Raw genomic sequence first — 57671 nt, 5'->3', positions numbered from 1 at the left:
CTGACTGGATGTACTTGCGCTGGGGCAGGACGGCGAAGACCCATTCGCTCTCATCCCAGAAACCGATGTACTGCGACAGGCGGATCTGTCGTAGACGACCGAGGCTGTGGAAGTCACGCGGCATATTATCGAAGGACTCTAGAACGTCGCGCGGCATAACTGGCATGTCTACCACGCAGTAACCCTTGCGAAGGTAGTCGACGTGGGCTGAGAAGAGCTTCTGGGGCTGCACCATGGGGGTATGCATCTACGTATCCCTCGGGTCAGGTAGGTTGGAGGTCGAAGGTGGCAATTTCGTACGGCTTGAGAGATTCGATGTGCTTTCGAGTAATGCCACGGTAGAAATCGCATGCCGAGGGCTCGACGGCACTGACCGACGCGTACTTTTTCTCCAGAGGCCCCAGGCACAGTCCTCCACAGAACCCCTCGATTTCGCAGCCGCGACAGAACTCTGGGTTGTCGCGCCGTAGGCTGGCGTGCTCCAGATAGGGCTCAGAATCGAGGATGTTTACCCCGTCGCGGATATCACCCAGCAGCGTAGAACCGGCCTTGCAGGCAAACACCGAGCCGTTGGGCTCGATACTGAATTGCGCCCCCTTGGCCGAGCAGTTTTTGAAGCCCCGATAACTGACACTGTCGAAGCCCAGCATCACTTGAAAGATTTGGTGCCAGTAGCCGGTGAGCACCACGCCGCGGCTACGTCCATACTCCACCACTCGCCAGAGGCGCTCGACGATATTCTCGGCGCCGAAGCTGGCGTAGAAAGTCGGGTCGAAGTCGACTACCACCCCAATTTCCCGCGCACCGACATCTACCGCCAAGTCGACGATGGACTCGTTGAAGTCGCTCCAGGTGGCCGAGGTCAGTGCGGCATTGATCGCCACGCGATTGTTGTACTTCTGCAGCAGTTTCAGGCCTTGCATCACTACCGGCGTGCTGTCCTCGCCATTCTTCAATGGCCGGCTTGGGCTGGTTGGGGAATCGAAGCTAACGCATACAGCGACCTGGTACTTGGCGAAGGTTTCGGCGATTTCGTCGGTGATCAGCGAGCCGTTGGTGACGGTCGAGTAATGAATCGTCATGCCGTCGCGCTCGCCGTTGCCGAAGCGCTCCAGCACCGCTTCGATGGTGCGCCAGTTGAGCAGCGGCTCGCCTCCGAAGAACTGCAGCATCACTTCAAACACGCCGGCGGAGCGTGCCACCGCGAGCGCCGACTCGACGTAGGCGATGCCGTCGGCGGGCTTCATCGAACGATTCTTCGGGTCGTACTGGTGGTCGAAGCGCTCCTTCGACGCATAGATCGAATCCTCGATGTTGACCTTGATCCCTTCGCGGGCAATCAGGCGCGAGGTGTCGACCTTGTTGAATTCGTCTTCAGCGGACATTTCCTTGCCCTGCACACCTTCAAAGCAGTAGGTGCAACCGAAATTGCACGCGTTGGCGAGGATAAGCTGAATGATGTTGACCTTCTTCTCCAGCGTCGAGGGCGCGGTGGGTGTTGCATGTTGGTCGCTCGGTCGAACAAGGATGCGGCGTGCAATCAGCTGTTGGATCAGCTCGTCGGTGCGGTTATCGGCATCGCCGGAAAGAATGCTGATGGGCACCTGGCGTGGCTGTTGGAAGCTTAGGAGCTGCTCCTGGGCGGCATCGTCCAGAAAGAATAGGCCCCCGAGTCGTCGGTGATATGTGGCGAAGCGCTCACCGACTCTGGTCTGAACTACGTCCTTGGACAGGACATATGCTTCGGTTTCAACTGCGGTTTTCAACTGGCACGCTCCGTGGTTCCGTGGAGACTGTCACCCGAAGGCGATGTCACGATGCCGGACACCGCCTTCGCCCGGTTACTTGGTCAGGCGGTCATTGAGCGGCAGGCCACTGACAGCAAAGGTGCCGCCCACAGTGCCACCGACCGTTCCTCCCACAGTGCCGCCAACCGTTCCTCCCACGGTTCCGCCGACTGTCCCTCCTACAGTGCCGCCCACCGTTCCGCCTACGGTTCCTCCAACGGTCCCGCCTACAGTCCCGCCGATGGTGGAGATGCTAGTAATGGAGTTCATCCCGTTTTCCTCTCTTGGTTGTGTGGCGCCGAACCATTCAGGCGCCGCGTGAAACACCCGCAAGCGGGTGCGAATCCTTTTCCAAACAGGTCAAACCGGCGCAGCAGGCACCGGCCAAGGCCACGTGCAGACGCTCCACACGGGCGAGCCGAGCGCGAACGAAGCGGTTCTTGCTGCGACGAGATGGGTCGAGTCTAGAGAGAGGTATTCGAAGTGGTCTTGTAAGATCGTGCAGGTTTACTACGGATGTCAGGGACAGCGGCGGGTCAGTGGCGATGTAGCATTCGCAGCCAGCGCGCTGGCGTGATGCCGTACGCACGGGTGAAATGATGGGTCATGTGGCTCTGATCGGAGAAGCCGGCGATCAAGGACGCATCTGTTAGCGTCTGCCCTGTGATAATCAACGAACGCACATGATCCAGACGGCGCATGGTCAGGTAACGGTAGGGGCTGGTGCCATAGAGCGCTCGGAAATCACGCGACAAGCTCCAGCGATCACGTCCGCTGGCCTGTTCGAGTTCCTCGAGGGTGATGGTGCTGTCCAGTGCGCTGTGGATGTATTCGCGAGCGCGCTCTGCGGCCGTGTAATCCAGCGTCTTACGCCCACGCCGCGTACCCGCCACCACGGCCAGTGCCTGCGCCAAGTCATAGATGGCATCATCTTCCTCAAGAGGATCGATAGGACACTCCATGCCCTGCATGAGGGTCTGAGAGGCCTCGTACAGGCGCGGATCGCGAGATATCCCTTCAGGTATGAACGGCAGCGGCTTGCCGCCAAGAGCCTGCTGCAACAAGGCCGGCTCGATGTACAGGATACGGTAGTGGAATCCGTCATCGGTTCCCGCCTCACCGTCGTGTAGTTCGTCCGGATGTAGCACGATGGTGCCGCCCGGCAAACTGTGACGCATGCTGTTACGGTAATGAAAGCTGTGCACGCCAGCCAGAGTCCGACCGATGGCGTAGGTGTCGTGACGGTGCGGCTCGAAGCCATATCCGCAGAAGAAGGCTTCCATGCGCTCCACCTTCATTGATTGTGGGGCACGTAACGCCCAGTCCTGGTTACCGCTCATCTCGCTTCCCTGGCCCTCTGAACCCTGATTGGCTTTCGGATATTCTAATAAATTCTGTTCTCCGGCTAGATTACTCGCGAAACGTCCCCTAGCCAAAGCGCACCTTGAGCCGTCACGTCGTGGCAAAGATGCATGCCCCATACACCAGAGTGCATAGCAATGTCGGAATGGAGGCAGCACCCCATCAACTTCCGCCAGACGCGAGAGGTAGCCAAACGTGCTCATAGCCGATGGAAACCGCGACCCACACCAGCAATGCTGCCATCGCGAGGCTGAACCCCTTGAGAATTTGCGGGTTCTCGATTCGTCGCCCAACAACGGCCCCCATCAGCGCATAACTGCCGGGCGCCCCGACCGCCAGAACGGCCAGTCCGAGCGACCAGAGCAGCAGGCTGACGCCGTGGATTCCTACGGCGGGAAATTGGATCGTCGCGATCGGCAGTGTCGCTACCACGCCCTTGGGGTTGCATAACTGCATGATCAGGCCATCACGCAAGCGAAGCACACGCGGCGCTTGCCGTACGCCGCTCAGGTCGATGCTCGACCGGGCGATCTTGATGGCGAGATAGAAGATATACCCGCAACCCAACGCCCCAACCACGGCGAGCATATCACCGCGTACCCAGGCCGCACCGGCCCAGCCGAACACCATGAACAGTACCAACATGGCCAGCCCCACCCCGAGATAGAAACCGAGTGAGGTTTTGGCCTGCCCATTGAGCCCGGCATTCAGGCCGAGCAGGTTCACTGGCCCAGGCGTGTACATGACGCCCAGGGCATAGGCGACGATCTCTAACATGGGGGAACCTCGTTCAGGGGAAGCGCTGAACAAATTGTCAAGCGGAGTAAAGCGTTTCCTTAGTTGGTGACACTGCGCTGGTATTGATACGGCGTCATTCCATAGATGCGCTTGAATCGGCGGTTGAAATGGCTGAGATCGACAAAGCCATAACGGAATGCCACCTCATTGGGTACGACGCCCGCCTCCAGGGCATTACGCGCGGCATTGATTCGGCAGTTGAGGACGTATTGGTGCGGGGTGATGCCGAACTGTTGTCGGAACAGGCGCAAGAAATGGTATTTCGATAGATGTGCGGCCTGGCTGATAGCGTCCAGCGACATATCCTCCTCCAGATGCGCGAGGATGTAGTCCTTGGCTCGCAGCAGCAGGGCATCAGGTCGGCTTACCGTACTGCCCGGCTGGAACTTGCCGGCACGCTGAACGAGGCGTGTCACCATTTGGTAGAGGGCATGTTCCTGATCGATGCGTGAGCCCACCTGACCGGTAACGAAGTGAGCCAGATCTAGGATGGCACTGCGTAGGGCGGGATCCGGTATCAGGATCTCATTGCTTCTAAACCTGCCGGCACGCTCGCATCCAACCGCATCGGCAAACAACGCCTCGAGCTGGGTGGGAGGCACGTAGACCATGACATAGCCCAGCGTGCTTTCGCCGCCCGGCTGCCCGTCATGCACTTCCTCGGGATTGAACTGGATGACGTTGCCGGGTGGGCTGCGATGAAACTGCCCACCGCTGAAGAAATCCTGCCGCCCGGCGAGGGTGACGCCGAAGGCGTACTCCTCATGGGCATGACGGTCATAACTGAAATCGCTCAGCGCCGCCTGGAGGACCGTAAGCTCGGGAATATGCTGACTCTTGAAGTAGTCGAACTGACTGGACTGTTTCGCCATGCCACATCTCCCTGAACGCCACTCAGGCATAGCTTAGGCCTAACCCCAAGCCACAGGCTTGGACATTATTGCTGAAACCACAAAGATGTGGCCGCCCCCTGCGCGGGCAGCGCCTGCAGGCGTTACAGCCTGGATAATTGTCGTGCCGTGGCGATTAACAGATCCGAGAGGTTCTGCTCCACCTCCTCGGGCATGCTCCGCACCCGGGACATCGAGATACTGACAGCCGCTCGAGGTCGGTTGTGCCTATCCAGTACCGGTACCGCAATAGAGATGTCGGAAAGAAAATACTCCTCTACCGACAGTGCGTATCCCTGGCGCCTGAATCGGGCCAAGCGCTCCATGATCGCAGGCACCTCGTACACGGTATTCGGCGTGTAGGCCTTTCGCTGGGTCCGCTCCAGGACCGCCATAGCCTCCTGTTCGTCCAACTGCGATAGCATCGCCAGCCCAGGAGCCGTGCAGAATGCCGGAAGGCGCGATCCGATGGTGATGTCGGTATCCAGCATGTTGCGGCTCAGCAAGCGAGAAAGATAAACCACGTCTTGCCCGTCCAGAATCGTCAGGCTGACCGAACCTTCCGTTTCCTTGCTCAGGTTCAGCAGATAGGGGCGAACCTTGTCGACCAGTGGGTGCGCATGGAGGTAGTGCGCAGCGATATCCAGCGTACGTACGCTGGGCTCGATCAGTTGCGTCTCCTCATTGCGCTGCAAGTAGCCTAGCTGCGTCAAGGTGTGGACGAAGCGTTGCGCCGCACTCCGGTCCATATCGCAGCGTTCCGCCAGTTGCTTGACACTCATCGCCGGATGCTCGGCATCGAAGACCTCGAGGATCCGAAACGCCTTTACCACGCTCTTGACCATCAAGCGGTCCACTTTCCCTATTTCATTCAAAGCCTTATCCCTCCCTAGCCTGATCTTTCCGTGAGAAAAATCGCTTCTCGGGTCGATTTTGGGTTTTACAATGCGCGCTATTCAACTACATTGATTAAATGTAGATCATCATTGATCGCATTGCAATCACAAAGACACAAACAACCGAGAGGCAATCATGTCCGAACACATCCTCACCAACAAGCAAGGCCGTGTAGGCGTCATCACCCTCAACCGCCCCGAAGTCCTCAACGCTTGGCACAGCGAGATGCGCCAGCAGCTCATCGCCGCTCTCGAGGAGTTCTCCAACGACGATTCGCTCGGCGCCATCGTGCTGACCGGTGCGGGTGAGCGAGCCTTCAGTGCCGGCCAGGATCTCAACGAGACCCGGTCCTTCGACGCCGAGCGGGCCAAAAGCTGGGTGGGAGAGTGGGAAGCGCTCTACGACAAGCTGCGCAGCAGCCCCAAGCCCATCATTGCCGCGCTCAACGGGGTGGCGGCCGGTTCGGCATTCCAGGTGGCCCTGCTGTGCGACTTTCGGATCGCCCATGCCGATGTCCGCATGGGACAGCCCGAAATCAACTCGGGTATCGCCAGCACCACCGGCCCCTGGATCATGCGCGAACACCTGGGGCTCGCTCGCACCATCGACCTGACCTTGAGCGGTCGCCTGATGAATGCCGACGAGTCGCATGCCCTTGGCTTGATCAACCGTCTGGTCGCGGCCGACCAGGTTCTGCCGGAAGCGCTGGCGCTGGGTGAAGAACTCGCGGACAAGCCTCCCGTTGCGATGCGCCTGGATCGTCAGCGCTTCAAGGAGATCACCGAGCCCGGCTTTCGTGATTGCCTTGAAGCGGGGGTTCGCATCCAGGGTGAGGCCTACGCCTCGGGCGAACCGGCACGCATGATGGAGCTCTTCCTCAAGCGCCGAAACGGTTGATGATGGAGATCTGACAACTGTCGCTGGAGTGACGTGACGCGTCAGAAGCAAAGGACAATCGGATTGCTATGATATTCAACCTAAACGATCCCAGTTTCATTCTCGCTCTGCATGATATAGCGGCACGCGAGCCGGAGCGCTTGTTCGGGAGCTTCGACCAACGCCCCCTGACGTTCGGACAGCTCGACCGTCAGGCCGAGGCACTCGCAGCCTACCTTCGCCGGGAGTTGGGCATTCGCCCAGGCGAGCGTGCCGCGGTCATGATGCATAACGGCCCGGAGGCCATTGCTATCCTGTTCGCCCTGGCCAAGGCCGGTATCGTCTGGGTGCCGGTCAATGCGCGCCAGCGCGGCAATGGATTGAAGTACATTCTCGAGCACTGCGATCCCGCGGTCCTGTTTACCGATGCCGACATGTGGCCGGTCGTTGTCGATAGCGGGGCGGCATTCACGGGCAAGACGCTGCTGCTGGGAGGCGGGGAAGACACGATCTCCGAGCACCTGGACGGCAGGGAAAGGCTGGACGCACCGGCGCCTGCCATGTCGGAGTTGTACGCCTTGATGTACACCTCCGGCACGACGGGCAAGCCAAAGGGGGTACGCGTCACGCACGCGATGATGGCCTATGCCCTCAAGAGCGTCGAGCTGCTGTGCTCGATCAAGCCGGGCGACGTCTTCTTCCAATGGGAGCCCTTCTATCACATTGGCGGCGCCCAGATGCTACTGCTGCCGCTGTTCTTCGATGTGCGGCTCAGCCTGACCGAGCGCTTCAGCGCCAGTCGCTTCTGGGAGCAGGTCAATGCCAGCGGCGCGACCCACATTCACTACCTGGGAGGGGTGCTGCAGATATTGCTGAAGCAGCCGCCTAGCGAGCTGGAAACCACTCATAACGTACGTATCGCCTGGGGAGGGGGCTGTCCAAGCGACATCTGGTCGACACTGCAGGATCGCTTTGGCTTCGAGATTCGCGAATGTTACGGGATGACGGAAGCCTCGAGCCTGACCACCTTCAATGCCGAAGGAAAGCCGGGGTCGGTGGGCCGTGCCGTTCCCTGGCTGGACATCGCCATTCACGATGAACAGGATCGCCCGGTACCGACAGGAGAACCAGGCCAGGTGGTGGTCCGTGAAACGCAGCCTGGCGTGCTGTTCGATGGCTACTTCCGCAACGCCGAGGCCACGGAGAAGACGCTAGCAAACGGCATGCTGCATACCGGCGACCGCGGCTGGCTCGATTCGGACGGCTTTCTCTACTTTCTCGGGCGCATCACCGATAGCGTGCGCTGTCGGGGCGAGAACGTCTCGGCCTGGGAGGTGGAATCGGTCACCCAGCAGCACCCCGATGTCGAGGAGTGCGCGATGATCGGTGTCGCTGCCGACATCGGTGAGCAGGAGATCAAGCTCTTCCTGAAGCCGAAGGCCGGTCGCGTCATCGAGCTGCGTGAGCTTTACCTCTGGCTGAAGGAGCGCCTGGCCTCCTACCAGTGCCCACGCTATCTCGCCATCGTGGATGAGTTCGAGCGAACCCCCAGCCACCGCATCGTCAAGCATTGCCTGCCCACGACCCTACACGAAGCCTGGGATAGCCAACGGCTTCATTGACCATGAACCAGAGGACAAAATGGATAACAACGACAAGAGAAAAGACCCGACCACCTGCCCTACAACTAGAAAAGAGGAGACCAACAGCATGGTCCATGTACTGAGCAAGACTGCCGCCATTACCACCCTGACTCTGGCAGTAAACAGCTTTGCCTACGCCGACGTTTGGGACCTTCCTTCTCCGCAACCGTCGGATAACTATATCACCGAGAACGTAAGCTGGTTCGCCGACCAGGTACGTGAGGCCACCGATGGCGAGCTGGACATACGCGTTCATCCGAGCGGGTCGCTGTTTCCCGGCGATCAGATCAAGCGCGCCGTTCAGCGCGACCAGGCACAGATTGGCGTTCACGTCCTTTCTGCCCATCAGAACGAGAACATCCTTTACGGTATCGATTCCGTACCTTTCCTGGCGGATTCCTTTGAAGAGTCCGCACAGCTATGGAAAGTAACCAAACCAGCGCTGGACGAGTTGATGGCGGAGCAGAACCTTCAGCTTCTCTATCACATTCCATGGCCTCCGCAAGGCGTCTTTTTCGACCGAGAGATCGACTCACCTGAAGATGCGGAGGGGCTCAAGTTCCGAGCCTATAACACTGCCACGGCGCGCTTTGCCGAACTGATGGGCATGACGCCGACCCTGATCGAGGAGGCCGAGCTTTCTCAGGCGGCCGCCACCGGCATGGTGCAGTCGCTGATATCCTCCGGAGACCCCGTCTACAACCATCAGCTGTGGGACTACCTCCCCCACTTCTACGATGCCAAGGCTTGGCTCGTCCTCAGCCATGTCTTTGTCAACAAGGACCGGTGGGAAGCCCTCGATGAGGAAACGAGACAGGAAGTCCTGGCCATTGCCGAAGAAGCCGAGCAGCGCGGTGAGGAGCAGGCCAGGGAACTCACCGATACTCTCAAGAACCGGCTGAGCGACAAAGGAGTCTCGATCAACCAGCCCAACGAGGAACTGCAAGCGGAATTCACCCGTATCGGTGAAGAGATGCAGGAGGAGTGGTTAGAGCAAGCCGGCGAACAAGGCCAGCAACTGGTAGAGGAATATCGTGCAATGCAGTGACAGCACGATTCACGTCCCCATTCCATGGAATGGGGACTCCGCTTAGCTGGATGAAACTAGGGGTAGCTCCCATGAACACCTCCTCTTCTCGTGCAGCCAGATGGCTGGAAAAGCTTTATCGGGTCTTCGGATATCTTGCCGCGCTTTGCATTTTCATCATGCTGGTCGTGATCGTCGTCCAGGTGGTGCTGCGCTGGAGTGGCATGACCCTGCCTGGCGCCACCAACTATGCCGGCTACCTGATGGGCGCCAGCACTTTTCTTGCTGCGGCCTATACCTTTCATGAAGGTGGGCATATCCGCGTCGGCCTCCTGGTGGAGCGGCTTGGGCGCTTTCGTCCCATCGGCGAAGTGTGGTGCCTGCTGGTCGCTAGCGGCATTGCCGGCTTCATCACGTGGCATGCCTTCGATGCGGCCTACTGGTCCTACCGGTTTGGTGACGTCTCATCAGGGCAAGATGCGATGGCGCTCTGGATACCCCAGTCGCTGCTTGCGCTTGGCTCCACGGCCTTCACGATTTCGATACTCGATCATTTCGTGCGCACCCTGGCCGCTTTGATTCGTTCCGCACGCGCCAATAACCACGGAACCCATCCCGTGAGGAGTCTTTGATGGATTTCACTGAACTGGCCATTGCGCTTCTGCTCATCCTTTTCCTACTGCTGGGCTCCGGCGTCTGGATTGCCTTATCCCTGGTCGGGGTGGCCATCGTGTGCATCGCGTTTTTCACTGGCCGCCCGATCGGGGCCTCGATGTACAGCACGCTTTGGACGTCATCGACGAGCTGGACGCTCACGGCCCTTCCTCTATTCATCTGGATGGGAGAAATCCTTTACCGCACACGACTTTCAGAAAGTCTCTTCCGCGGGTTAAGCCCTTGGCTCAGTTGGCTGCCTGGGCGGTTGATGCATACCAATGTCATCGGCTGCACCCTGTTCGCCGCGGTCTCTGGCTCTTCCGCCGCCACGCTGACCACCGTAGGCAAGATGTCCATGCCTGAGCTCAGCAAACGTGGCTATTCCGATTTCATGAGCGTGGGGACCTTGGCCGGCGCCTCCACCCTTGGCCTGATGATTCCCCCCTCGCTGACAATGATCGTCTATGGCGTCATTACCAATCAGTCCATCCCCAAGCTTTTTATCGCGGGGATACTCCCTGGCTTGATATTGGCCGCGCTGTTCATGGGTTATGTCGTGGCCTGGGGAATCCTTAAAAAGCCAAATATTGTCAAAGAGCCGGCCATGACAATGAAACATCGCCTCTATGAATCGCGCCTGCTGATTCCTGTCGCGCTGTTGATCATTACCGTGATCGGCTCGATGTACTCCGGCCTCGCTACGGCGACAGAAGCCGCCGCCCTCGGGGTCGTCGGTGCCCTGCTGCTTGCCGCCATACAACGCAGCCTGACCTTTTCCTCGCTGGTGGAAAGCCTGATGGGGGCAGCGAAGACCTCCTGCATGATCGCCCTGATACTGGCAGGCGCCTCGTTCCTGACGCTGGCCATGGGGTTCACCGGGCTGCCGCGCGGCCTCGCCGAGTGGGTGGGGTCTCTGGATCTCTCTCCCTTCATGCTCCTGGTGGCGCTGATGCTCGTCTATATCGTGCTGGGCTGCTTTCTCGATGGTATCTCGGCAGTGGTGCTGACCATGGCAGTCGTCACGCCCATGCTCAACGCGGCCGGCATCGATCTGCTCTGGTTCGGTATTTTCGTCCTGGTCATGGTGGAGATGGCCCAGATAACGCCCCCCGTAGGCTTCAATCTCTTCGTCATGAAAGGCCTGACCAACCACAGTCTTGGTTTCATCGCCAAAGCGGCGGCGCCGATGTTCCTGATCATGGCTCTCATGGCGCTGTTGCTGATTGCCTTCCCCGGCTTGGCAACGTTTCTGCCTGGCTATATGAATGAGGCTACGATGTGACCCGATCCTGGCCGTTGTCATCACGCCCCCTGACTTGGGGGCGTGCGGAACATGGGGGTGAACTTGACCCTCGCGCTGAAGTGAGCCGTGCAGCGGTGAATACCATGAACGAGGGGCTGCCGCCAATGGCGTCACTGCCGTGCTAGCATGCCAGGATCCAACTTCGCCTTAACCTCGATAAGGGATGATTCATGGAAGAGTTCAGCCTGAGATGGCTGCTGGGTCAGGGCGTCAGCCTGGTGGCCTTGGCCTTGTGCATAGTGGCATTCGCCAGCAAGCGCGACGACCGGCTGTTCGTCCTGCTGCTGTTCGCCAATGTCGCCTTCGCCACGCAGTTCGCTCTCTTCCAGAGCTGGGTGGCCGCAGGCATTTCGGCACTGATCGTGCTGCGCATCGCCTTGGTGCGCCGCTTCCCGCGCCACCGCGCCGTCATGGCGTGGATGCTGCTCGCCACGCTGGTGGTGGCCGCTCTGACATGGAGCGGCCCACGGGATATCCCGGCCCTGGCCGCAGGGCTGCTGGGCACCTATGGCATGTTCATGCTGCGCGGAATACCCATGCGCGTCGCCCTGGCCGTGGCGGCCGTATGCTGGGTCATCAGCAACCTGCTGGCAGGCTCGATCGGCGGCACGGTCGCCGAAAGCCTGATCTTCCTGACCAATGTCATCACCATGCTGCGCTTGAGGCGCGACGCTCGGCTGCAGTGTACGGCGTAAGGAAGCGGCTGGCGCCGAGCAATGATTAGATGGCGCGCTCCGTTATCCAGATGAACGTGTCTGCGCGTTCAAGTCAATATACTCGCCTGCCTAGGCATCGTCGCAGGCGTCAGCCGGGATTAGCGCACAAACCCTCCGCTTCTACGGCGTGGCGAAATCCGAGTGCCGCCCACCCAGCGCTCGGCAGAGGTATGCTCGAGCCAGGAACGACGCCCTTCTAGGATGGCCCAGCCCAGGTCCATCAGGGCGAGACGTCGACTTATGCATGAACAACGGCTTTTGGGTCATTCGAGTGGCACGACCGAAGCGATGCCACTACGTTCAGGAGTGCAAAATAACAATCGAGGTGGCACATGGAAGTCAAACGCATCATGTCCAACACACCGACGTCGGACCTCAGCAAGGCGGAAGCCTTTTACGGAGACATACTGGGCCTCGAGTTGCTGATGGATCACGGCTGGTTTCGTGCGTACGGCTCGGATGAAAAGATGACCGTTCAGGTGAGTTTCGGTACCGAGGGCGGCTCAGGGACTCCTGTGCCCGATCTGTCCATCGAAGTGGATGATATCGAAGCGGCCTTGGCAAGGTTCGAAGAGGCGAACGTGCCTATCGAGTATGGGCCCGCAAGCGAGCCTTGGGGCGTGCGGCGATTCTATGTTCGCGATCCTTTCGGGAAGCTCATCAATATCTTGCAGCACGAATGAAGAAGGCGCCCTGTAGTGGGGGTGCCACCGCGTGGATCGACGATGAGAGCAGCCAGGCGATAGAGAGATTGCCGTTCATGTACCTTGGCTCAGCCATGTGCGGTCAGCCGCGCGAACAACGGCATCAGCAGCGCGAACAGCTCCGCCTGGGAGGAAATGTTGCACTTGGCGTAGAGCTGGCGGCGGAAGACCTTTACCGTCTGGGTGCTGACCTCCAGGTGCAGGCTAATGGCCAGGGACGAATGCCCCCTCAGGATGAACAGGGCCACTTCGGCCTGGCGCGGACTCAGCCGGATGCCGTGCTCCTGCTCCAAGGCCTCGCGCAGGCGTTTCTCTAGAGGCGCCGATGACGCCCCGGCGGCATCCTCGGAACGGTAGTTCCGCCAATGCGTCTCCAGCAGGGCGCTGAGGCTCATCTCGTGTCGCTGCAGGGCCTGGATCTCGCGCTTGCCGAAGGGGCTGCCGCTGGAACGGTCCCTGCCGAAGCAGGCAGTTAGCGTAATGTTGTCAGTAATGGTGGCAAAGACCGCTACTTCATCGAGTAGCGTGGTCTGCTTATAGTAGTTGTTGTAGTAATGGGTGCGCCGGAAGTGATCCGGTGCCACATCCATCAACCGTCTTACGCCCTGCACATCGCCCTTGAGATGCTCGTGGTAGAACGGATCCAGCAGATAGGCCCCGCCCAAGTACTGGTTGTCCATCGGCAGATAGACCACCGGATCGGTATATTCCCTGTAGAGCACCGTCGGTCGGTGTTCACCGTGATAGGCAATGATGATCAGATTGTCGAAGGCGGCCAGCCCCCGCACCAACGCGGAGAGCTGACGGGGCAGTTCGGATGTCGCCAAGGCCTTGATGGTATTGGCCAGAGCCTCGTCGTGTTCGCTGTGTTTCACCTATTCCAAGCCCGCAAAACCATACCACGCTGGGGTTATATACCCCCCGTCGCCCGCTCAATAACGTTGTAAACAGAGTGGTTACTACATATCGCAGTCTAGCCGGGCCCATGTAACACCGGCAACTGCGGGACTGAGCTGCTCATTCGTGGAGGCCATGCCTGCCATCTTAACGCGTCGTACCGGCCTGGCAGGTGCCCGGCGTCGGCGTCAACGTGTACTGGAGACGGATCATGTCGGAAAACAATATCAAACTGGAGAGAACTCTATCCCTGAAGGCCGTGGTGCTTTTCGGTCTGGCATACATGACGCCGCTGATCGTGCTCGGCACCTTCGGCGTGATCGCCAGCACCACCAACGGTGCTGTGCCCACGGCCTACCTCATCACCACCGTTGCCATGCTATTCACGGCGTACAGTTACGGCATCATGGCGCGCACCTACCCGGTATCGGGTTCTGCCTATACCTACGCGCGCAAGGCCATCGACTCGCGGGTCGGCTTCATGGTGGGCTGGAGCGTGCTGCTGGACTACTTCTTCCTGCCCATGGTGATCTGGCTGATTGGCGCCGCCTACTTGAACGCGCGCTTCCCGGAAGTGCCAAGTTGGATCTTCCTGCTGGGCTTCATTGGTATCACCACTTTCCTTAATGTCTACGGCATCAAGCTGGCGTCCAAGGTGAACTCGTTGCTGATGATGTTCCAGATACTGGTCATCGGCTTCTTCGTGCTGCTGTCGGTGCGCCATGTGTTCGCGACCGGCGGCGCCGACGCCCTGTTCAGCTTGGGGCCGTTTGTCGGTGACGATGCCGGCTTTACTGCCATTGCCGCGGGCGCAGCGGTGGCGGCCTATTCCTTCCTCGGCTTCGATGCCGTCACCACCCTGACCGAAGAGACCATCGAGCCCAAGCGCAACATTCCGCGGGCAATCATGCTCACCGCATTGATCGGCGGTGGCATATACGTGCTCGTAGGTTACACCACCCAGCTGGCGCATCCGGGCAGCAACTTCGTCAACGCCGATTCCGCCGCATTCGAGATTGCCAGGACCATTGGCGCGGACCTGTTCGGGGCCATCTTCCTGGCCGGGATGGTGCTGGCGCAATTCACCTCCGGCCTGGCCGCCCAGGCCAGTGCCTCACGCCTGCTGTTCGCTATGGGGCGGGATGCGGTACTGCCGCGCAAGCTGTTCGGTGCCCTGCATCCGCGCTTCCACACCCCGGTATTCAGCATCGTGCTGACCGGCGCCATCGGCATCATCGCCCTGTTCCTGGATGTGTTGTCCGCCGCCTCGTTCATCAATTTCGGGGCTTTCATCGCCTTCACCATGGTCAACCTTTCCGTGATCTTCCTGGTCAGCAACGACGAGGATGCCAGGCGCCGCTATGGTGTCCTCAAGGGCATGGTGGTGCCGCTGATCGGTGCCCTGGTCAACCTCTGGCTGATGAGCAAGCTGGACATCAATGCGGTGATCCTGGGGCTGATCTGGCTCTCGATCGGGCTGGCACAGCTGATCTACCTGACCCGTTTCTTCCGTCGTGAACCGCCGGAAGTCGACTTTGACGAATCAGAACCTGAGCCGGCGCCTGCCTCGGTGAAAGCTAACCTGTAATGGAGCCCCCATGCCAAGATACTTGCCCGTCCTGCTGGTCCAGGAAGCCTCCCGTCAGCCCGGCATGGACGCCGAGCTACGGGACTTCGAGGCCGAGCTGGCTGAGCACTTGAGCGACTTCGGGCCCGAGTTCGAACAACCAAGGATGGTGGTTTACCCGGAGATCCATCTCTGTGGTGCCACCGGCACCCCAGAGCAGCGACGTGCGCAGTTGGAAGCCGCCGCCGAACCGATCGACGGCCCCCGTAACCGGCATCTGGCGCGTATCGCCCGCAACTTGGGTATCTGGTTGCTGCCGGGCACGGTCTGCGAACGGGGCGAGGATGGCCACCTGTACAACACCGCACCGGTGTACTCGCCCGAAGGCGAGCGGGTGGCAGCCTACCGCAAGTGTTTCCCCTGGCGCCCCTACGAGCCCTATCGGCCGGGAAATCGCTTCGAGGTGTTCGATATTCCCGGGGTAGGTCGGGTCGGCCTGGCGATCTGTTACGACATCTGGTTTCCCGAAGTGGTACGGCAACTGGCCTGGCTAGGGGCCGATGTGGTCATCAACCAGGTCGCCACCTCCACCTGCGACCGCGCCCAGGAGCAGGTGCTGGTGCAGGCCAATGCCATCTTCAACCAGGTGTTCATGGTCAGCGCGAACGCGGCCACGCCCTCCGGCGAGGGCCAGAGCCTCATCGTCGACCCCGAAGGCCACGTCCGCACGCGGATGCCGGGGGCGACCTCTGGCATCCTCACCGATGTTCTGAACCTGGATGAGGTGGAGCGTGTGCGCACCTTCGGCACTGCGGGCTTGAACCGCGTATGGTCGCAATTCCGAGAAGACGACCCAGTACTGGAACTGCCAATGTACGAGGGCCGGATCGATCCACGCCAATGGAAGCCGGGGCGATGAACGACCAACCTTTCTCGGGAAATTCGGCCGTCACCATCAAGGTCCAGGTTCTCGAAACTATTCTGGGCGGATGCACCTGATGAGGCAGCAGCTCCGTGGCGCGCTTGCGCTGCTGTTCGAGGTTGAAGCGGCCGTGTTACGTGGCGTCTCGCCGGGGATGAGTGGTCATACGATTCCCTCCATGCGCCTGTGTCCGCCAGCCAGGCTGGGAGTCGTATGGAGTAGTCGATATGAAGCAATGGGCGCAGCCCTTTCCGTGGACGGGGACGCCTATGCGGCGCTGCCCTTAGCCTCTCTATGAACGCGAGGAAGTGTCAATCGGGGAGACATGGATGCGGCGGCTCTTCCAGACCCACTAAGCAGTCATTCAGTTGGCAAGGCGGCTACTACAGCCACAGTTTGCAGCAGCCATCGGATGGTGGAGATGGAGGTTGAGGGCACAATCATCGACTACAGATAATCACGCAAGTCGGGAATTGGTGAGGTCGCCTCGCAGTGCAACACTGCCATCACCCGAATACCATGATGGTCTTCCAGCCGCTCACGCTCCGGCTTGGAAAGCATGCCATTGGTAACGACAACGGCCTTTTCCATCACGCGCCCGCGGGCTTCGACATGCAGATAGTCCACTAACTCCCGATATTCCTGTCGATAACGCTGCATATAGGCCAGTTGTTCGAAGGCGTGGGGAATATCACCGGCACCCTTCAACTCGACCAGTACGGCGGCGTTGCGTTGATTGCCCTGCCACAGGAAAAGGCCATCACATTTTGGTTGGTTATCGCACAATACGCAGCCATCGAGTACCACCGCGACAGCCTGCTCCCCTGCCTTGGGCATCAGACGGACTTGCTTGCCCTGCTCACCGAGCGTCAGTACCTCGAGGCACAGCGGCTGGGTATTACCCATCTTCCGACAAGCACAGTTCTGGTACTTCCCAAGATTCATGAAGCGCGATGCTCCCACTGGATATCGCGCATCTCATCGTAGAGGCGATTGATATCGTTGAAGTGGCTAAGGAGCTTGTCGTCGAGCAGCCCCACGTCGGGGGCCATCAGCGAGTGGGCGTCGCTAGGCGTGATGAAATAGGCAGCCACCTCTTCTGGTGACAACGGCAATAGCGACCGAATATCATCGCTGGGGATCTCCAAGCCGTCGATCTGGCTGCGCTTGAGATGGTTGTTGAGCGCCTCGACGATGAAGGGGCTGTGGGTGGTGACGATGAACTGGGTGTTGGGAAAGGTTGCCAGCAGGTCACCCACCACCCGCTGTTGCCATTCGGGATGCAGGTGAAGATCGACTTCGTCGATCATTACCACCGCTTCCGACGCCAGCGGATCATCCAGGTGAGGGTTAGCCATCGCCATGCGTGAGCTGAGGTCAATGACCAACCCCAGCAGCGTCTGATAGCCATCGCTGAGTTGGGCGATGTTCAACCATTCCCCCTGCTGCTTGACTGCAAAGCGCAGCGGATTGAGCTCGATATGCGGCTCGGAGAGGTCGGGGAACAGCCGCATGATGGCGCGGCGTACGGCATCCAGCTCAGGCAGGGTTACGTCGAAGCTCTTGTGCTGCTTCTGCAGCCGGTGCTCCTCGTTCTCCTTGTTGTAGAACCAGACGAAGGCCGACTTGAAGCGCGTATCGGCATTCAGTGCATTGGCCAGGGCATCGAAGCGTTCGTGGGACTTGGGAAAGCCCTTGCGACTCGAGGGCAGATCCAGTAGGGCGCGGCTGACGCCATAGTAAGCGAATACAGGCAGCTCGAAGGATTCACCGGCTGCCCAGGGATCGATGACGGTATTATCCAGATGCTGCTTGAGTGCCTTGACGCCGAGCCCCGGGGGAATCTCGCCAGCCGTCTTCCTGCTGTTATCGCGCCTTTGCAATCGGTCCCAGGCCAGGCCTTGAGAGGTCTCCAGGGTAATTCGGGTATAGGGCGCCAGATGGTTATCCCGCTGATGAATGTCGCCCTGCTTCTTGAAGGTCATGCCGGATACGCTCGGCAGGTAGGTCAGGATCTCGCCAAGCCCGATGGCAATACCATCCAGCAAGGTCGTCTTGCCACTGCCATTGGCCCCCATCAACAGGGTCAGACGCTGCCCCAGCTTCATCGACAACGATGGCTTGGCGCGAAAGTTCTCCAATGTCAGGTACTTGAGCTTCATTCAGGGGCTTCTCAGCAGCAGTCAACCGAATTCTGCAGTTTGGCATGTTAGCAAAGTGCGGTCGACCGTTGCTGGTTTCCAGCCACGGTAGCGGATGTGGAGAAGGCCCATTCACCCTCGCTGGGCCATGGCCTGACGGAACTCGGCTTGGTAGGCCTCAGAATGCTGCGCCGGCTCGGCCGGGAAGCGTCCCAGCTCGACGGCGAGGTCGAAGAACCCCTTGGCTGGCAGGCCCTCGCCCCTGCGACTGACGACCAGTGCGGCGATGAAGGGCCGCCCCTGCTCGGCGTCCTCGCGCATTAGCTCTTCTAGCCCCAAGGCGACACGGTGGATGGTGCGCGGTGGCTCTAGTGCCAGCATCTCGGCGAGTTGCTGGTAGGTCATCGGCAGCATCTCTTCGGGTGCCGTCTCGAGGATCTGTCTGACCTGTGCGGCAAGCTGGGTATTGCGATGTTGGGCTGTCATGGCTCTCTTGATCAGCGCCCGGATAGCATTGTCTAGGTCGCTATTCTGGTTGGCATAGCTCGGGACATCCACTCTACACGGCCGTCAATTGCGCCCGACACTGGTTGACGTTGCTGGAAAAATGCCTTCCGAGTGTCTAAAAACTTGGGACGGTTCAGTCCACCGTCTAAAGAAGTCGGTAACATAGGCCGCCAATGGCGAGCTATCGACCGAGATTTCATCCAAGCTGTTGATGGCAGACCGGCACGTGACTTCAGGTATCGTAGAGCCTGAGTATCGAACAGCCAATTCTCTCACATATTCGCGGCTGAATTCTGGATGAAACTGTACGGAAAGCGCCGGAAAATCATATTGGATAATACCGTTAGGGCAATGCTCTGACCCACCTATCACTTTGGCTTCAGGAGGTAGTATTGCAACTTGATCTTGGTGAAAAACAAATGCTCCTGTTGAGAAGCACTCGCTGGAGAGGGAGGAATAATATTTTTGGACCCCGACACCCCAGCCGTTTTTCGCTTTTTGCGTCAGGCCTCCAAAGGCATCTACCATGATTTGATGCCCGAAGCAGATGCCAAATATCGGACGATTAATATCTTTTACCTGACGAAGAAGCGCTCGCATGGGCTGCATCCATAACAGCTCATCGTAGCTGCTATGACGAGATCCGGACAAAATGTAACCATCATAGGTGTCAGGAAAGGGTAATGGCTCCCCCAACACTGGTGAACATGAATGAAAAATCGCCTCAGGCAGGCTGGGGCTAAGCCAACGCATGATCATCTCTGGATATGAGCCATGGACTGGCTTCAGGTCATCAGGAACCAGACCATTTTCAAATATACAAATCTTCATTTCATTTGACCGCTGCAATGTTAACCATGAAAAGCTTGATACAATCAGCAATAATCGGATTTGATATTCTGCTTGATATCACGCAGCACCAACAGCTTGAAGCCTCTCCCGCTCATCGAGCAACATCTTGCGATAAAGTGGCTGTTGCTTTTCTCCATTGATGGATGCGATACCGATCAAGGTCCCATCGCGATAATATCCCAGGGAAAATGTCTCTCCACTAGTGAACGGTGCATCCAGGCTTCCTGCGATAGGCTTCACGGTATCGCCAAGTGATGGCATGCCAATCCCCTGAATCTTGACGTCAAACTGATCGCTCCAGAACGAAGGGACAATGGGCCTTGGGGCTGCATGTGCAGGCGCCCTCTCCCCCTCAAGGTGGCACAAGAGGCTGGCGACACCACATCGAGCCGTTTCCGCGGCAATATTCCAGTGCTCAATCCTGCGAGGTGAGTCATCGAAAAGGGGATTCTTGAAACGCGCTATGTCTCCTACGGCGATGACATTGGGATACCCCGGGAGCATCAGGTCGCTATGGCATAGCACACCATTGTCGAGGTCTAAGCCGTTTCCAACCAACCATTCCGTGTTCGGCGCCGCTCCCACTGCCTCGACCAATATATCGGCATCGATAACCGTCTCATCAGTCAACCTCAGGCACAGGGGGCCACCGTCAGGATCATGCTTTATCTCGGATATCTGGGAGTCCAGATAAAGCTCGACGCCGTGAGAACGATGATAGGCCAGCAACCCCTCTGAGAAGGCTTTTCCCAGTACGTTGATCAACGGTGCTTTAGCGGCATCGACGACCGTTACGTGACAGCCCAGCTTGCGAGCTGTGGCTGCTAGCTCACAGCCTATGAAGCCAGCACCGGCGATGGCGATACGGCACCCTTTTTTCAGTACCTGGCCAAGTCGCCAGGCATCGTTCAACGTGCGGATGCGATAACGCCGTGATTCGCCACCGGATAGCGGCAGTTGTCTTGCACGTAGCCCAGTGGCAATTACCAAACCGCTATAGCGAAGTGTATTGCCATCATCGAATGCAATCTGCTGCTTCTTCAAATCAGATGAGATGGCTCGTCTACCCAATAGCCATTTGATTTCACCCAAGCGCGGCTTAAGGGCAAAGGCCAGTTTTTCATGCATGGCTTCCACAGGCTGACGACTGGCATCGACCAGGGCCTGCTTGGAAAGCGGAGGTCGGTTGTAGGGCAAGTACTCTTCTTCCCCTACCAGGGTGATCGGTCCTGACCAACCCTGGCTGCGCAGTTGCTCAGCACTGCGCAAACCCGCCAAAGAGCTACCGACAATGACGATCGACGATGACATACGACCTACCTCCCGTGATCACGCGCGGACTCTGAAGGCCAGCGGCATGGTAACAGGACCAGTATTACCACTCCGCGGCAACCAGGTCGCATCCCCATCAAGCCGTACCTGACACAGTCTTTTGGCTAGCAGAGGGAGAGCGATGCTCATATCGCTCTTGGCGATGAAATGGCCCAAACAATGGTGTGCACCTCCACCAAACCCGAAATGGGGTGGGTGTTCCTCTGCGATATTGAATTCCGGGCTAGGCATGGCGCGAGGATCGGTTCCGGCGGCCTGGGAGAACAAATGCACTGTCGTGCCTTTCGCTATCGAGAGCCCTTGGTATTCAAAGTCTTCCACGGCCTCACGGGTTACCCAGGTAACGGTCGGGTTGGTCCGCATGACCTCGGCTACAGCGTTGCCGGAAAGCTCGGGCCGTTCGGCGAGAAGTTCCCATTGTTCAGGATGCTGCATGAAAGACTCCATGGCCAAACCGAGCTGATTGCGTGTCGTATCCATCCCCCCGAAGATCAGCAGTACCAGCATGACACGCAGCTCATCGCGACTCATGGCGTCATCGTCACGCTGAGCCAGCACCAGCCGTGTCACGAAGTCTTCGCCAGGATCTCGAAGTCGATCATCGATGAGCTGATCGGCATATTGATAAAGACCTTCCAGCGCCTTCTCGATGCGCGGAAGATCCTGCTTCAGGGTTACACCTAACGCGAGACCTAAGGTAGATGACCAGCCTGCGATTTTTTTCCACTCGGTTTCAGGCAGACCCAACATGATGCATATGACACGCGCTGCGTAGGGTTCGGCGAACTCGCTCATGAATTCGCAATGACCACGAGCAGACATGGCATCGATGAGCTCCTCGGCCAGCGCTTGGAAGCGAGGATTCATCTTTTCCAACATTTTGGGAGAGAAAGCAGGGTTTACCAGTCTGCGTAACCTCGCATGGTCGCTTCCCTCAAGGTTCAACAACACATGGTTCCACCAATCGGAGAACGGTCCTTCTGTCACACCGTTATGACGGGGCCACGCAGCACTACCCTGCCGAAGCTTCGGGTGACGTAGCAATTGCTTCATTTCTTCATATCGAAGAATGGCGAGACCATAGTTCGTTCTGGCGAACCAGTTTCTCTCCCGAGCGTCATGCACTTCTTGAGAGTGAATAACGAAGCTGGGATCAGATACATCAAGGTAGTCGCTATCCAACTGTGGTTGAGCCGCAATATTCATGACTTCACCTTTACATTTTTATGATAAACACTTTCAACTGTCCGTCATTCTTTCGATCATACTTACCAGAAATTCCTTGAATCTCTTCCGATTATCTTTCTCATGATCGACGATTTGTTCTCTGAGCCGAAGGGGCATATCACCAGAGCGAGCAAGATAAGCACGTCCAGACTCAGTGGCATCCCATGCCGCCAGCCAGGAGTCGAACATCTCAGGAGTGATTTCCGGATGAAACTGCACCCCAACCTGGCTGCGGTGAATGAATGCCTGATGCGCCATGTCGGTACTGGCCAATAGCGTGGCATGGACAGGAGCATGGAAAGCATCAAAATGGAAGTTGAACCATGGACCACTGGATAACAGGCGAGTATCAGTAGTCCTGACAGGTATCCAGCCAATCTCCGCTGCATGGTTACGGTACGTCTCACCGCCAAGTGCCCTGGCAAGTAGCTGACTGCCAAAGCAAATGCCGAGCACCGGATGGTCTCTGTCAGTGAGCGATTTCAGCCATTTCAGCTCCCGAGTTAACCATGGCAAGGTGTGGTCGTAGGCTGACTCTATGGACCCCATGACCACGACGAGCTGCTCTTCCGCGGGGGTCGGCAGTGGTTGGTCGATATAGGCTATTTCGACTTCGATGGACAAGCTGTCCAGCAATTCAGGTAGCGTTCCCGCCGAATCCTGTCGGCTATGCAGCAGCAATATGGCAGAAGAAATCTTCATGACCCCATCCCGGTTAGAACTGTATCCAAGTGCTCTTCAGTTGCGACATCTTGTCGAGAGCATGCAGAGATTTGTCTCTCCCGTTCCCGGATTCGCCGAAACCACCGAAGGGGACGGTAATATCGCTGCCATCATAGTTATTGACCCAGACCGTGCCGGCCTTGATGTCCCGCGATATTCGATGTGCACGAGAAAGCGAAGATGTCCAGACGGCCGCTGCCAGGCCGAAACGGGTGGCGTTGGCAAGCTCCAATGCCTCGGCCTCGTCTTTAAAGCGAGTCACAGCAAGCACTGGGCCGAAAATCTCTTCTTGAGCGAGAGTCATGTCCTTCTGGACATGGTCGAAGATAGTGGAAGGTAAATAGAAGCCACCCTCACAAGGACTATGACGCTTACCCTCGGAAATGAGGGTTGCGCCTTCTTCACGGCCAATGTCGATGAATCGTTGCACCCGTTCCAGATGCTTCGACTCGATGAGGGCCCCCATCCTGGTTGCCGGGTCCAGCGGGTCCCCTAGCGACCAGGCATCAACGTGAGAGAGCACTCGATCGATGAATTCATCGGCGATCGAGTGCTGAACCAGCAGGCGCGAGCCGGCACTACAGACCTGCCCCTGGTTGTAACAGATCCCCTGCGCCACGGCCTGGGCTGCCTTGTCCAAGTCGTCGGCATCGTCGAATACGATTTGCGGACTCTTTCCTCCACACTCCAGGAAGACTGCCTTCATATTGGATTCTGCGGCATAGCTCAGGAACAGGCGGCCTACCGGCCCCGAGCCGGTAAAGCTGATTGCGTCGACATCAGGGTGGCGGCCCAGCGCCGCACCAGCCGTCTCGCCATAGCCAGGCACCACATTGATCACCCCATCAGGCAACCCGGCGGCAGTCGCCAACTCGGCAAGCCGGATAGCAGTCAGGGGTGATTGCTCCGCCGGCTTCAGGACCACCGTGTTGCCGGCGGCCAAGGCTGGCGCCACCTTCCAGCAGGCAATCATCAGGGGAAAGTTCCACGGCACGACCGCGCCGACGACTCCCAATGGCTCGCGCCTTATGGTGGCCAGCACATCCGACGCCGTTGGGGCGATTTCGTCATAGTGTTTGTCGATGGCCTCGGCATAGAAGCGCAAGCAGTTGATCGAAAGGGGGATGTCATCACGTTTTGCGTGGGTGATCGGCTTTCCCGTATCAAGGCTTTCCAAGAGAGCGAGCTCGTCCTGATGGGACTCGATGATGTCAGCAAGCTGGAGCAGGTAGCGACGACGCTGCTTGGGACTCTGGCGCGCCCACGAACCCGATGCTGCCCTGGCAGCCTTGACGGCTACGCCGATGTCATCTTCATCGCCTTCCGCCACCCGGACCAACAGCTTCCCGTCACGCGGAGACAAGCAATCGAACTGCTTGCCGGAAACAGCCTCACAGGCCCGTCCGCTTATCCATAAATGGCTGGAAAAACACATATCTTTCAGCATGTTATAGAAACCCATCGTTCACTTGTCGTTGTCATTTCGCGCTTCCGGAGGAAGCCCCGACGGTTGTAGCTACAAAACATATGAATCAAAACATATAATGTCAAATGTTTTATAGGAAGTAAGCAAGGACGGTTTATTTTAACAATAGAATCAATCGCTTGATTCACATCCTCTTGCCCGAATCCTAGCCATGGCACATCAAGAAAACCTCCGCAGCCAGGGAAATGCCCCTATACGATAGGAGTGGACGCATATTTCTTGACACATAAAATATGGAGTCATATGTTTTACGTACCCAACGACTATGAACCGGGAGTAGACGCTCGGTAGACAACAACGACACAAGAGGAGATAGCCCTCATGAAGATCTGCGTTGACAGAGGTAAGTGCCAGGACCATGGCCAATGCATCATCGCGGCACCGGACATCTTCCGTTTCGACGAAGATGGCACCCTCCAATACGAACCCCATGTCGATGAAAGCCTGAGAGAGGCTGCTGAGGAAGCCTCGGACGTTTGCCCAGAGCAAGCCATCACGATCGTGGACGAATGAGCACTCATCGACAACCAGATGTGTCACGACAATGACAACCTACAAGATGAGACGGTGATGCTATGAACATCGATCTGGATGACCAGACCAAGAAGGAACTGACTGAGCGAATAGCAAGAATAGAGAAAGGCGAACGACCGAAAGAAATCGAACTGGCGGAATGGATCATGCCAATAGGGCTCTGTGTTCTTATATCGGCCCTTCTGGTGTTGAGTCTTTGATTGTAAATCTCTGACGAAATAGACCTTGTGGACAATAACAATCTATCGAGAGGTCAAAAAAGATGAATGACAACTCAAAAAGCACTACTCCCCAAGCGGAGGAGGCTTCCCATTTTGGGGTGCTACCGGCCATGGCTAATGAGCGCCCCTTCGGATTGACAGACTATGTCATGATGATGGTGGGCTTCGGGATTGCCGCCTGGAGCTTCTTGATCGGAGGCTATACTGGGAGCGTCCTACCCGCGAGTCAGGCGATCCCCGTTATTCTGTTCGGTAATGCCATCCCCGTACTGTTGCTTCTCGGATTGGCCAAATTCTTCTGCAGGTATGGCGTCGACACTTTCATCGGTGCGCGTGTCGTACTTGGGTGGCTGGGAAGTAATGTATTTCTCATCGTATTTGCCATCATCAATCTTGGCTGGATGACGATGGCATCATTCATGCTCGGTGAGTCGTTCACGACACTCCTGGCCGAGTTCAATGCCCCACAATGGGCCGTTGACCGCTCCATTGGCGCTCCATTGTTCGCGATCATGGCCTTCCTCGTGGCTTGGCTAATCGCCTATCGTGGCCCCATCGCGATAAAGTTGTTCAACCGTGTCGGGGTTCCCACCATATTTGCCATTATTGCCGGCCTGATCTTTTATATCCTGTGGGTAGAAGGTCTCGATAAGGCATTCAGCGCCGCGCCGGCAGCTCCCTATGATGACCCCCACCGTGGGCTGGTATCCGCCATCGAGTGGAATGTCGGACTGGGATTTTCTTGGGCAGCATATTTCGGTCAATGGTGCCGTCTCGCCAAGACAGAGAAAACTGCAGTCTGGGGAAGTTTTATAGGTTGGGGCGTGTTATTGAACATCGCAGCCATTCTTGGAGCATTAACGGCGCTTCTCGTCGGTGTCTATGATCCTGCCAAATGGATGATTTCTGCCGGCGGGCCATTCTTCGGGATCCTGGGACTGCTTCTACTTATCTTGGCCAACCTGACCTCGGCAACTATCCTGGTTTACTCACAAGGCATCAGTATCAAAACCATGTTTCCCCAATGGAGCTGGTTAAAGGCCGTTGCAACAACGCTGCCGGCTATGCTCTTGATGCTGACACCGACATTCTACGATGGTTACACCACGTTCCTTTCTTACATATCGTTCATAATGGCAGCAATTGGCGCGGTAATGGTTGTCGAGCTGGTGATCATTCGTCGATACCGTGTAGACATGGTGGGAATGTATGACCGCTCCTCATCAGCCTACCGCTATCAGAACGGAATCAATTATGGAGCTTATTTCGCCATTATTCTAGGCGGCGTCTTCTACTTCTGGACTTATAATCCAGTGGCCGATTCGCCGGGACCACTTTTCCTTTACATGAGCGCCGGCCTTCCTACGTTCTTCATGACAGCTATGGTCTATTGGGCAGTGAGGTACTGGCAGACTGGAAGCAAGAAAGAGGTTGGAGCCTCAGAAGCTTTATAACACCACCCCTACAACGATCCTAGATAAGATTGCACTTACAAGACTAAAAGGATTCTTTACATGACCGCCCTTAATTTTCACATCGAACAAAACATGGATGATGTAAAAGTCCAGGAAATCAAGTCCCGGATCCGGGAGACTGGCGTCAAGTACATTTATTACCAAGTCGTTACGCTTGGAGGAAAGGTACTTGCCAAAGTCGTGCCAGCCACGCAACTTGAACGCAACCTTGCCAAAGGAATCCAGTTTCATCGCACGGCCATCAGCGATATGCAGTCCAACCGTTTTGGAGAACTGATGGGCGGCGGCACCGAGGCTGCTGAGTTCACCGCCATGCCCGACCTGGATACTTTCCGAGTGTTACCCTGGGACAGCAGTGTTGGTATGTTCTTTTGCCGCGTCTACGAGCCAGGTCACCGCCCCGAGGTTGGTGGCCACCCCCTACCCACTGACCCCCGGGGTCTGTTGATTCGCGCGCATGAGGAGTTCATCGGGCGGCAAGGCATGCGACTGAAGTCCGGGTGTGAGCCTGAAATGTCCTGGCTTGGCGATTCCATGAAAATCAATCCCCGGCCGGGAGCGAGTCCAGCCTACCAGCTCAGTAACCTTGAGTTGATGCGCCCTATTTACCAGAAGGTCATCGATTACGCGTCCCAGATGGGGTTCGAGATGATCGAGGGAGACTATGAAGACCCCTATCAGCTCGAGCTGAACTGGATGTTCGACTCCTGTGAACTGACCGCTGATCGCCTCGTGCTTTACCGGCAGATTTGTCGCCAAGTAGCCAAGGAGTTTGGCGTCACGGCAAGCTTCATGCCCAAGCCCTATACGGGTGGAATGGGCAATGGATGCCATCATAACGTCAGCCTGTGGCGAGACGACGTCAATGCCTTCGCAGAGGATGGCCGGACCGACCTCCACTTGAGCGATATCGCACGTTACTCGTTGGGTGGAATGCTGAAGCATACGCCTGGCGCCATGCTCATCATGGCCTCGACCGTAAACTCCTATAAGCGTTTCTGGGATGTGGGACAGTTCGCCCCTTCTCAGGTCAATTGGGGTATGGATAACAAGACCTGCAGCGTGAGGCTATCCGCTATCGGCCGCCTCGAGTACAAGCTGCCTGATGCAAGCGTGAATCCTTATCTCTCACATGTCGCCCTACTGGCTGCCATCGAAAATGGTATCGAACATAAGCTCGACCCTGGGAAAGCCATCGGAACGAGCAGCTATTCACGTGATATCGACGCGAGTGTTCGCATTCCTCTGACGCTGGGCGAGGCCGTGCAGGCTTTCGAAAGCAACCCTGTCATCAAGGGCGCATTTCCTGAGGCCATGTCCTCCCTCTACGCCGAACTGAAAGCGGATGAATGGGCTCGGTATTGCGCCGCTGTGACTGATTGGGAGAGTGACATGTATAAGGAGTATCTGCCGTGAGAGATCAGACATCTCTTAAAGTCATATGCGCAGACTTGCCTGCCCCCCCGCTATTCGAGCGCGACGAAAACGGTAGCCGCCATGGCTACGAAGCTGATGTTGCACGGCTCATTGGTGAAGTGATGGGGTTGCGCGTCGAGTGGATCTATCGGCAATGGGGTGATTTCTATCCCGCGCTTGCCGCTGGTGAAGGTGATCTGCTCCTTTGTGGTCAAGGAATATCGGAATATCGTGCCACACTGGGTGACTTCACCAGGCCCTATGCCATTTTCGATGAATCTGTAATGGTCAAGGCTGAAAGCGACATCGCACGGCCCGAGGACCTTGCCGGGAAGCGAGTTGGAGCGATCGCGAACAGCCTGAACATGCAACTCGCCGAATCGTTCGCCAACGCTATCTGTGTGCCGTTCGATGGTGCCAGCGATGATGTGTTTGGCGATATGGTGCTTGCTTTGAGAAGCGGTGACATCGATGCGCTCGTCGATGATGATGTTGCGTTAGTGCCTCTCGAGGCGGACGATCTCAGGATCGCGTTCACGGTGCCAACACGAAATGCTTGGGGAGCTGTCGTGGCGAAAGGAAATCCAGAGCGGCTTGCTAGAATAAACGTTGCCCTTGACGACATTGTCGCCGATGGCTCGCTAAGGAGGGTTTGGCAGAAATGGATGCCGTCTTTACCTTACCCTTTCGGTTAGGAGGTCGGCAGCCTGCAAGGATTGATGACCCGATGGTGTGATATACTGCCCGGTATTGCGCATCACACTATGGTGCCATGCCGGGCTCGCTGGTTTGCACACGTCCGACAAATGACTTGACTCGGAGCTTCCATGTTTCTCGACATTTTTGAGCTTTGAGCTTTCGGAGAAGTCAGGATGAACTACTTTTCCTCAAGCCAGGATGCATCATTCCTACGGATCCGATCCGAAGGGAAAACCGAGGAAGTCGTAAGGCGGCTGATTGAGGCAATGGACCTCGGCATCTTCGCCGAAGGTGACCAGCTCCCCAGTGAAGCTGACCTTGCCTCGCAGTTTGGGGTGGCCACCGTCACCCTCAGGGAAGCCCTGTCATTACTTCGTGAACAAGGATTCGTGGAAACCCGGCGTGGAAGAAGTGGTGGAAGTTTCGTTAAAGCGAACCTTGAAGTCGCTCATGCGAGGCTAATCGACGAATTCAAACGTTATAGCGTCTTTGACCTTCGTGATTATGCTGATGAACATGCCGCCATCAGCAGTTATGCAGCATGGCTAGCTGCAACGCGAGCGACCCCCGACGATGTCGACCTATTGTTTCAACATGTGAGGCTGATGGAAAAAGCGGAAGGTCGCTCCGAGCAGAGACGCGCGGATATGAGATTTCATGTCAATGTTGCGGTGGTATCCCAGTCTGTACGCTTAACGCAAGCAGAGATGCAGCTACAGTCGGAGCTTGGCATGTTCTTGTGGATGGCTGCTCTAGACGCTTCTGACTTGAAAGCCCACGCAGATAAGCTGTACGCCATTACCGATGCCATTGCTAACGGTAACTGTTCCTTGGCCAGCTCGTTATCGGCAGCGCTCTGCCACAAGCAAGTGAAGCGCATGATCGATGCTCGCTTGGCGCTTGAGACAAATGACATGACCACGTGAGTTAGCAGCATGACATATGATCAAGAATCTCGTTTAGGCGCAGAAGACGAAGAACTTGATCTCCTCTGTGCCAAGAGTATTGAATCTTCGGTTTCCACCATACTCGACACAGTGGAGCAAGTCAGGAATACAGTTCTGGAGATTTGGATACAGAATGCCAATCTCCAGAAGCATGGCGTATCAAAAAAAGACCTGGCGATCCTGCAAGCATCGGTCAAGCAACTGATCTTAGCGGCTGACGTTCATATCAATGGGGCAGGATTCGTTGCCGCACCTGATGTTTTATCGGATGCAAAACTTTATTTGGAGTGGTGGCGACAAGCAGCCAAGCCAGGAAGTTTCATTCCACTCAAGGTTAATCTCGACGAACAGAGTGACACCTTTTACGACTACCCCAACATGCCTTGGTTCTACAAGCCAAGAGATGAGGGCACAGGACATGTGATTGGCCCTTATGTCGACATGTTGGGGGTTGACATGTATATCTGCACTTTTTCCCTTCCTGTTTACTATGACGATATTTTCCTTGGCATTGCAGGTGCAGATGTTCCATTGAATAATCTTGAGCCTGTCGTCATCCCCCATCTCATGAAGCTGAGCAAGCAAGCTGTACTGGTAAATGACGATTTCCGAGTTATCTCATCTAACACTTCAAAATGGCTAGTAGGAGATTTCTTGTCATCTTTTCAACTGTCTCGCTCCAGCAATTGCCACATGATTTCCTTGGATCATTCCGTTGAAAATTGGCGACTTATTGTTTTTAAGGAATAGCACGACTCGTTTAAATCAGGTATCGACATCATATTCTAACGACACGTATCACGAGCACAGTTACCGCCCCTGGAAGCTGATACATATCGGCATCACTTGTGCCCGATATTGGTTTACGCTGAGAAAAAGTGGAAGCGGGAGGCTGAGCGGCGAAGGGGTATCAGGGGGAGAGGGTTGATTTAACAGAGTGATAGATAGGACGCAAGACACACCATGATCGACTGCGGCACATTCGAGGCAACGCTTGAAGCCATCACGGAACTTTGCCATGCACGGGGCTCGGCTCGTGTGCTGGACGTCGGCTGCGGGAGCGGCGCCTTGCTGACCGCGCTAGCCCCCGAGATCCGCCTCGGCGTTGGCATAGACAAAAGCGAAGCTGCCATCGGATTCGCTCGCCGTCGAGCGGAGGGTTTCGACAATCTGACCTTCCATGCCCTGCCTATCGAGCGGCTACCGGACCACCACCCAGGACAGTTCGATGTCATTCTCTTCGTCGGCTCGCTGGAGCATATGGCCGACCCGCACATCGCCCTGAAAGCGGCATCTACCCGGATGCATGAGGGCAGCCGAATTGCCGTGGTGGCGATCTCACCGCAATCGCCCCATGCGATCCTTTCCCATACCGCGTTACGTTGGAGCGCCACTCCGGTGGTGGGTCATCTGGGGGCCAACGACCTGAGGAGCATAGCCAGTCATGTTGGGCTGGAGGTGGAAAGCGTACGCGATCTTTATCGCGGATCGCGCAAGAGACGAAGTGCAAGAGCTGCCGGGTGGCTTCTGAAGCAGTACGACAGGCTAGGCGGCCCAACCTGCATTATCACCCTCAAGCCAGCATCACCTGCCCCCGCCACCAGCCATGAGCTGAACCATACTGTCGTCAGGCCATAGTCCACTTGTAGAAACCGGCGACACCGCATGCTCATCGAGCGGGCAGGCAAGGAGATGATATGAATCCACACGACATGAACCCGGCACGACGCGGTGGTTGGCTGCCACTCACACTGTTGGTGTTTGCCCTCGTGCTGCTGGCCATGGCCGCCCTGCTGATGGGCGGCGCGGGGGCGGCCTATCGCTTTGGGGCGCTTGCGCTGGGAGAGGCTTTCACAACGCTACGCTATGGTGCCTACACGGCTCTTGCGGCTGGCGGGGTGGGGCTGATCGCCCTGGCTGTCGCGATCTGGTATCGGCGACTCAAGACAGCGCTGGTTGGCGGCCTGGTGATCGTGGGCACGGTAGCGCTGTTGGCTACTCCCTTTCATCTCTGGCAGCGGGCCCAGGAGGTACCGCCCATTCACGATATCACCACCGATACCAACGATCCCCCGGTCTTCGAGGCACTGGTCTCAGCCCGGGAGGAAGCGCCCAACGCGGTGGATTATCCCGGTGAAGTCACCGCCCGACAACAGAGCGAGGCCTATCCGGATATCCAGCCATTGGTGATTCAGGCACCACTCCCCACTGTCCTGAGTGCCGCCGAAGCGGCGGTGCTGGACCATGGCTGGGAGCTGGTGGCGGTAACCCCAGACACCATCGAAGCCACCGCTACCACCCGCTGGTTCGGCTTCAAGGACGACGTCGTCATTCGCTTGCGCGAGACTGATGACGGCATACGAGTGGATATGCGCTCCGCCTCGCGGGTTGGCCGTAGCGATCTGGGAACCAACGCCGCACGGATTCGGGACTATCTCGCGGCCCTGGAGCGCCGCGTCGGGGGCTGAGGCCGACCTGCAAACTGAATGCGAATCGCAAGCAAAGATAATCTCAAGCCACTGAAATTATTGTGAAAATTGACCTTTTGTGCGATTCACCATAGGATGCCGGGCTATTACATCCCCCGGCGCTAATGGAAAGATTTACATGAAAGGCAACCAAAACATCATCGACGCCCTGAACGGCCTTCTCGCGGCGGAACTCGCCGCTATGGACCAGTACTTTATCCACGCCGAAATGTACGCCGACTGGGGGCTCACCAAGCTCCACGAGCGCATCGCCCACGAATTCGACGACGAGAAAGGGCACGCCAAACAGCTGATCGAGCGCATCCTGTTCCTGGAGGGCACCCCCGACATGCACACCCGCACCCCGGTGCGTATCGGCCAGGACGTGGAGGATATGCTGGCCAACGATTTGCAGTTGGAGTACGAGGTGGGTGACGCGCTGAAGGAGGCCATCGCCCTCTGCGAGCAGGAGCAGGACTTCCAGACTCGCACCGTGCTGCAGCAGCTGCTGGCCGACACCGAGGAAGATCACGCCCACTGGCTGGAACAGCAACTGCGGCTGATCCGGATGGTGGGGAAGCCGAACTACCTGCTCGCCCAGATGTGAGGCCCTCAGGGCTGCTCGATGCCCAGGGTCTCGATGAAGAGGTCGCGGCGGCTGAGCGCTTGGGCCGCTGCCTCGCCGCCATGGGTAGCGCAGGCATTGACCAGACACTCCGCGGCAGCGGCGAAGGCGACCATGCTGTTGGAGACGAAGCTACTCTCGTGGGGCGCCAGGATCGCCAGCTCGGAGTGGCGCACCAGCGGCGAGCTGGCGAAGTCGGTCACCGCGATCACGCGGATGCCATGGTCCTGGGCGGCGCGACATACCTCCACCACCTGCCGGGTGTAGGGCTTGCAACTGGCGGCGATCAGCACGTCGCCCGGCGATAGGGCGGCGAGCCCCTCGGCCACCCCCTGGTCGCTGCCGCCGAGCAGGGCTACATCGGCGCGCAGCATGGCCAGTCCGTAGGCCAGGAAACTGGCGAAGGCGTGGAACTGGCGCACCCCGTAGAGGCGCACCCGCCCCGCTCCCATCACCCGCTCGGCGAAGGCCTCCAGGTCGGTGTTGGAGAGGCCGTCCAGAAAGCGTTCGATGTTGTGACAGTGCTCGCGGCCCAACTGACGGGCCTGGGCGAGCAGGTCCCCGCGGTCGGCGGCCAAGGCCGCAGTAGCGTGCTGGCGATAGAAAGAGCGGGAACCGTCGAGGCGCTCGCTGAGCAGAATGCTCTGCAGCTCACCGAAGCGCTCGTAGCCGAGTGCCCGGGCCAGGCGCGAGATGGTCGAGGGATTGACCTCCAGGCGCCGGGCCAGGGTGGAGATCGACAGCAGCGCCTGGTCGCCGCTCAGCTCGAGCAGTTGCGCCAGCACCTCCTGGGCCTTGGGCCCGAGGTGCAGGTCTGTCTCGCCGCGGGCGATGGCCAGCGACAGGGCGCGCAGCGCCCCCAGGTCGCGGGGCGCTGTGTGCCGGTCAGTCGAAGAGGGTGTAGCAGGTGCCATGGTAGGGTCGACGGTCTCCGGGTGCATGCACTTCCCAATGAATACCGTCATTTAGCAACCGGAAGACGCCTGTCGCAAGGGTATTCTCGTGATCGGGGTCGTCTGCCTCGCGGCGGTAGATGGGCAGCCCTGCCCCGCCGCTGTCGCCGAGAATGGCCAGGGGGTCGCACTCGCCACCCGCGAGCAGCGCCTCGCCACGCCGCTGCCGATCCGCCGAAGAGTCGGTAACGATCTGGGCCGCCACCAAGTGCAAGGCATGGTTGGCGTGCACGCTGGCCGCCTCGATACGCCGCCGCGAGACCCTGCCCCCGCCGACCTCCAGGCTCAGCACCTCGGCCAAGCCCTGTTGGGCCAGGGTGAAGTGGAAGCCGCCGCCGACCGGGGCAGCCGCCAGCAGCGCCTCGATGGCCGCCAGGTCGGGCTGGGCCAGCATGGCGCGGGCCAGCACCATGCGTGGCAGCTCGGGCACCACACCGGTGAGGCGCAGGTTGTTCACCGTCTGGACGATGCCGGCCTCGGTGAGGACGAAGGTGTGGCCGGGGATCGAGCCGGGATAACAGAAGGCCAGGAAACCCGGCTGGTCATCGGGCCGCACCCGGGCCAGGAAGGCCTCACCATCGAGGCACGGCAGACCGTCCTCGTTGTGAGCGATGCAGGGGGTCTCTCCTGGCAGGATCACGGTAGTACAGCCATCGGGACAGTTGGCCAGCAGGTCACCGCGGCAGTTCCAGGCGAATATCGTCTCCAGCGGCAGTTCGAGGCCCGCCGCTAACCCCTCGAGCTCCTCCACCACCCAGGGCAGCCGCTCCCGGGTGGTGGCCAGCATGCGCGCTACCGTCAGGGCATGACGCTGGTGGGTGATGGTGCGCCACATCTCGCTATCCAGCAGCCGTTCATGGACCGCGCGCTGTCCGCGCCGCCCCAGGGCCAGGCCAATCTCGTAGTGACTGCCGGCGGCGTCGAGCCAACCCAGCCGACGCGCCACCGGGGATGAGAGATCAATGGACATGGCGCAGGAAGTCCTTCAGCCGAGGGTTGGTGGGATTGCAGAGCATCTCGCAGGGGTCGCCATCCACCGCGATCTTGCCATGCTCCATGAATATCAGCCGCGAGCCCACCTGGCGGGCGAAGGCCATCTCGTGGGTCACCACCACCATGGTCATGCCCTCCTCGGCCAGGTTGCGCATCACGTTGAGCACCTCCTGCTTGAGTTCGGGGTCCAGTGCCGAGGTGGGCTCGTCGAACAGCATCACCTTGGGACGCACGGCCAGGGCCCGGGCGATGGCCACTCGCTGCTGCTGGCCCCCGGAGAGCTCGGCGGGATAGTGGTGGGCGCGCTCCTTGAGGCCCACCTTGTCGAGCAGCTCGAGGCCGATCTCCTCCGCTTCCCGGCGGCTCTTGCCGCGCACGTGACGCGGCCCGAAGGCGACGTTCTGCAGCGCGGTGAGCTGGGGGAAGAGGTTGAACTGCTGGAAGACCATGCCGGCCTCCTGGCGGATCTCGCGCAGCCGGGCGTTGCCGGCCAGCACACTGATGTCGTCGACCCGCAGGTCGCCGCCAGTGATTTGCTCCAGGCCGTTGATGCAGCGCAGCAGGGTGGACTTGCCCGAGCCCGAGGGACCGATCAGCACCACTACCTCTCCCTGCTCGATGCTTAGGTCGACCTCGTCCAGCACTCGCAGCTCATCGAAGTGCTTCGACACGCCGCGGAATTGAATGATGCTCATAGGATCCGCAGCCTCCTCTCGATGACCCGCAGCAACAGGGTCAGGGTGCCGGTCATGATCAGGTAGATCGCGGCAATGGCGGTCCATATCTCCACCGCGCGGAAGTTGGCCGCCATGATCTCCTGACCGGTGCGGGTCAGCTCGCTGACACCGATCACAATGAACAGCGAAGTGTCCTTGAGGCTGACGATGCACTGGTTGCCCAGTGGCGGGATCAGGCGCCGGAACGCCAAGGGGCCGACGATATAGACCAGCACCTTCCAGCGCGGCAAGCCCAGCGCCAGCCCCGCCTCGGCTAGGCCGCGGCTGATCGACTGCAAGGCGCCGCGCACGATCTCGGCGATATAGGCGCCGGCGTTGACGACGATGGCGATCATCGCCGCCGTCAGCGGGTCGATGCGGATGCTGGCCAGCACCGGCAGGGCGAAGTAGAGGAACATCACCTGCACCACGATGGGGGTGCCGCGGATCAGCTCGATGTAGGCCATGGCGACGTAGTTGAGCGTCCAGTGGCCGTAGGCGCGCATCAGGCCGGCCACGACGCCCACCGCCATGCCGCCGGCGAGCCCCACCAGGGTGATGTAGAGGGTCATCTCGGCGCCATCGAGCAGCTCCGGCAGGAAGCCGGTGATGACGGACCAGTCGGTATTCATGGGTCACCTCGAAACAGAAGGCTCGGACGGGTTCACTCGGTGGGACGGGAGCCGAACCACTTCGCGTAGATCTCGACGTAGCGGCCGTCCTCGCGCATCGCGGCCAGGGCGGCATTCACCTCATCGACCAGCTCGCTGCCCTTGGGGAAGCCGATGCCGTATTCGTGGGCCATCATCGTCTCGCCCACCGCCTCGACCTGACCATTGCCGGCGGTGGCGACGTAATAGAGCACGTTGGGGGTGTCGTGCATGGCGGCATCGACGCGCCCGGTACGCAGCTCCAGGTAGGCGTTGTCGATATTGGGCAGCTTGCGGATGGCGGTCTCGGTGAAGTGCTCGTCGGCGTAGTCCGCCGAAGAGGTGCCCATCTTCACCGCGAGACTCTTGCCGGCCAGGTCGGCTGCACTCTGGATGTCGCTGCCGGACGGGACCAGCAGGGTGAAGCCGCTGTCGTAGTAGCCGTCGGAGAAGTCGATCACCTCCTCGCGGTCGGGGCGGATGGTGATGCCCGCCAGGGCCACGTCGACCTGGCCGGTCTGCAGGGCGGGAATGATGCCGGAGAAGTCCATCGGGCGCAGCTCGTACTCCCAGCCATTCTCCTCGGCAATGGCGGCCCAGAGGTCGATGTCGAAGCCGACGTACTCGCCATTTTCCACGAACTCGAAGGGCACGAAGGCGGTGTCGGTGGCGACGAGCAAGCGTTCGGCAGCAGTGGCCTGGGCGGCGACGGTCAGGGAGAGGCCGAGGGCGGCCCCGGTGATCAGGGTCTTCATGGGTGGTTCCTCGCGTGTTGTTGTTGAGGCGGAGGCGGTGCCTGGGAGCCTGTCGGACTTAACGCTGATCTGCTGCGAAACCCGGGCTTTCGGTCAAATCCGGCAGGCTCCTAGCGGCGACATGAAAATATATTTGCCCATAAATCGTAAAATGACAAGATTTTTGCCATTAACTGGCAAATATATTTGCGACGCTGTCTCACCCAGACAACGAAACCTCAGGATTTTCAAGGAAATAGCGTGCCGCCTCCCTATAAAGCCCTGAGACGGTCACGCAGGAGGATCACCCTGATAGGTGATGTGATATGGTAGGTCGCCATGATGCCCACACTGCACCGCCAGGCCTGACCACCGACGAGGCTGACATGCTGCGTATCTCCAACACAGTCGAACTGGCCGACTGGGAAATCGACATCAGCCAGATCCGCGCCCAAGGAGCGGGCGGTCAGAACGTCAACAAGGTAGCCTCTGCAGTACATCTGCGTTTCGATATCCTGCATTCCAGCTTGCCCCCCTTCTACAAGGAACGCCTGATGCAATTGTCCGATCAACGCATCAGCAAGGAGGGTGTCGTCATCATCAAGGCGCAGAACTACCGCACGCTGGAGCAAAACAAGGAAGATGCGCTGCAGCGGCTGAAAGAACTCATCCAAGGTGCGGTGAAACAGCAAAAAGCCCGCAAAGCCACCAAACCAACGAAAGGCTCCAAGCGGCGCCGGGTGGACAACAAGACCCGCAAGGGAAAGACCAAGGCGCTACGCGGCAAGGTTGAGGTTTGAGCCATAATGTCTCCAGGCATGGCCAACCGGGGGCATGGACATGGGACGGGATGTACACGATAGCCGTTTCCGGCATCGCTATCTGAGCCATGACGCGCTGACTCGTCAGCTCAAGGCGTGGGTTCAGGCCTATCCGCACCTGGCTCATCTGCAAAGCATCGGTATTAGCCCCAAGGGGCAGGAGATCTGGGTGCTCACCATTGGCCCTGAGCCCGAGCGCCCTCGTCCCGCTGTGTGGGTGGACGGCAACATGCACGGCACCGAGTTGGCCGGTTCCAGTGTCGCGCTGGCGGTCGCCGAGGCGGCACTGGCCCTGCACACCGAGTCGCTTCCCCTGCCCGGCGATGTCCCCGAGCATCTTCGCCAATTCCTGCAAGACGTCCTGTTCTACGTATGCCCACGCATCTCTCCGGATGGTGCCGAGCAAGTGCTCAGGCAGAGCGGTTTCGTACGCTCCGCGCCGCGGCGAACGCCGGATTCCGTCGACGGGCCCCATTGGCGCGCCAAGGACTTGGACGGCGACGGCCATTGCCGTTACATGCGCATCGATGATGAGGCTGGAGACTTCGTGGCATCACCCAAGTATCCCGGCCTGATGCTGCCGCGCCAGGTCGACGACCCACCGCCCTATTGGCAACTCTATCCCGAAGGGGTCATCGAGAACTGGGACGGCGAGACGATCCCCGAGCCCCAATGGCTGCAAGGCACGCCGGACTTCAACCGCAATTTCCCTTGGAGCTGGCAACCGGAACCGGAACAGGTCGGTGCCGGCCAGTATCCCGGCTCCGAACCCGAGACACGCGCCGTCATCGATTTCGCCATCGCTCACCCAAACCTCTATGCCTGGCTGAACCTGCATACCTTCGGCGGCGTGTTCATTCGCCCGCTCATCGATGCACCGGATAGCCGCATGGATCAGGGAGACCTGGCCATCTACCAGCAACTGGCTGCTTGGGGGCGATCCTTTGTCGGCTATCCCACCGTCAGTGGCTACGAGGAATTCACCTATCAGCCCGATACCCCACTGCATGGCGATCTCACCGAATTTGCCTACCATCAGCGGGGCTGTGTGGCACTGGTCTGCGAGCTATGGGACCTGTTTAAACGGATGGACCGTCCTCGCCCAAAGCGCTTCGTGGAACACTACACGGCCTTCGACCGAGAGGACATGGAATGGCTGGCGCAATGGGATACGGAACATAACCGGCAGCGTCTGTTCCACCCCTGGCAAACCTTACGTCATCCGCAACTAGGCGAGTTGGAGGTCGGAGGGCTGGACCCGGTCGTCGGTATATGGAACCCGCCACCCGAGATATTGCCGGCGATTTGCGACGGCATGGTCGCCTACTGGCTACGTGTTGCGGCACTGGTGCCCCGGCTGGCGATAGCGAACGTACGCTGCACGCCGCTCGGAGATGGCTATCGGGAGTTACGGGTCACGGTGGAGAATCGCGGCTACTTGCCCAGCTATGGGCTCAATGCCGCTCGAGAACGGCCATGGAACACGGGCGTGGACGCGCAAGCCAGTGCCGTGGGCTGCCGGCTTCAGGACCCCGGGAAGGGCCGTCAGACGCTGGGTCACCTGGATGGCTGGGGGCGAGGGTTGGGTGAGGCGTCGCTGATGCCTTGGTTCCAGCGTTCGCGCGGCAATGGCCACCAGGCCAATGTCCGCTGGATCGTCCAGGGCGAAGGAGAGGTCACGGTGCGCATCGGCGGACCGCGGCTGGGCTATGTGACCCGCACGATACCGATACCGGGAAACGCCACCGGCTAAGTGGTGCGGTCTAGTTGCTCACGTGCGGATCACTCGCTCCGCAAGGCTTGCTGGCGTGCGTATTCGCGGCGTTTCTGCTCGAGATAAGCCTGTTCATCCATCTCGCGGAGCTGACGCGGGTAGCGCTCAGTCGCCGCGAACCATCGCTTCAGGCGCTCGTCGAGCCGCTCGGACTCGGACACCATTCGCGTCTCGAGATGGACTTCCAGCGCCAGGTAGAAGCGCATGACATTGCGCTCGATCATGCCGCGTACGCCGCCCACGTAACGTGGCTCCCCATCCGCCTCATAACCCTCGACGGTAAACCCCTCGCGATGCCGACCACCAAAGGTGAAATAGGCCGACATGGCAAGCCGTGCGGGCAAGCCGAAAACCAGTGAGTAGCGCAAGTGAACCAGGCTCTCGTCCTCGCTATATGGCATTGCCTGCAACTGGAGACGGAAAGCACGAGTGCTGTATGGGCCCTGGTCGCCTTCCAGCACGGTGGCGAAATACTGGTCATACGCCGCCACGAGACGCAGGTTCAGATCGAGCCGCTCCGCCTCAGTAAGCGGTTGGTAGTCTTGCCTGCCGACATAGACGTGCAACCCGGTCGCGTCGGCGCCCTCTTCTTCCTCATGCAGACAGGCCTCGACGTTGAGGTGGAGAAACATGATCTCGCACCAGGCCGCTGCGGACTGCAGCTCGATGGCCAGCGTTTCAAGAGGATGGGGAATGCGGGCAAAAACACTGCCGCTCACGGAGTAGCGCCGTTCTTCGGATACCACCTGAAGCGGTTCATCCAACGGCGAGCCGGCGATCGCCTCGATCCACTGATCGCGGAGTGGCGTACCCTGAGCCATGGCCGGTGGCAGAGACAGCCACACGAGCAACAGGCAGAGAATGACGACCACATCATTCCCATGTCTTGACGACACGGTTGGCGATGAAGCGAGGCACCTGGGCATCGGCTTTTCAAACGACCGGCGATATCTGGATCGTAGTCAACGATCACACACCGGCACAAATAACGACACCCGTCAAAGTGAGCACGGAAGACCCTTGAATGTAACCTAATGTGTACTAATGTTTCAATAAGCCTGTCGTCGAAAGCGTACAGACTCGGTTGTAAGAAGCTTCAGATGTACCCCAAGCCGGAGGGTATCCCATGCACATTCAACACACCGCCGACGTTGATCACTTTCACCAAGGTATCGGCAGGACACATTGGGCGGGACGAACGATCATCACGGCACGACGCGAGCCGGATGAAGGTCCGATGAGTGTAGAGCAAGCGGCCAATGCGAGGCGCGAAGCCGAGTACGTGGCCAGGCGCAATGGCATCAAGGAGCCGCTGCTTCAGATCTGGAAGATCGGCACCTGAACCTCGAACGGTACCGGTATCCTGCATCAGTCGATGGGCTTCGCTTTGCGGAGCCCAGGTTGTCTCGGCAATGCCACCGGCGGTGTGATGCCAGAATTCTCAGCCTGGCTTGCATCGCTCGGTGGCGGCGAAGCCTTTGCGCTCACAATTCATTGATATTCCGGATATTAGCAGTCCGACGCCTCGGCATAGCCATTACGCTTCATTACCTTGCCGCCCTATCGATGGCCGACTATCGTTGGGCAATAGGGAAGTTTCCGGGTAGCCAATGGTTCCGGTCATCCGCCAAGTGTGAGGAGCCGCGATATGGCGACGGCACACGATCCCAGCTTTTATCGGTCTCCGGCTGACGCAGCCAAGGCGCCGCCCGAGAAGCTCGCCTACGTCGCCATGCCCAATGTCGAGGCCCCTCCGCAGCCCGATAGGCTGGCCGTGGTCGACGTCGACCCCGACTCGCCGACGTATGCTCAGATTGTGGGTCAGCTCGAGATGCCGAATGCTGGCGACGAGCTTCACCGTTTCGGCTGGAATGCCTGCAGCGCCTGCCTGTGTCCCGGGCATGATCACCACATGGAGCGGCGCTATCTCATCGTTCCGGGTATCCGTTCGTCCCGAATCCATGTGATCGACACTCAGCCCGATCCGAAGACGCCCCAACTGCATAAGGTCATCGAGCCGCAAGAGGTTCACGAGAAAACCGGCTATTCACGACCACATACCGTCCATTGCGGGCCGGACGGAATCTATATCAGCGCGCTGGGTGCCCCCGATGGCGAAGGCCCGGGCGGTATCCTCCTGATGGATGCACATAACTTCGAGCTTGGCGGAGCCTGGGAAGCCGAGCGGGGCGATCAGTATTTCGCGTACGATTTCTGGTGGCATCTCATGAAGGATGTCATGGTCACCAGCGAATGGGCGACACCGAACATGATCGAAAACGGTGTCGAGCCTCAATTGCTGCTGGGTGGCAAATACGGCCATTGCATGCACATCTGGAATCTCGAGGAGCGCCGACACCTCGAGACACTGGATCTCGGCAAGGAACACCAGATGGTGCTGGAGCTGCGCCCGGCGCATCATCCCGACAAGCTCTACGGCTTCGTCGGTGTCGTATTGAGCCTGAACGATCTGTCGGCTTCCGTATGGCTGTGGCATCGGGATAACGGCAAATGGAAGGTTCAGAAGGTCATCGAGATCCCGGCGGAAGCCGCCAAGCCGGACGACCTGCCGCCATTGCTCAAGGGCTTCAAGGCGGTGCCACCGCTGATCACCGACATCAATCTGTCGACCGACGACCGCTTCCTGTACGTTTCATGCTGGGGTACGGGAGAATTGCGTCAGTATGATGTGACGGATCCCTACCATCCCAAGCCCACCGGTTTCGTCCGGCTAGGTGGCATCGTCAGACGTTCGCCGCTTCCCTCAGTAGAAGGGCCGCTGAATGGTGGACCACAGATGGTCGAGGTCAGCCGCGATGGCCGCCGCGTCTACTTCACCAATTCGCTTTATGCCGCCTGGGATGAACAGTTCTATCCCGACGGAGTGAAAGGCTGGATGGTCAAACTGGATGTGCCGCCGAAAGGGGGTATGAGCCTGGACCCGAACTTCTTCCTCGAATTCGACCCGCGCTACCGTGGCCACCAGGTCCGCCTGCAAGGTGGGGATTCTTCATCGGATTCGTATTGTTATTCGAAGTGAGAGGTTTACCATAGCGAAAGAATCAAAACATCAACCAAGGAAGATAGAAATGAGAAGCCACTGGCCATCGAGTTTGACGTAAGCAGTTTCTCGGAAAATATCGAGTGGTTGGAGCCGACCGACGAACTTCCCTGGAAGCAACCTCTCGCCAACATCCCAAACTTGCCGGTCAGCGCCGTGGTGGGAGTCCACCAGCTCGAGTCCGTGCTCGTGGATGGAAAGAACGTTTACAAGCTTAGAAAAGCCGTTTGCGATACGTCTCGTCCAATCATTTGAGCGAAATATAACGAGACAAAGGAAACTTACATGCTAGCGATCATTCTGGAATTCGACGTTGCAGAAGGGAAGGAAGAAGAGTTTCGTGAATCCTGGAAAGAAACGACGGAGTATATCCACAGGAATTTCGGCAGCCTAGGCTCGCGCCTGCATAGGGCGGAAGACGGCAAATTCATTGCTTACGCTCAATGGCCAGATCGTGAAACCTATGAGAAAGAGCATGACTGGTCAGAGGAAGGAGCCAAGTGTCGAGAGCGCATGCGAGAGACCCTCAAGTCTGAAAAAGTGACTGTATTGCACAAGCTTGACGTGGACACCGACTTGCTTGAACGGAAAATCTTTCACCTGCAGTAATCAGTGTGACAGCACTTGCCCCGCATTCTCGCCCTCAGGCTGGGCGAGAATGCGGTGATCCCCTGGAACTGCTTCCAGCCCCAAGAAATCTCCCATGGACCTCACAGCTATCCATTAGCGCCTGCTCACGGTCGCTTAGGCCATAGTCACGCACGACATGCGCGACCCTGAGTCAGTAGTTCTCGAATATCGAGGATCTCCCCGCCCGCTGCGCGGCTCGGTGCAGCTCCCGGCGCCTTGTGTGACCCACAGGGATGTGGGAAATGCGTGGGTCCGTCGGGAACGGACCTAGCCTTGAAACCGCCCGTCGATTCATTCAGTGCGCCCCTAAACGCAATTTCCCTCAGATGTCCCATCAATACAAAGAAAAGCGGTCATCTTCGTGTTGTTACTTGGGTTCTGGATTCTCGTCTCCTCGATACCATCGTCAGTAATGGAGACAACCAATACGGAGATTGGTATGCAGAACTCGAGCTACACCGTTGCCACCATAGCAGCACTTTCTTTGCTCACTGCCTGTGCCAGTGGAGGAGGAGGCGGCGGTGGAACAGGAGGGGATGGCTCTTCAGCAGGTGATGATAGCTCTGGCAGCGGCTCCACGGATCCCGAGATCACCATGGCCAATGACGAGATCCTGGTGGGGGTGGCCGATTCCGGATTTCGTCTGACCCATGAGAGCTTCTCCGACCAGGTCAGGTCAACGGCTAACCTCGCGGACACCTCAAGTTCGGATGTCACCACCGACCCGGATCACGGCACGGCAGTTACATCTCTGGCAAGCGACACTATGGCGAACAGTGCCTTGCTCCTTGCCAAGGTCAATGATGATTCCGTCGGCATGGCTTGGACGAATGTCCTGGACTACAGCGTCGGCTATCTGGCGGATGAGGGAGCGAGGGTAATCAATCTCAGTTACGAGGGCCGCATGGAGGCCCCCCATCCCAGCGCTTCGTACAACGGGGTCAACTCACTGGACTCGTTGCATAAGGTCACCACCAGCAACAACGGCTTGGGGTCCGTCTATGTGGTCGCTGCGGGTAACACGGGAGCGGCAATCCAAGCCAGCAACCCCATCCACCAGTATGACGGCATCTTCGAGAACATGCTTATAGTGGGTGGTTCCGATGGCAATGATATCCATCCTGCCAGCGCCTATCCCGGGGAGGATGCCGACTGGCAGTCCCGGTTCCTGGTAGCGCCAATGTTCGCGGAGATCGCGCTGGCCACAGGGGATCAAGACTATGGCCTGGGGGGCGGAACGTCCTTTGCGGCAGCACAAGTGACTGCGGCGGCGGCTGATATCATGGGCAAGTGGCCACACCTTACAGCAACCGAGGTTTCCGGGCTGCTCCTCTCCACCGCTAGCCAGGACTCACCGCTCTACTCCAGCAACAACTGCGGTAGTGGTGGAAACATCAACTGCGGTGACTACTACTTCGGCCAGGGCAAGCTCGACCTGGAGGAGGCCCTGGAGCCCCAAGGGACGTTGTCACTGCCAACGGGCAGTACGGTCGACGGCGCCTCAATGGACCCCTATTCCAGCTCTGCTGCGCTGTCTGCGAGCTTCGGGGATGCGTACCGGAATAGCGCTGCCCTACGTGACGTGGCAGCGTTCGATGACCTGGGACGTGACTACCGAGTGGACCTCTCTGGCAGCATTGTCGCCAAGCATGACCATGCCGAGCGCCAGGCCAACCGGATGACTCGCGTGGCGGCTCAGCAGCAGCAAGTGACTGAGCAGCGGATGACAACCTGGAACGATTGGGTACTGGCTTCGCGTTACCAGTCGGGGCCGGGTTCGATGGCTTCATCCTTCAAGGTGGATACGGGCAACTATGCCTTTGGCATATTTCACCTGCAGGGCGATGCGGCGACCCCGTCAGCACTCTCTGATGACCTATCGATGATGCCCATGATGTCTTTCCAGGAGGCTGGCGGCACGTTGGAGGCCCTGTCTCAACTGATTGGCGTCGACTCTTCCATGTCACTCAGCGACAACCTCCAGCTTGGCCTGCGGCACTGGCAGGGGGATCCCGGCGACACCACCTCGACCTTGAGCGAAGCGTATACGGCGAGGCACTCGGATGTCTCCATGACCTACAGCGCAACGGATCGCCTGGACGTGACCGCGGCAATGGGCATCACTAGGGAAGATGGGGGCTTCCTGGGCGCCCAAGGCCAAGGGGCCCTCTCGCTCGGCGATGACGGCCGCATGACCACCTCGCGCTTGAAGCTGGACTTCGATGTCACCGACACCATCACCACCTTCGCCCTCTATGCACAAGGCACTGGCGGTACCGATACGAGCAGCGGCCTGATTCAGTCGATCGAGAATGCTCGAACCGAGGAACTGGCCATGGGCCTTCTCTGGCAGGATGGCCCACACGCAGCAGGGTTTACCTATCGGCACCCTCAACGCTTGGATAGCGGCAAGGCTACACTGTCGGTACCTGTGGGTCGAACGCTTGATGGTACCGTGATCCGTGAAGAGCGCGAGCTCGATCTGACGCCCTCAGGTCGACAGCAGGATTTCGAGTTCGGTTACGCAGTGTCGCCTTCCGATCGCTCGCAACTGCAGTTCAACTTCCTCTACACTCTCGAGCCTTCCCATGACAGCTCAGCCAGTGATGATTGGGCCGCTATGTTCAGCTATCAGGCGGAGTTCTAATGCCACCACTGATGAATGCGCGGGCCATCCTGGGGGTGGCCTTACTCAGCACCACATTACTCTCAGGCTGCCAGGTGATGGCGAATAGTCCTCCCCAGGAGATGCTCGATGAGCGTGGCCGGGTGGTAGCCCGCTGGGTGAAGGCTGGTACGGACGGTCAGGGTTGCCAGCTCTATCGCCGAGTGTCCCTGAGCGAAGATCACGTCCCAGATGCCTCGCTCTGGTACTGGGATGGTAAATCCTTCACGGTGTCATCGGAGAAATGCACCAACCACAGAGGCAAAGCTCTCGACGATTGAAGCTGCCCCCACCCGACGGCCCTGCGGCATTTTTGTGCCAGCAATATGGTAGCCGTCCTGCCATGTCGTGGCCGGGTGGAGAGACGCAAAGGTAAGTACTGGCGCATGAGCCATGCTCATGGAAGCTCATCGTAACAATCTAGCTGGTCGGTGATCTCGAACCACGGCGCTTTCGAGGCACAGTAGATATGCACATTGGGCCGTTGCGTAGGCGCATCATCGAGCACACCCAGGCGAACGATATATTTGCCACGCTTCAGTTTGTGGGAGAACAAGTTCGAGCCGCAGCCACTGCAAAATCCCAACTCCGTTTCCTCGGATTTCGGGTAACGGGATACGAACTGTTCCCCAGCGGTGATCGAGAAGTCCTTCTCATCCACGAGGCCTCCTGCCGCGAACGCAGAGCCCGTCCACTTTCGGCACTGCGAACAATGGCAGTAGCCGATGAAATCGAATTGATCCGGCACCTGGATTTCCACTTTTCCACACAGGCATGAACCCGTCAGTTTTTTCATCGTGACTTCACCTCAGATGGCATCGAAGGAGTGACGAACGAGCGGGGCATCGAATGCCAGGTGGCCGGCGATATCGGCCATGGCATCGAACGGTTGTTCGTAGCTCCAGGCAACATCGGTCAGCGTCTCTCCGTCCAGTTCCAGAGAGTAATAACTGGCATCGCCCTTGAATGGGCAGTGGGTGACCGTAGCCGAGCGAGTCAGGCGCTCCATGTCGACGTCCTGGCGAGGAATGTATTGGCGATGGGGATAGCCCTTCTCGCGCAACTCGATGGCGTTCTGGGTATCGGCGATCAACGTGTCGCCGACCCAGACACGGACCCGCTGCGGATTGAGATGCAGGCTGATGTGCCCAGCGGGATCATGAATCATGACGTCGAGGCCTCGTTATCGCTGGTGTGCTAGCCATAACCGTAGCAGACCGATGCCCCCCGTTCTCACTCCGCTTCTTTGTACGCCACGAACTCACCCTTGCCGACGGGCACCAGACAGGTCGTGAATATCTCCATACCCTCGATATAGGCCATGAAGTCGGCCAGTTCCGGCCGATGCGAGATGGCGTTGTCGCAGACCAGTACCCCGCCGGAATTCAATGCCTCGATCACGTCGTCGGCGAAGTCGAGGTATTCCGAGCGCTCGGCATCAAGGAAAACGACATCGAAGCGCGCCTTCCGCGCCCGGAGATAGTTTGCCGCCGAACCTTCGATCTGCCGGATCTTGTGCGTCAATCCCGCCCTGGCGAAGTTGTCGCTGGCCTCGAGCACTTTATCGGGCGAGGCTTCGACGGTAGTGACCCGGCCCGACGCGCCAAGGGACGAAGCCAGCCACAATGTGGAGTAGCCATTCGAGGTACCGATTTCCAGTACGCTGCTGGCCCTCATGGCCTTGAGCAGTACCGCAAGGAACTGGCCGGTATCACGGGTGATATTGAGATATTTTTGGCTTCGCTCGGTAGCTTGGGCATCGTTCTCTTCGCCCTTTCGTTCCAGCTCCGCCAATAGTGTTTGGAGTGACATAGGCCTCCCTTCCCTCACTGATGTGGTATCGATGGGGACGAATCCAAGGCATCCCGCTTCATTTAACCCTATTCGGTGCATCCTCACCATGAGCTTGTCGCACACCGGCTTGCCCCCCTCACCCCCAGTGCTAGCTTGAGAGTCAGCGATCCCGGACAAGCCCAATAACGAACCTCGGTGGCTGACCATGAAACTCACTCCATCCCCCCATCAGCACCACGTCTTCTTCATCCCCCTTGCACTTGCTTCACTGCTGCTTGTCGCGGTCTTCTGGCATTCTCCCGCTCACGCCCAGGCATCGGGCCAGGTACCACGCCTGGAGCCATCGGAGTGCGCAACGCAGGCACTCAGCGAGCTACAGGCGCAGTGCTACACCTTTTACGGCCAAGAGAATTGGGATGAGCCGAACGGCACCATCATCGAGTTGCCTGTCGCGGTGTTCGACCCCGAAGCAGAAGCCGCGTCAGGGGAAAGCAGTGCCGATGTGCCGGTCGTCTTCTTCCCGGGTGGTCCCGGCTATTCCTCACTGGGCAATCGCGAGTACCTGGAACAGCTGCTCAAGGATGTCGGCAATCGCACGCTGGTAACGATGGATCATCGTGGATTCATCCATGCCAAGCCGACACTGAGATGCCCCAACTATGCAGCGGTATCTCCCTATCACAACATCATCCATACACCGGCCATTGCCTCTTCGTTGGATCCTATGGAACGCCTCGATAGCATCACCGGTGTCGTGGCCAACTGTTATCGGAAACTCCGCGCGGAAGGGGTCGAGGTTTCCCAATACAACTCCTACACGGTGAGTCGGGATGTCGATGAGATTCGCCGTTTACTCGATTACGACAAGATCGACGCCTTCGGCTCGTCGACGGGTAGCGGCACGGTACTCTCCTACATCCAGTATCACCCGGACAGCGTACGCGCCGCGATACTCGGCTGGCCCTGGTTCATCAACCTGCGCAACCGCGCCCCTGTGGATGAGTTGTACACCGCCAAGCAGACCTTCACTGACACCTTGGCCCTTTGCGTTGCACAGAGCGAAGGCTGCCGAGACATGCTGCCCGCCTGGTTCCTGGCGATCGACAGGACACGCCGCAATCTCGATGGCAGGCCCTTCGTCGCTTCGGTGGAGGAGCCCGACGGCAGCGAGAAGCCCCTCTATTTCGACGGAGCGGCCTTTCTCGACACTCTCTACCTGATGCTGGCCAGCGACTATGCCGTGCTGCCGAGCCTGATCACCGACATTGAACAAGGCGACTACTCACGTCTGAAGGATTTCTTCCTGATCGATCAATATGACCCCGAGCCTGAAGCCCCCAACTATGCACTGGGTTACTTCCTGGCCCACGTCTGCAACGACATGGGAACCAACCGGCCCACGCCTCAGGATTCAATCGCCGCCGTCAAGCGCGAGCCTGCCGTACTGGGCTTCGAGCCGCCCTGGCTATGCGCCTGGTGGGGTGGCAACGGTGATGTGCCCACCGAACACAACGATCCGCTCGTCTCGGATGTCCCGGCACTGGCGATTCACGGCCAGATGGATCCATGCTGCGGGACTCGCTGGAGCGAACATGCAGCACGTACCATGCCCAACCTCCAGTTCGTGGAATTTCAGGCCATGGGGCACAACCCCGTCACGGAATGCCGCTCGACCATGATCCAGGATTTTCTCGACGATCCCCAGGCGACCGTGGACGACAGTTGCAAGGATGAAGTGTCACTGGAGCCTTGGGTATTAGAAAAAACGGAGGAATGATCGAGCCGATGTCTGCACATCATTATACTAATGGATGACATGCTTATCAGCTCTAAGCATGATAACTGTCGTGTGCCAAGACACACGGATTCACATCGCAGGGATCAGGATAATGACTTCGACTCGATACATAGCCGTACTCTCGGCCATTCCACTCTTATATTGTGCTGTTACCGCTCACGCCTTGGACTGGCAGGAAGCGCCGCGTTACAACACCATCAACCTGTCATCCGGTTTCCAACCGGATCCCCAACAGTACGAGATCAGCGCCGGTGGCAATACTCCCGCCTCCAAGGCCGGCCCCAACTGTACCGGCTATGTCCACGGTCTGGCCCCCGACCTGGACCTCAATTTCGAGGCTGGCGAATACCAACTCATTGTCTATGTCGAGGCATCGGCCGATACCACCCTGGTGGTCAATGATGCCGATGGCAACTGGCACTGCAACGACGATTTCTCCTCGTCCAGCGGCACCAACCCAGCCATCAAATGGGTCAATCCCCCGTCGGGCAACTACAACGTCTGGGTCGGCACCCTTGCCGGTGGGTCGACCGAGGCCACGGTCAAGATCTCCGAACGGGATCCCGAGTGGTACGTCAGCGCCTCATCCGTGTCGGACAGCTCCGGGATCGAGTGGGGCGACGACGGCAGCGAATGGAGTCACGATGGGGAGTGCGACGATCCACGCTTCGACGGCCCCGGCGTGCATTCCATCAACATCGACGAAGACCGCTACCATGATGCAAGCGATTGTCGAAGCCTCTATGAACAGGGGCAGGTCTATTTGAAGTGACCTTTCGCCTCGAGCCCATCACATCGTGATGGGCTCGGCCACGTTCCTTGGCGGTCTATATCCATCCCTTGCGGCGGAATATCCATGTCAGACCGGTACCGATACCGAACATGAAGGCCAACACCACGAAGTAGGCGTATTTGAAACCGAGCTCCGGCATATTCTCGAAGTTCATGCCATAGATACCGACGATGAACGTCAACGGCACGAAGATGGCGGTAATGACCGTCAGGATACGGATGGTGTTGTTGAGCTGGTAGTCAATCAGAACCTCTCAACTATTCCCTAGACCGCAACAACCAAATCAAAGCCGTTGCTTGCAAAGCTGCAACCAGACTAAAGCATGCTCGGTAACCCTCGGCAGTATATGCCGTTCCGGATCCCCCACTCCAGAATCCGATCGCAACGCCAATACCCCATTGTAAAGAGAAAGCTCCCAGGAAAACCATTAAATTGAATGCAGTGATCACTCTCCCCATCAGGGAAGCATCAAAACGTGGAGTAATAACCGCATAAAGAAGGGTGCCGGAAGAGCCACATAATCCAAACATTAACCAGAAAAGAAGGACATTGCTGGTAGGCTGCCAAGCCAACACCATAACCGACAGCATGAACAACACTAGACCGGTGCCTGCCACCTTCATTGAACCAATGCCCAGCCGTGCCATCCTTTCTGCCAGTGCTCCCCAGGCAACAAAGCCGACTGTGGTAGCCAATGCCAACAAGAGCAAATGGTGCGCGACTTCATTACGGTCCAGACCTGCGACGTCACGTAACCATGGCCCAGCCCAAAGTCCCTGGACCGCCATGGTTGCACCAGGGAACACCATGGCTGCAGGCGCAAAGCGCCAGAACACCGAGCTACGAAGAATGCGATTCAAGGCGGCAACCTGTTGACTCAACGGCTCTACCCTGGCCATATTCGTTTTCTCTGGCACCACACACCACAGTACGGCCGCCGCCACGACACAGGCCATCGCCAGCCCAACGAACAGTACTCGCCAAGTCGTCATACCCAGTATGGCTTCGACAGGGGCGGTGGCACTCATCGCACCAAGCCCTCCGCAAGCCAGCAAGAATCCATTGACAAGGGGTAGTCGCTGAGGATCGAACCACAACGAAAAGGCCTTGAAACTCGCCATCAAGCAAGCAGACACTCCCAGACCGATCAAGGCCCGCCCCACGCCAAGCGTCGCCAGTTGTTGCCCTACGGCGAAGATAAGAGAACCGGCTCCTGCGATTAACAGCAGAAACGCCTCCACTCGGCGCGGGCCAAAACGGTCTAGGAGCACTCCCAAGGGCAACTGAAAACACGCGAAGGCAAGAAAGTACAATCCCGTCATCAGGCCAAGCTGGTCGGCACTCATGCCAACATCGGACTCCAGCTCACTCGCAATGACAGCATTGACGTTACGAAACAGATAGGAGAGGAAATAGCCGGCAGCAAAAGGAAGAAAAACCCGAAAGAAACGATTCATCAGGATAACGGGCACTGCCTGGACAGGGTTGTGCAACTTAGCCTCCTTTATCGAGCTACCAAGATAAGGAAATTACATCATGCCCTCATTCACATAAAACACTCCAGCATCTTTTTTTCAACAAGGAGACTCTATAAATTGGCAATGAGACAATGGTGGGAGCCGCGGGCTGGCATCGGCGACCGACTGTGCGCCGGTCGCCACCTGCGTATGCCATGGACATTACCTAATCACAAATAACCGAGCTCGCTACAGGCACGCTCGGCCCCCTCATGCAATTCAAACCTCCCCGTATTATGGCAGACCTCCTCAGGGTAGAATTCGCTCATTGACTTAAGCGCATTTCGCATCTTGGAAGCATTCTCCAACACACTCTTTGTCAATTGATAGGCAAGTTCCTCATCCATATCCTCATGCACAAAAAGCACATGGTCTACCGACGCCGTCACAAACGGCTCTTTCAAACTATCGTAGAATTCTGCCGGATGGTCGACCTTGATATATCCGCCATAACTGTCGATCAGCGTGTCAACAATATCTTCCTCGATCTTCAGCCAGACGAGGTCCCTGACGGAAGCGTCCATATCCAGCATGAAGGCTGCAGGCGCGCGGGTCATCACCATCGAGACATCGACGTGCCCATCGATCATCAGTGACGAATGCTCGGCCTGAGGATTATACGAAACACTCCCACCCCAATCGTTCAAGTCCTCGATGCTAACACCATACACTTCCAGGAAACGTCGAGCGGTCAGTTCACCGGGATTGCCGCGCTGGAAAAAGGCCCACCGTAGCGAAGGCTTTTCATCAAACAGCTCACCAACGGTCGTTACCCCATCGGGCAATGCGCTACCACGGATCATAAAGGCAGAATGGCTCAGCGCATTGAAGCGTACCAAGGCTCGCAGGTTTTTCAGGCCATCGGGGGCCCGTGCACCGATATCTCCCGTGCCCTCCATGGCATCCGCCGTGGTGATGGTATCGGTGATACCTATTGCCTCGTTCGGCGCTCCCCTCGATATATGGAACGGATTGGTCGTGCCCCCTCCCGAAACCGCCGAGATGTTCAAACCGTCTATTTCCTTTTCCCAATCCGATATCCATACCGACATGACCTCCATGTAAAGGCCGCCGACGGAGCCGGCATAGGCTGTCATATCAATGTCCTGGGCCATTACCCGGTCGGAGCTTGCCATGCCGGCTGCGACCATCAATCCCGCTGCTGCTGACGCGTATTTAATGTTTTTCATAACAACTCCAATTGATTTGTAATTGTTTAACAAAATCAAGGTGAACCATTCACGGATGAACCATGCACCTTTCTTGCATCATACCATTGCCAGGAAAGCACCAGCCCGACAGCGAGTGCTGCCAGCACATCCGTCCATGGCATTGGCATGACAATGGCCAACAGCGAGACACCCAGAAGTGCTCGCTGCACCATATTCAGTCGATGAAGGAACCAATCGGACATCAACACCACGAGCCCAATGACTGCAACAGTCGTGCTGATGAAGACCTGGAGACCGAACCAGAATCCATGTTCTCCAAGATTCAGAAGCGTTGGATTATAAGCAATCACGATCGGAATCACATACGCGGGCATACCGAGGCGGAGGCCACGCATACCGGCACGCGTGAAGCTACAACCGGCGATCGACGCTGCCGCAAATGTCGCCACGCAGACAGGGGGGGTAATGTTCGCGGTCAGGGCGAACAGGAAAATGATCATGTAGGCGACGAAGGGGTCAAGACCGAATTCCATGAGTGCAGTCGCGCCGAACAATGACGCGATAAGAAATGCCCCGGTTACCGGCATACCGAAGCCAAGCACTATCGTCATGGCCCCTACAATCAAGAGTGCCGGAAACATGTAGCCACCGCTCAGATCTACCAGAAGCCCTGTTATCTGATAAGGAACGCCCGTCATCTCAAGGATCGCGATACCGATTCCAGCGCAGACCAATACGATACCGATCGAGACGATACGCTTCATCGTGGACACAGTCGCATCCACCAATTCCCGAATCCCCATCCTCGTTTCACGGCGTAGCCAGCTGATGGGGATGACAGAAAGCGTCGCTACCGTCGCGGCGAAGTATGGCGTATATCGCATGACAAGCAGAACGATCAGGATCACCAAAGGCAAGGCCAGGTGCCAGTAGCGCGACAGGACATCACCAAGACTTATCTGTTCTCCTTCTGGCTCATACACGCCAATTCCCGCTTTATTCGATTCAATATGAACCGCGAAATACAGTGCAAAGACATAGAAGAAGGAGGGAACCAGTGCAGCCACGGCGACATAGGCATAACTGACACGGCTGAACTCGGCAACGATGAAGGCCGCGGCCCCCATCACAGGAGGAAGCAGCTGACCAAGCTGAGAGGCGCAAGCTTCTGTAGCCGCCGCGAACTCTCTACGATAACCAGCCCGCTTCATCAAGGGGATCGTCACCGCTCCTGTTGCATAGACATTGGCCGCCCCACTGCCAGTCAACGCGCCGAAAATCACGCTGGCAATAACGGCCGCCTTGCCAGGCCCGCCCTTCCGGCCACGCGTCATGGACACGATGATCTGCGAAAGAAGACGCTCTCCCCCCGCCGCCTGCAGGAAGGCGCCAAAGGCAATGAACATGAACACGATCGACAGCGACAGTGAAGCAAGCGATCCGTAAACACCGGTCGATGTCAGGAAGATATGATCAAGGAATTTCTCGGCACCTGCCCCTTGGTGGCGAAGCACGCCGGGCAAGTATGGGCCAAGGAGGGTAAAGGCACCGAATGCCACGATGATGATCGGAAGCACCAGGCCCACTACCCGTCTTGCCAGCTCGATAATAAGTCCAATGGTAACCACGCCAACAATCCAGTCGCCTGTAGTCAGCGGATCCAAATAGGCCAAGCGTAGGGTAATGCGCTCATAGTCATTCAGAATATAAACGGCTGAAACAAGCCCGAGGATAGCAAGAACCCAATCAAACCAGTGAGGTACATGAGGGGATTCTTCTGCACCATTCTCCACAGTTTTAGGGGTCCGGAAAGGAAGAAGGAGAAACCCCAGAAAAATCAGCGCACTGACATGGATAGGCCGAACCATCATGGGCTCGGGAACGCCTGTGAGAGCTATGTAGAAGTGATAGATGGCAACGACCAGCATCACTGCGGTTACGCTTCGTACGCTAACCGACATCTTGTTAACCTCCCCTTGTTGTACTTGGCGAACGCCACAGTTGCTGTGCACTCGCTGCGCTTCTATCAAACAACAGGTCTCTGCATGTCAACCTCTGTGTGGACGTAAAGCTGCTGCATCGGGGTATGGTTTTGTCGAGATAAGATGGCGACGACCTCGACGAACTTCCAGTGAGCAATGAGGTCGTCACCACACAAGTTTAAGAGATTTCCTCCGCCTTCAATGGCATGTCCATCTTGCGGAGTATCTCCTGCACTTTTGCCACGTCCACATCCCTGACGGTGGTCCCCGAGGCGACCGCGACAGCGGCGGCTACGCCGGCGGCCTGACCAGTGGCCATGCAGGCAGGCATGTTACGGGTACGGCCGTGGGCAACATGGTCGGCCGAGATGCAGCGACCTGCCACCAGCAGTTGACCCACGTCCAGGGGTACCAGGCAGCGGTAGGGGATCTCGTAGGGTCCGAGCCCCCGGAAGTCCACGTCCGCCCCCTTGACGTCGTGCACGTCCATGGCACAGTTATCGGCGGCAATGGTGTCCTCGAACGCTACGCAATCGATGACATCCTTGCCCGTCAGCATGTACTCCCCGCGTATGTGGCGGGTTTCACGCACACCGATCACTGGGGCAATCTGTCCGATGTGGGCATTCTCGAAGCCGGGGACCTTCTCGACCAGGAACGCTGTATAGGCCTCTATCTGACGGTAGATCTCGAGCATTGCATCGCTCATCTCCAGTGGCGACAGCCCATCCACACCAAGCACTCGCGTGGCGTTCACATAGAGCACACCGTTGGCCGTCTTCAAGGTGATGTTGTCGCGCTGGAGCTTGATGTTCTTTTCTTTCTGGTAGTCTCTGATCAGATTATTGAACCCCGTCAGCCACAGGCCGTAGTCCAGATCCTCATCGTTCTCGGGTATGGCTCGCGCAGGGACCTCGTCCGGGTTGGCCTTGGCCCATTCAGCCAAGCGTTTCACGTCCACGTTAGAGAGAGTGAAATACATGGAAACCGGCTGCACAGCATGCGCATCGCCATCGCCGAGCACGTAGGGTGCACCAGCAGCGGCCGCGACGTCGGCATCTGCTGAACAATCGACGACTACCTTGGCACTCACATACTGACGGCCGCCCTTGCCCTCGATGATGACGCCGGCAACCTTGTTGTCCTCCATGACCGGCGCCGACACGACTGTCTCGAAGAGCACCCGCACCCCCGCTTCATGCAGCAGGCGCGTGAGCAGCATTTTCATGATTTCCGGATCACAGGGCGATGCGATCTTGACGTCTTTCACCTTGGTGGTGGCGACATAGTCGGCACCCACGCCTCCGACCGAACGCGCGAGGTTCCAGAGCTCGAGGGGGATGCCGCCCGACAGGACGCCTGACGGTTTGGTGTTCAGGCCCAGCGTCATGTTGCCACCGAGCGACCCGAAACGCTCGATCAGTACAACGCGCTGCCCTTGGCGCGCTGCTGCCAGAGCCGCCATCGGCCCCGTGGTGCCTCCACCAACGACGACGATGTCGGCATCAAGCAAGCAAGGAATCTCACGAGCGGGTTCGGTGATGTTCGGCAGATTATTCGACATTTCTAGCTCTCCTTGTTCTGAGCCAAGCGATGTGGGTGCACCACAGCATCCAGCATGGTCTATCTTTTGATTCATATACGTAACAATGATTCGCACATGAAACTATGGTAGGCTATTCTGGTGTTGTCAAATACAATGGACTGAGTTCCGAGCGATGCTTGCTTCAGGCGATGGGCTGCCCGATGCTTGCCCTTGAAGCCAGCCGGTGCTTGCGCCAGGAGGAGGATGCAAATGGAGAGACCAGACGTGGATGACAAGACAAGCGAGGTGAACCAGAACTACATAGTGCCTGGGCTGCGCCGCGGACTAGCCGTACTGGGGTTGTTCGGGCGGTCGCGGCCGTCCATGCGACTTGCGGATATCGGCCGGGAGTTGGGTCTGCCACGGGCAACCGCCTTTCGACTGGTTTACACCCTAGAGGCCGAAGGTTACCTCCTACGAGGCAAGGACTCGGCCACCTACCGCCTCGGTCCACGGGTATTGACCCTGGGTTTCGACTATCTGCACTCGCAGGAGCTGGTCGAGGTAGCAGGCCCGCTGCTCGATGAGCTGAGAGACAGGATGAGTGCGAGCACACATATGGGATTATTGGACGGCCGTGATGCGCTTTACGTGTATCGCGCCCCGTCCCACCAACGCCTGTCGAGCAACCGCCACGTGGGCTCGCGCCTGCCGGCCCATTTTTCGTCTCTCGGCAGAGCCATACTATTGGACCTATCGGACGAGGAGCTCGCCGAGCTCTATATCAATTACGATTTCCATGCTGTTACGCGGCATGGACCGGGCAACTTGGATGAATTGAAACGCTGTCTCGAAACGGAACGGAGAAGGGGATACGTCGCGGGATCATTCATCTCTCCCGGCATCATCAGCGTCGCCGCACCTGTGCGGAATGAAACCGGCCGCGCCGTTGCTGCAATCAATGTCTCGGATTATGAATCGCTTCCCTGCATGGAAGATATCCATGGCACGCTGAAGGACAATGTGCTTCAAACCGCCAGTGAGATTTCCCGACACCTTGGATACAGCGGGCCTCAACATGGAGCAACTACTGCCAGTCGTTGTCAGGTGACGGATGAAAGTTAGATCCAATGGGCAGGCAAGTAATCTATTTTCATCCGGATCTGGTCAAGCGCATCCGATGTGGCGCCCCATGGGCGATGGCGAACGAAGATTCGTTCTATCGTTTTAATCAACCATCCACGACGAGGACTCGTAGGGGAACGGGCTGGACTCACACGTTGCTATCATCGTGTTACAGGCTATCTCAGTGGTAGGGACAATCGACACTAGCGTGGCTCAACCCTCGTGGGATGAAACCTCGCCAGGCAGCCGATAACTGCCCCCTTCACAGT

59 protein-coding genes (1 of these 59 only partly in view) are annotated in these 57671 nt (G+C 58.1%); 29 read left to right on the top strand and 30 right to left on the bottom strand.

The genetic code is table 11. From position 1 onward, the window contains the following. From IE093_RS14090 to IE093_RS14060, 7 genes are all read right to left on the bottom strand, one after another. Positions 1-247, bottom strand: partial view of a 2OG-Fe dioxygenase family protein gene (locus IE093_RS14090; protein WP_189470256.1) — the beginning only. It extends 491 nt beyond the left edge of the window; 247 of the gene's 738 nt are visible here — the first part of the coding sequence; its start codon is at positions 245-247; the stop codon falls past the left edge of the window. Between the two features lie 16 nt (positions 248-263). Next, the gene (locus IE093_RS14085) at positions 264-1604 is read right to left on the bottom strand and encodes a radical SAM/SPASM domain-containing protein (RefSeq protein WP_189470254.1); all 1341 of its coding nucleotides are present in this window, start codon (positions 1602-1604) and stop codon (positions 264-266) included. 237 nt (positions 1605-1841) lie between these two features. Next, a complete protein-coding gene (locus tag IE093_RS14080) occupies positions 1842-2057 on the bottom strand; it encodes a hypothetical protein (protein ID WP_189470252.1) in 216 nt (71 codons plus the stop codon). Between the two features lie 266 nt (positions 2058-2323). Beyond that, positions 2324-3127, bottom strand: coding sequence for an AraC family transcriptional regulator (locus tag IE093_RS14075; protein WP_189470250.1), 804 nt, complete (start codon positions 3125-3127; stop codon positions 2324-2326). 184 nt (positions 3128-3311) lie between these two features. Then, positions 3312-3926, bottom strand: coding sequence for a LysE family translocator (locus IE093_RS14070; RefSeq protein WP_189470249.1), 615 nt, complete (start codon positions 3924-3926; stop codon positions 3312-3314). Between the two features lie 59 nt (positions 3927-3985). Further along, positions 3986-4819, bottom strand: coding sequence for an AraC family transcriptional regulator (locus IE093_RS14065; RefSeq protein WP_189470248.1), 834 nt, complete (start codon positions 4817-4819; stop codon positions 3986-3988). A gap of 122 nt (positions 4820-4941) precedes the next feature. Continuing rightward, positions 4942-5694, bottom strand: coding sequence for an IclR family transcriptional regulator (locus IE093_RS14060; protein WP_189470247.1), 753 nt, complete (start codon positions 5692-5694; stop codon positions 4942-4944). Positions 5695-5869: 175 nt separating this feature from the next. Between IE093_RS14060 and IE093_RS14055 the strand changes: the two genes are divergently transcribed. The 7 genes from IE093_RS14055 to IE093_RS14025 all read left to right on the top strand — a co-directional run bounded on the left by IE093_RS14055 (position 5870) and on the right by IE093_RS14025 (position 12639). Next, on the top strand, positions 5870-6631 hold the full coding sequence (locus tag IE093_RS14055; protein WP_189470245.1) for an enoyl-CoA hydratase/isomerase family protein: 762 nt from the start codon (positions 5870-5872) through the stop codon (positions 6629-6631). Positions 6632-6699: 68 nt separating this feature from the next. Continuing rightward, positions 6700-8232 carry a class I adenylate-forming enzyme family protein gene (locus IE093_RS14050; RefSeq protein WP_189470241.1) on the top strand — a complete coding sequence of 511 codons (1533 nt, stop codon included), beginning with the start codon at positions 6700-6702 and terminating at the stop codon, positions 8230-8232. A gap of 88 nt (positions 8233-8320) precedes the next feature. Then, positions 8321-9301: a TRAP transporter substrate-binding protein gene (locus IE093_RS14045; protein ID WP_189470239.1), complete on the top strand. Its 981-nt coding sequence runs from the start codon at positions 8321-8323 to the stop codon at positions 9299-9301. A 71-nt stretch (positions 9302-9372) separates the two neighbouring features. Beyond that, complete coding sequence (locus IE093_RS14040) at positions 9373-9912, top strand: TRAP transporter small permease subunit (protein WP_189470237.1); 540 nt, start codon at positions 9373-9375, stop codon at positions 9910-9912. After that, entirely contained in the window at positions 9912-11219 is a 1308-nt protein-coding gene (locus IE093_RS14035; RefSeq protein WP_189470235.1) for a TRAP transporter large permease, read from the top strand. Before IE093_RS14040 ends, IE093_RS14035 begins: the two co-directional genes overlap by 1 nt. 191 nt (positions 11220-11410) lie before the next feature. Continuing rightward, positions 11411-11935, top strand: coding sequence for a YgjV family protein (locus tag IE093_RS14030; RefSeq protein WP_189470233.1), 525 nt, complete (start codon positions 11411-11413; stop codon positions 11933-11935). 353 nt (positions 11936-12288) lie between these two features. Next, positions 12289-12639, top strand: coding sequence for a VOC family protein (locus IE093_RS14025; RefSeq protein WP_189470231.1), 351 nt, complete (start codon positions 12289-12291; stop codon positions 12637-12639). A gap of 89 nt (positions 12640-12728) precedes the next feature. Here IE093_RS14025 and IE093_RS14020 read toward each other — a convergent pair whose 3' ends face one another. Next, positions 12729-13535 (bottom strand): helix-turn-helix domain-containing protein, encoded by an 807-nt coding sequence (locus tag IE093_RS14020; RefSeq protein WP_189470229.1) that lies wholly within the window; start codon positions 13533-13535, stop codon positions 12729-12731. 233 nt (positions 13536-13768) lie between these two features. On the opposite strand from IE093_RS14020, the gene IE093_RS14015 reads away from it, so the two are divergent. Next, complete coding sequence (locus tag IE093_RS14015; RefSeq protein WP_189470227.1) at positions 13769-15145, top strand: APC family permease; 1377 nt, start codon at positions 13769-13771, stop codon at positions 15143-15145. A gap of 10 nt (positions 15146-15155) precedes the next feature. After that, the gene (locus tag IE093_RS14010) at positions 15156-16043 is read left to right on the top strand and encodes a carbon-nitrogen hydrolase family protein (RefSeq protein ID WP_189470225.1); all 888 of its coding nucleotides are present in this window, start codon (positions 15156-15158) and stop codon (positions 16041-16043) included. A gap of 450 nt (positions 16044-16493) precedes the next feature. On the opposite strand, the gene IE093_RS14005 is transcribed toward IE093_RS14010, so the two are convergent. The 8 genes from IE093_RS14005 to IE093_RS13970 all read right to left on the bottom strand — a co-directional run bounded on the left by IE093_RS14005 (position 16494) and on the right by IE093_RS13970 (position 24275). Then, on the bottom strand, positions 16494-16991 hold the full coding sequence (locus IE093_RS14005) for a hypothetical protein (protein WP_229803588.1): 498 nt from the start codon (positions 16989-16991) through the stop codon (positions 16494-16496). Continuing rightward, positions 16988-18208 carry an AAA family ATPase gene (locus tag IE093_RS14000; protein ID WP_189470223.1) on the bottom strand — a complete coding sequence of 407 codons (1221 nt, stop codon included), beginning with the start codon at positions 18206-18208 and terminating at the stop codon, positions 16988-16990. The genes IE093_RS14005 and IE093_RS14000 overlap by 4 nt, the downstream gene beginning before the upstream one ends. Positions 18209-18319: 111 nt before the next feature. Then, the gene (locus tag IE093_RS13995; protein WP_189470221.1) at positions 18320-18673 is read right to left on the bottom strand and encodes a hypothetical protein; all 354 of its coding nucleotides are present in this window, start codon (positions 18671-18673) and stop codon (positions 18320-18322) included. A gap of 84 nt (positions 18674-18757) precedes the next feature. Continuing rightward, on the bottom strand, positions 18758-19525 hold the full coding sequence (locus tag IE093_RS13990; protein WP_189470219.1) for a type 1 glutamine amidotransferase: 768 nt from the start codon (positions 19523-19525) through the stop codon (positions 18758-18760). Between the two features lie 78 nt (positions 19526-19603). Beyond that, on the bottom strand, positions 19604-20857 hold the full coding sequence (locus IE093_RS13985; RefSeq protein ID WP_189470217.1) for an NAD(P)/FAD-dependent oxidoreductase: 1254 nt from the start codon (positions 20855-20857) through the stop codon (positions 19604-19606). 18 nt (positions 20858-20875) lie between these two features. Beyond that, complete coding sequence (locus tag IE093_RS13980; RefSeq protein WP_189470215.1) at positions 20876-22084, bottom strand: cytochrome P450; 1209 nt, start codon at positions 22082-22084, stop codon at positions 20876-20878. A gap of 33 nt (positions 22085-22117) precedes the next feature. Continuing rightward, a complete protein-coding gene (locus IE093_RS13975; protein WP_189470214.1) occupies positions 22118-22807 on the bottom strand; it encodes a type 1 glutamine amidotransferase in 690 nt (229 codons plus the stop codon). A gap of 13 nt (positions 22808-22820) precedes the next feature. After that, on the bottom strand, positions 22821-24275 hold the full coding sequence (locus IE093_RS13970) for an aldehyde dehydrogenase (protein WP_229803586.1): 1455 nt from the start codon (positions 24273-24275) through the stop codon (positions 22821-22823). Between the two features lie 360 nt (positions 24276-24635). Between IE093_RS13970 and IE093_RS13965 the strand changes: the two genes are divergently transcribed. The 10 genes from IE093_RS13965 (at position 24636) to bfr (ending at position 32681) form a co-directional block, all read left to right on the top strand. After that, entirely contained in the window at positions 24636-24827 is a 192-nt protein-coding gene (locus IE093_RS13965; RefSeq protein WP_189470210.1) for a ferredoxin, read from the top strand. Between the two features lie 62 nt (positions 24828-24889). After that, on the top strand, positions 24890-25048 hold the full coding sequence (locus IE093_RS13960) for a hypothetical protein (protein WP_189470207.1): 159 nt from the start codon (positions 24890-24892) through the stop codon (positions 25046-25048). Positions 25049-25110: 62 nt separating this feature from the next. Further along, positions 25111-26523, top strand: a complete 1413-nt coding sequence (locus IE093_RS13955) for a cytosine permease (RefSeq protein ID WP_189470205.1) — start codon at positions 25111-25113, stop codon at positions 26521-26523. Positions 26524-26583: 60 nt separating this feature from the next. Beyond that, positions 26584-27960 carry a glutamine synthetase family protein gene (locus IE093_RS13950; RefSeq protein WP_189470203.1) on the top strand — a complete coding sequence of 459 codons (1377 nt, stop codon included), beginning with the start codon at positions 26584-26586 and terminating at the stop codon, positions 27958-27960. After that, positions 27957-28655, top strand: a complete 699-nt coding sequence (locus IE093_RS13945) for a substrate-binding periplasmic protein (RefSeq protein WP_189470201.1) — start codon at positions 27957-27959, stop codon at positions 28653-28655. Before IE093_RS13950 ends, IE093_RS13945 begins: the two co-directional genes overlap by 4 nt. Before the next feature lie 177 nt (positions 28656-28832). Beyond that, positions 28833-29585: a FadR/GntR family transcriptional regulator gene (locus IE093_RS13940; protein WP_189470199.1), complete on the top strand. Its 753-nt coding sequence runs from the start codon at positions 28833-28835 to the stop codon at positions 29583-29585. 9 nt (positions 29586-29594) lie between these two features. Further along, complete coding sequence (locus tag IE093_RS13935) at positions 29595-30356, top strand: PDC sensor domain-containing protein (RefSeq protein WP_189470198.1); 762 nt, start codon at positions 29595-29597, stop codon at positions 30354-30356. A 213-nt stretch (positions 30357-30569) separates the two neighbouring features. Further along, entirely contained in the window at positions 30570-31244 is a 675-nt protein-coding gene (locus IE093_RS13930) for a class I SAM-dependent methyltransferase (RefSeq protein ID WP_189470196.1), read from the top strand. Positions 31245-31303: 59 nt separating this feature from the next. Further along, entirely contained in the window at positions 31304-32074 is a 771-nt protein-coding gene (locus IE093_RS13925; protein ID WP_229803584.1) for a DUF1499 domain-containing protein, read from the top strand. A gap of 139 nt (positions 32075-32213) precedes the next feature. Beyond that, a complete protein-coding gene (gene bfr / locus IE093_RS13920; RefSeq protein WP_189470194.1) occupies positions 32214-32681 on the top strand; it encodes a bacterioferritin in 468 nt (155 codons plus the stop codon). Positions 32682-32686: 5 nt separating this feature from the next. Here bfr and IE093_RS13915 read toward each other — a convergent pair whose 3' ends face one another. Genes IE093_RS13915 through glnH form a run of 5 tightly spaced genes read right to left on the bottom strand, consistent with a single transcriptional unit; the run spans position 32687 to position 36766 of the window. Beyond that, positions 32687-33613, bottom strand: a complete 927-nt coding sequence (locus IE093_RS13915; RefSeq protein ID WP_189470192.1) for a MurR/RpiR family transcriptional regulator — start codon at positions 33611-33613, stop codon at positions 32687-32689. Continuing rightward, complete coding sequence (locus IE093_RS13910) at positions 33585-34622, bottom strand: C45 family autoproteolytic acyltransferase/hydrolase (protein WP_189470190.1); 1038 nt, start codon at positions 34620-34622, stop codon at positions 33585-33587. The genes IE093_RS13915 and IE093_RS13910 overlap by 29 nt, the downstream gene beginning before the upstream one ends. Then, positions 34612-35340 carry a glutamine ABC transporter ATP-binding protein GlnQ gene (gene glnQ / locus IE093_RS13905; RefSeq protein WP_189470188.1) on the bottom strand — a complete coding sequence of 243 codons (729 nt, stop codon included), beginning with the start codon at positions 35338-35340 and terminating at the stop codon, positions 34612-34614. The genes IE093_RS13910 and glnQ overlap by 11 nt, the downstream gene beginning before the upstream one ends. Beyond that, entirely contained in the window at positions 35337-35993 is a 657-nt protein-coding gene (gene glnP, locus IE093_RS13900) for a glutamine ABC transporter permease GlnP (RefSeq protein WP_189470187.1), read from the bottom strand. Before glnP ends, glnQ begins: the two co-directional genes overlap by 4 nt. Positions 35994-36025: 32 nt before the next feature. Continuing rightward, complete coding sequence (gene glnH / locus IE093_RS13895; protein ID WP_189470185.1) at positions 36026-36766, bottom strand: glutamine ABC transporter substrate-binding protein GlnH; 741 nt, start codon at positions 36764-36766, stop codon at positions 36026-36028. Between the two features lie 365 nt (positions 36767-37131). On the opposite strand from glnH, the gene arfB reads away from it, so the two are divergent. Next, positions 37132-37545: an alternative ribosome rescue aminoacyl-tRNA hydrolase ArfB gene (gene arfB / locus IE093_RS13890; RefSeq protein WP_189470183.1), complete on the top strand. Its 414-nt coding sequence runs from the start codon at positions 37132-37134 to the stop codon at positions 37543-37545. A gap of 40 nt (positions 37546-37585) precedes the next feature. After that, positions 37586-39319 (top strand): M14 family metallopeptidase, encoded by a 1734-nt coding sequence (locus IE093_RS13885; protein ID WP_189470181.1) that lies wholly within the window; start codon positions 37586-37588, stop codon positions 39317-39319. Between the two features lie 29 nt (positions 39320-39348). On the opposite strand, the gene IE093_RS13880 is transcribed toward IE093_RS13885, so the two are convergent. Further along, a complete protein-coding gene (locus tag IE093_RS13880; protein WP_189470178.1) occupies positions 39349-40212 on the bottom strand; it encodes a hypothetical protein in 864 nt (287 codons plus the stop codon). Between the two features lie 254 nt (positions 40213-40466). On the opposite strand from IE093_RS13880, the gene IE093_RS13875 reads away from it, so the two are divergent. The 5 genes from IE093_RS13875 to IE093_RS13855 all read left to right on the top strand — a co-directional run bounded on the left by IE093_RS13875 (position 40467) and on the right by IE093_RS13855 (position 45977). Further along, positions 40467-40682 (top strand): hypothetical protein, encoded by a 216-nt coding sequence (locus tag IE093_RS13875; protein WP_189470176.1) that lies wholly within the window; start codon positions 40467-40469, stop codon positions 40680-40682. A gap of 306 nt (positions 40683-40988) precedes the next feature. Then, complete coding sequence (locus IE093_RS13870) at positions 40989-42380, top strand: selenium-binding protein SBP56-related protein (RefSeq protein WP_189470174.1); 1392 nt, start codon at positions 40989-40991, stop codon at positions 42378-42380. A gap of 306 nt (positions 42381-42686) precedes the next feature. Further along, positions 42687-43010 (top strand): antibiotic biosynthesis monooxygenase family protein, encoded by a 324-nt coding sequence (locus IE093_RS13865; protein WP_189470172.1) that lies wholly within the window; start codon positions 42687-42689, stop codon positions 43008-43010. A gap of 460 nt (positions 43011-43470) precedes the next feature. Next, positions 43471-45678, top strand: coding sequence for a S8 family serine peptidase (locus IE093_RS13860; RefSeq protein WP_189470170.1), 2208 nt, complete (start codon positions 43471-43473; stop codon positions 45676-45678). After that, positions 45678-45977, top strand: coding sequence for a YdgH/BhsA/McbA family protein (locus tag IE093_RS13855; RefSeq protein WP_189470168.1), 300 nt, complete (start codon positions 45678-45680; stop codon positions 45975-45977). The genes IE093_RS13860 and IE093_RS13855 overlap by 1 nt, the downstream gene beginning before the upstream one ends. A gap of 116 nt (positions 45978-46093) precedes the next feature. Here IE093_RS13855 and IE093_RS13850 read toward each other — a convergent pair whose 3' ends face one another. The 3 genes from IE093_RS13850 to IE093_RS13840 all read right to left on the bottom strand — a co-directional run bounded on the left by IE093_RS13850 (position 46094) and on the right by IE093_RS13840 (position 47508). Then, entirely contained in the window at positions 46094-46492 is a 399-nt protein-coding gene (locus IE093_RS13850) for a GFA family protein (protein WP_189470166.1), read from the bottom strand. Between the two features lie 12 nt (positions 46493-46504). Beyond that, entirely contained in the window at positions 46505-46864 is a 360-nt protein-coding gene (locus IE093_RS13845) for a DUF427 domain-containing protein (protein ID WP_189470165.1), read from the bottom strand. Positions 46865-46929: 65 nt separating this feature from the next. Continuing rightward, on the bottom strand, positions 46930-47508 hold the full coding sequence (locus IE093_RS13840; RefSeq protein ID WP_189470164.1) for an O-methyltransferase: 579 nt from the start codon (positions 47506-47508) through the stop codon (positions 46930-46932). Between the two features lie 187 nt (positions 47509-47695). On the opposite strand from IE093_RS13840, the gene IE093_RS13835 reads away from it, so the two are divergent. After that, positions 47696-49267: an alpha/beta fold hydrolase gene (locus tag IE093_RS13835; protein ID WP_189470163.1), complete on the top strand. Its 1572-nt coding sequence runs from the start codon at positions 47696-47698 to the stop codon at positions 49265-49267. A gap of 112 nt (positions 49268-49379) precedes the next feature. Beyond that, complete coding sequence (locus tag IE093_RS13830; RefSeq protein WP_189470162.1) at positions 49380-50060, top strand: hypothetical protein; 681 nt, start codon at positions 49380-49382, stop codon at positions 50058-50060. Positions 50061-50115: 55 nt separating this feature from the next. Here the strand turns inward: IE093_RS13830 and IE093_RS13825 are convergent, their stop codons facing one another. The 5 genes from IE093_RS13825 to IE093_RS13805 all read right to left on the bottom strand — a co-directional run bounded on the left by IE093_RS13825 (position 50116) and on the right by IE093_RS13805 (position 56316). After that, complete coding sequence (locus IE093_RS13825; protein WP_268247404.1) at positions 50116-50325, bottom strand: CorA family divalent cation transporter; 210 nt, start codon at positions 50323-50325, stop codon at positions 50116-50118. Positions 50326-50338: 13 nt separating this feature from the next. Then, the gene (locus tag IE093_RS13820; protein ID WP_189470160.1) at positions 50339-51574 is read right to left on the bottom strand and encodes an MFS transporter; all 1236 of its coding nucleotides are present in this window, start codon (positions 51572-51574) and stop codon (positions 50339-50341) included. Positions 51575-51768: 194 nt separating this feature from the next. Next, entirely contained in the window at positions 51769-52788 is a 1020-nt protein-coding gene (locus IE093_RS13815; protein ID WP_189470158.1) for a TAXI family TRAP transporter solute-binding subunit, read from the bottom strand. A 35-nt stretch (positions 52789-52823) separates the two neighbouring features. Next, complete coding sequence (locus IE093_RS13810; protein WP_189470157.1) at positions 52824-54731, bottom strand: TRAP transporter permease; 1908 nt, start codon at positions 54729-54731, stop codon at positions 52824-52826. 199 nt (positions 54732-54930) lie between these two features. Then, positions 54931-56316: an FAD-dependent oxidoreductase gene (locus tag IE093_RS13805; protein WP_229803580.1), complete on the bottom strand. Its 1386-nt coding sequence runs from the start codon at positions 56314-56316 to the stop codon at positions 54931-54933. 246 nt (positions 56317-56562) lie between these two features. Here IE093_RS13805 and IE093_RS13800 point away from each other — a divergent pair, with 246 nt between their 5' ends. Then, positions 56563-57402: an IclR family transcriptional regulator gene (locus IE093_RS13800; protein ID WP_189470155.1), complete on the top strand. Its 840-nt coding sequence runs from the start codon at positions 56563-56565 to the stop codon at positions 57400-57402. Positions 57403-57671 lie beyond the last annotated feature (269 nt).

Origin of the sequence: Litchfieldella qijiaojingensis (genome assembly GCF_014651875.1) — a bacterium.
In the GTDB taxonomy this organism is placed as follows: Bacteria; Pseudomonadota; Gammaproteobacteria; order Pseudomonadales; family Halomonadaceae; genus Litchfieldella; species Litchfieldella qijiaojingensis.
Note: the sequence above shows the minus strand (reverse complement) of the source record. Positions and strands in the feature narration are given on the sequence as shown.

Bases quoted from the DNA above. Each gene is read 5' to 3' on its own strand.
- IE093_RS14080 (WP_189470252.1), bottom strand. From the start codon at position 2,057: ATGAACTCCATTACTAGCATCTCCACCATCGGCGGGACTGTAGGCGGG.
- IE093_RS14075 (WP_189470250.1), bottom strand. From the start codon at position 3,127: ATGAGCGGTAACCAGGACTGGGCGTTACGTGCCCCACAATCAATGAAG.
- IE093_RS14070 (WP_189470249.1), bottom strand. From the start codon at position 3,926: ATGTTAGAGATCGTCGCCTATGCCCTGGGCGTCATGTACACGCCTGGG.
- IE093_RS14065 (WP_189470248.1), bottom strand. From the start codon at position 4,819: ATGGCGAAACAGTCCAGTCAGTTCGACTACTTCAAGAGTCAGCATATT.
- IE093_RS14055 (WP_189470245.1), top strand. From the start codon at position 5,870: ATGTCCGAACACATCCTCACCAACAAGCAAGGCCGTGTAGGCGTCATC.
- IE093_RS14050 (WP_189470241.1), top strand. From the start codon at position 6,700: ATGATATTCAACCTAAACGATCCCAGTTTCATTCTCGCTCTGCATGAT.
- IE093_RS14045 (WP_189470239.1), top strand. From the start codon at position 8,321: ATGGTCCATGTACTGAGCAAGACTGCCGCCATTACCACCCTGACTCTG.
- IE093_RS14040 (WP_189470237.1), top strand. From the start codon at position 9,373: ATGAACACCTCCTCTTCTCGTGCAGCCAGATGGCTGGAAAAGCTTTAT.
- IE093_RS14035 (WP_189470235.1), top strand. From the start codon at position 9,912: ATGGATTTCACTGAACTGGCCATTGCGCTTCTGCTCATCCTTTTCCTA.
- IE093_RS14030 (WP_189470233.1), top strand. From the start codon at position 11,411: ATGGAAGAGTTCAGCCTGAGATGGCTGCTGGGTCAGGGCGTCAGCCTG.
- IE093_RS14025 (WP_189470231.1), top strand. From the start codon at position 12,289: ATGGAAGTCAAACGCATCATGTCCAACACACCGACGTCGGACCTCAGC.
- IE093_RS14015 (WP_189470227.1), top strand. From the start codon at position 13,769: ATGTCGGAAAACAATATCAAACTGGAGAGAACTCTATCCCTGAAGGCC.
- IE093_RS14010 (WP_189470225.1), top strand. From the start codon at position 15,156: ATGCCAAGATACTTGCCCGTCCTGCTGGTCCAGGAAGCCTCCCGTCAG.
- IE093_RS14005 (WP_229803588.1), bottom strand. From the start codon at position 16,991: ATGAATCTTGGGAAGTACCAGAACTGTGCTTGTCGGAAGATGGGTAAT.
- IE093_RS14000 (WP_189470223.1), bottom strand. From the start codon at position 18,208: ATGAAGCTCAAGTACCTGACATTGGAGAACTTTCGCGCCAAGCCATCG.
- IE093_RS13995 (WP_189470221.1), bottom strand. From the start codon at position 18,673: ATGACAGCCCAACATCGCAATACCCAGCTTGCCGCACAGGTCAGACAG.
- IE093_RS13990 (WP_189470219.1), bottom strand. From the start codon at position 19,525: ATGAAGATTTGTATATTTGAAAATGGTCTGGTTCCTGATGACCTGAAG.
- IE093_RS13985 (WP_189470217.1), bottom strand. From the start codon at position 20,857: ATGTCATCGTCGATCGTCATTGTCGGTAGCTCTTTGGCGGGTTTGCGC.
- IE093_RS13980 (WP_189470215.1), bottom strand. From the start codon at position 22,084: ATGAATATTGCGGCTCAACCACAGTTGGATAGCGACTACCTTGATGTA.
- IE093_RS13975 (WP_189470214.1), bottom strand. From the start codon at position 22,807: ATGAAGATTTCTTCTGCCATATTGCTGCTGCATAGCCGACAGGATTCG.
- IE093_RS13970 (WP_229803586.1), bottom strand. From the start codon at position 24,275: ATGCTGAAAGATATGTGTTTTTCCAGCCATTTATGGATAAGCGGACGG.
- IE093_RS13965 (WP_189470210.1), top strand. From the start codon at position 24,636: ATGAAGATCTGCGTTGACAGAGGTAAGTGCCAGGACCATGGCCAATGC.
- IE093_RS13960 (WP_189470207.1), top strand. From the start codon at position 24,890: ATGAACATCGATCTGGATGACCAGACCAAGAAGGAACTGACTGAGCGA.
- IE093_RS13955 (WP_189470205.1), top strand. From the start codon at position 25,111: ATGAATGACAACTCAAAAAGCACTACTCCCCAAGCGGAGGAGGCTTCC.
- IE093_RS13950 (WP_189470203.1), top strand. From the start codon at position 26,584: ATGACCGCCCTTAATTTTCACATCGAACAAAACATGGATGATGTAAAA.
- IE093_RS13940 (WP_189470199.1), top strand. From the start codon at position 28,833: ATGAACTACTTTTCCTCAAGCCAGGATGCATCATTCCTACGGATCCGA.
- IE093_RS13935 (WP_189470198.1), top strand. From the start codon at position 29,595: ATGACATATGATCAAGAATCTCGTTTAGGCGCAGAAGACGAAGAACTT.
- IE093_RS13930 (WP_189470196.1), top strand. From the start codon at position 30,570: ATGATCGACTGCGGCACATTCGAGGCAACGCTTGAAGCCATCACGGAA.
- IE093_RS13925 (WP_229803584.1), top strand. From the start codon at position 31,304: ATGAATCCACACGACATGAACCCGGCACGACGCGGTGGTTGGCTGCCA.
- bfr (WP_189470194.1), top strand. From the start codon at position 32,214: ATGAAAGGCAACCAAAACATCATCGACGCCCTGAACGGCCTTCTCGCG.
- IE093_RS13915 (WP_189470192.1), bottom strand. From the start codon at position 33,613: ATGGCACCTGCTACACCCTCTTCGACTGACCGGCACACAGCGCCCCGC.
- IE093_RS13910 (WP_189470190.1), bottom strand. From the start codon at position 34,622: ATGTCCATTGATCTCTCATCCCCGGTGGCGCGTCGGCTGGGTTGGCTC.
- glnQ (WP_189470188.1), bottom strand. From the start codon at position 35,340: ATGAGCATCATTCAATTCCGCGGCGTGTCGAAGCACTTCGATGAGCTG.
- glnP (WP_189470187.1), bottom strand. From the start codon at position 35,993: ATGAATACCGACTGGTCCGTCATCACCGGCTTCCTGCCGGAGCTGCTC.
- glnH (WP_189470185.1), bottom strand. From the start codon at position 36,766: ATGAAGACCCTGATCACCGGGGCCGCCCTCGGCCTCTCCCTGACCGTC.
- arfB (WP_189470183.1), top strand. From the start codon at position 37,132: ATGCTGCGTATCTCCAACACAGTCGAACTGGCCGACTGGGAAATCGAC.
- IE093_RS13885 (WP_189470181.1), top strand. From the start codon at position 37,586: ATGGGACGGGATGTACACGATAGCCGTTTCCGGCATCGCTATCTGAGC.
- IE093_RS13875 (WP_189470176.1), top strand. From the start codon at position 40,467: ATGCACATTCAACACACCGCCGACGTTGATCACTTTCACCAAGGTATC.
- IE093_RS13870 (WP_189470174.1), top strand. From the start codon at position 40,989: ATGGCGACGGCACACGATCCCAGCTTTTATCGGTCTCCGGCTGACGCA.
- IE093_RS13865 (WP_189470172.1), top strand. From the start codon at position 42,687: ATGCTAGCGATCATTCTGGAATTCGACGTTGCAGAAGGGAAGGAAGAA.
- IE093_RS13860 (WP_189470170.1), top strand. From the start codon at position 43,471: ATGCAGAACTCGAGCTACACCGTTGCCACCATAGCAGCACTTTCTTTG.
- IE093_RS13855 (WP_189470168.1), top strand. From the start codon at position 45,678: ATGCCACCACTGATGAATGCGCGGGCCATCCTGGGGGTGGCCTTACTC.
- IE093_RS13850 (WP_189470166.1), bottom strand. From the start codon at position 46,492: ATGAAAAAACTGACGGGTTCATGCCTGTGTGGAAAAGTGGAAATCCAG.
- IE093_RS13845 (WP_189470165.1), bottom strand. From the start codon at position 46,864: ATGATTCATGATCCCGCTGGGCACATCAGCCTGCATCTCAATCCGCAG.
- IE093_RS13840 (WP_189470164.1), bottom strand. From the start codon at position 47,508: ATGTCACTCCAAACACTATTGGCGGAGCTGGAACGAAAGGGCGAAGAG.
- IE093_RS13835 (WP_189470163.1), top strand. From the start codon at position 47,696: ATGAAACTCACTCCATCCCCCCATCAGCACCACGTCTTCTTCATCCCC.
- IE093_RS13830 (WP_189470162.1), top strand. From the start codon at position 49,380: ATGACTTCGACTCGATACATAGCCGTACTCTCGGCCATTCCACTCTTA.
- IE093_RS13815 (WP_189470158.1), bottom strand. From the start codon at position 52,788: ATGAAAAACATTAAATACGCGTCAGCAGCAGCGGGATTGATGGTCGCA.
- IE093_RS13810 (WP_189470157.1), bottom strand. From the start codon at position 54,731: ATGTCGGTTAGCGTACGAAGCGTAACCGCAGTGATGCTGGTCGTTGCC.
- IE093_RS13805 (WP_229803580.1), bottom strand. From the start codon at position 56,316: ATGTCGAATAATCTGCCGAACATCACCGAACCCGCTCGTGAGATTCCT.